Raw genomic sequence first — 41560 nt, forward strand, 5'->3', positions numbered from 1 at the left:
CGTCCGGATATTCCTATGTTTATTGTCTAGTTGTTTGGCGCTTGGCACGGCTGCGCCGCGCCCTCGCTTGTGACAGTTGCGTAAGTCCTGTTTAAAATACACGTAGGGGAGCCAGTGCGTTGCAGAGGTTCCTGACGCTTGAGTACTTGCTCTAAGCGTTGGCGCAGCCTCTCTAAGAGTTGCCATGCCGTTGGCGTACCCTTAGAGGGAAGCAAGCTACGCATAGCGTGTCGCAGACAAGCCTCTCGAACGCGAGTGCGTCTTTGTTCGCGCAGCGTCTCCGACAGGAGAAGGAGAAGAGAAGGCTTTACGCTGCGCTATCCGTTGTAGCAACTGGCGTTGTGTTATCGTAAAAACTACGGTATAGTTCCAAGCTTTTGGTGCGTTATGCTTCGCTAACACAACATATAAGACTATTTATTAAATTTTTCAAAAACAATTTACAATTCCGATAGTTGAAAAATTTCTCTGGATTGCTGTAATTTGTATAATCCGAATTCATCTCTCAATGATTGATTTAACAATTTACGATTAAAAAGGCTAAAGCTTAATCTTCTTGAATTGTTAAAAAGATTTTCTCCTGTTTCCAAAATATAGACTGCCCCTGGAAATGGTAATGATTTAATGGCTTTTGCTTTGTTCTTTAAAATATCTCTGACTTTAGCATGGTCTATATAATATCTATAGTATCCGTAGCCACGATTATATTCTGCGGTTTTTGGCAAATCATTTAAATCATATCGAAGAATATTACAAGTACCACACATTTTATAAAAATTGCTTCTCTTGATATATATGTAATTACTGCCTTCTTGATATTTATAACCTTTGTTTATAAACCATCCATTAGAATCAGGGTGTTGTTGAACAAATTTAGCTAACTTTTCACTAACACAATCGTCAGCATCCACTGTCATAGTGTGAGTGGGAGAAAATTGACGAGCATACATCAATCCTTTTAAGATTTTACGCCCTTTATCTGTGTCTCCTTTGGCTTCAGGGGTAGGCTCGTTTGGAGGGGAAAAATCAACTGTAATATATGTGATATGAGGGTGAGTGAATTCTATTTTGGGCTTTTCGTGACAAACAACAATAACGTGAAAGTTAGGTGAGGTTTGATTGCAAACCGATTTAATGCATCTTTCAAATAATTGTGTAACACGCTCCCAGGAATTGGAAACTTCTGCACTTTTGAGTGGGATAACAAAAACAAGCACTGTATTTTATCAGAACAAACAGCTAGGAATCTCGAAGCAAATAATAACACGTTAAGACTAAATGTCATATCATGTCCGCATAATTAATTGTGATTCCCACACAGGACTTACGCAAAAATCGCCAAAAAGCTTAATTTATCGAACCGCCATCTCTATGAGAGGCGTCTTGTTCCCAGGTTAAAGCAAGAGATGCGATGAATCGCTGTCTCTACAATAATCAGTCTTTCGTCTTGACGGCGATTTATCGCATCTTTAGCGATCTAGAATTTTCATCAAAAAACCTTAACCGAACCGTATTGGGTTGTTCGGGTTTAATAAGTAATCAAAATGTCACAGCTTCTACACATAACCAAGGTTGATTAATTGGTAGAAGCTGTGATTAAACTTGGCGTTTTTTTAGCTGAGATGAGATATTAGCTAATTTAGTCCATCAGATGCTGCTGTACTTGTGAAACTAGTTCATTTGTCCAGTAGTTGGCGAGTTCGGCATTGGCTGCTTCCACCATTACTCTGATGACTGGTTCTGTGCCAGAGGCGCGAACCAAAATTCTGCCGGAATCGCCCATTGCAGCTTCAGCAAGAGCGATCGCTTGTTGCACAGGTTGGCAATCTTGCCATCCCAAACGGCGATCGCGATCGACAACTCGCACGTTCCGCAACAATTGTGGATAGGTTTGGAAGCTTTGATCTACTAATTCGCTCAAGGGAACACCCGCCTCTTTCACCAAAGAGGCTATGTGTAATGCTGTTAACAAGCCATCCCCAGTCACAGCATAGTGACGGCAAAGAATATGACCTGATTGTTCGCCACCTAACATTGCTCCAGTGCGCTGCATTTCGGCTTGCACGTATTGGTCGCCAACTGCGGTACGAATTAAGTTACCACCAATTTGCTGCCAAGCTTTCTCAAAGCCTAAGTTGGCCATGACTGTAGATACAATCAGGTTGTCTGGCAATTGTTGGTTTTGTTGTAAGTGGCGTCCCCACAGGTAGAGAATGTAATCGCCGTTAACTTGCCTGCCTGTATTGTCTACTGCTAAGACGCGATCGGCGTCGCCATCGAAGCCAAAGCCGATATCGGCATTGTGTTCTTGTACCGTTGCTGCCAGAATGTCTAGGTGCGTGGAACCGCAGTTAACATTAATGCGATCGCCATCTGCCTCGTTATGCAAGCAGATTACCTCCGCCCCCATTTGTGTAAATACTAATGGTGCTAACCCAACTGCGGCTCCCCACGCCAAGTCTAAAACAATCTTCATTCCCTGAAGATTTCGGGCAATGTTCAAGGTTTTTTTCAACGCCGAACTATAATTTTTCACTAACTCAAAACGTGAGTAATGCCGTCCGCAATTACTGACTCTAGTTATTGGTGATATTTTTCCACGCAGTCCCGCTTCTATTTCTGCCTGCAATATTTGCGGTAACTTCCCACCATTAGCACCAAAAACCTTAATCCCATTGTCTTCTGGGGGATTGTGGCTGGCAGAAATCATCACTCCGCCGATGGCATCAGTGACGCTGGTGAGATAGGCAACGCCAGGAGTGGGACATAATCCCAAATACCAAACCTCTAACCCCGCAGCTGTTAACCCTGCACTCAAAGCCATTGCCAGCATATCGCTAGAGTTTCTAGAGTCCTGTCCGAGAATCACTGGTCCTACTTGAGTAGCATGGTTACGTAAAACAATCCCCGTCCAAAAACCAACTTGCAATGCTAGGGGGGCACTCAGTAATTCTCCCACTCGTCCGCGAATCCCATCTGTACCAAATAAAGGATTTGCTGGTAGTGAGATTAAATTCATTCCAAAACTGCTCTCAATCCCTTTGCCCAATCCCTCAACTTCGGAAGTAGAACCCCCAGAAATGCCTGATGTCCGAGTTATAGATGAAACCATATTTTTAAACACTCCACACAATCACACTGAAAAATAAATAGCACTTAAGACTTTATTCAGCAATTTTGACATGCTTTTTCTCTTTAAGAAATTCATTTTAGAGCGAGCTATCTTTACGTAATAATACTGAATTTACCTGCTTTTAATTGTAAATCTTTGATAAAGTCAGTATTGGTTTTTACGTTATTAATAAAGTCTCCACATCTTAGCCAATTATTCCCTTTATGCCCCCAATTTTCGTTTTGATTTTTATCTGTATTAGTTCACACATTGCAATGCTACTAACCAATAAATATGTAATAAATATTACTGTGACTGTATCACAAACATTCTCAGCAAAGCTGAGAATGAAAGCAAGATTCAGCTAATAACAACAAAAAATCAAAATACTGAAATCTAAAATTCTGTTCTTTTAGCCTTGTTGCTGTGTAAAAAACGACAAAATCATCACAGCTTAAAAAATTTTAATATAAATTCTCATCAAATAGTTTTAAGGTAACGTTTTAATGGCTTTTTTAGCCGTTAGTGAATCAAAACTCCGGCAGTAAACTTTTTAAAGTTGAGAAATTTAGCATGAGCAGCAATTTAGCAACCAAATTACGTGTAGGCACTAAGAAAGCCCACACAATGGCAGAAAACGTAGGTTTTGTCAAGTGCTTTTTAAAAGGAGTAGTGGAAAAAAACTCTTACCGGAAACTAGTTGCTAACTTCTACTTCGTCTACTCAGCGATGGAAGAGGAAATGGAAAAGCACCGCCAGCACCCAATAGTTTCTAAAATAAACTTTCCTCAGTTAAATCGCAAGCATAGCCTAGAGCAAGACCTGAGTTATTACTTTGGTGCAAACTGGAAAGAGCAAATCAAACTATCTCCCGCAGGTGAAGCTTATGTACAGCGCATCCGAGAAATATCTGCTACAGAACCGGAATTGTTAATCGCCCATTCATACACTCGTTACTTAGGTGACTTATCAGGGGGACAAATTCTCAAAAACATTGCTGTAACAGCAATGAATTTGTCAGATGGACAAGGAACAGCCTTTTATGAGTTTCCAGAAATTACTGACGAGAAGGCATTCAAAGCCAAATATCGGCAAATTTTGGATGAATTACCCCTTGACGAGGCGGCAACCGATCGCATCGTTGATGAAGCTAACGCCGCCTTTGGCACGAACATGAAGCTGTTCCAAGAATTGGAAGGTAATTTGATCAAGGCGATCGGTGTAATGCTATATAATAGTCTCACACGGCGTCGTACACGTGGTAGTACTGAACTCGTCACTGCTGATTAATCGTGTTGAGATTGCGGAGTATGGTGTGTGGAGTCATAAGTTCAGATAGCCTGATGAAGGATAATTTATAGGTGTTTCTGGCGAAAGAGCGATCAACGCTCAAAATATTTAGGGGCAATAGCCTTGTGACTGCTTTTGATTCGTGAAAGTAAGCATGGGGAGATTGCCCCTCAATTATGATTGAAGCAGTTAGTACCAATTAAAAAAAAGGATGTGACAGATAGATAAAATTTAGTTTTCTGAATTTTAATTTTTAATTTTTAATTTTTAATTGGTATAACTACCTCTGACCTAAATCATTACAGAACTTTTATATGTCGGCTAAACTGTTCCTCAACAAAATAGCTGCTAGAAAATTCACTTGCAAAAGAAACTTGATGAAAGTGATAATCTAGATTCAGCAAATTATAGACAAGTCTTAAAAAATAATCATCTATCCAGAAATCTACATCAAATAGTGAAATACCATATTTCCCTTCCAACCTGCGATTTAAAGTTTTTAGTAACCAAGACCATTGAGGTTTGAGAGTGGAATCGATGCGGTTCCCAAATACAGGATTAAAAAACTGATTTACTTGAGTTGTTCTCACATCAATCACTTTAGTTAATAAATCTGCTGCCTTGATTGGAGATGAATTAAACCAATAGTTAGCAACCACTAAATCATGTAAATAAGCAACTACAATTTTAGGGTTTTCTTTAATGAACTGCGAACGACAAACAATTCCTCTGATTGATGGAATTCTTAAACTAATTGTTTGAGATAGAGGCAGCTTTCTAACAAAAGCATAAGCTTCTAATATCGAGGCAAAAGTCTGACAACATACGTAAGCATCTATAGTTTTATTTGCCAAACTCTTACTTGCTCTACGAGGATCTTCATTCACTAATCTGCAATCTTTACTGACATCCATATCATAGAGGTCAAAAAGAGTAATGATGAACCTATGGGCATTTGAACCAAATAAAGTAGAAATTCGTTTACCTTTTAGATCCTGGATAGTGTTTATAGAAGAATCTTTATGCAAAACAATATTTATATCTTGACCCAAAAAATTATAGGAAGCAATCCCAATTAATTTAGAACCAAAACTTAAATCATCAAAGAATTGGCTACCATTATTCAATAGAGAAATATCATCTAAAATACAAATATCTAGTTCTCCCCGCTTCATCTGTCGGTTCATTTATTCCCCATAAGCAAACGGCAGAATTTGTAACTCGAAATCTCGATTAATTTCAATATTTTTGAAAATAGTCTGTTCAAGTGATGATGCTCTCTTTAAATCAGAAATATACTTAGTTCCATATCCAGCAATAAACTGTCCTATGGAATCTCTCTGAATACCTATCCTCAGAATATTTTCTTCTTTGGGAGAACAGCTACCTAAAAATAGATTTACGTTGGGCAAACTTTCTAAGTTATCCGGATCTAGTCTAAAACTTCTTACCAAACTCTCTGCGGATATTAACAATTCACTAAAGCGAGGAACATGAAGATAAATTCCATATTCATTGACATCTTGAATCAGAAAAGTTAGGACTTGGTATTGAGATATTATATCAGCTTGACAAAAGTCAGGTAAAATCGTTAGCTTTTGATTTTTTGAAGCGTAATTTAGTACATCTGGATAGCTGTGTAGCACCTGTACACCAGTTAATTTGTTCATCAAAAGTTCATTTTTAGATAGTTCCTGATGAACCTCATCTAAAAGCACAACATCAGCCAGATCGATATCATTTATTTTAACTATGCTATGCTCATTGAGATATTTACTTGCCCCAAAGGATACCAACAGCATTTTATGAGTTTTTAATCTAGTGCAGTGGTGTTCTTCTTTGTATCCAGCGCAACTGTTGAGCAAAAGATCCATTTCTAGGAGTTGAGAATTGGAAAAAAATCTGCTATTTTTAACCGCAATCTCTTTAAGATTTCTACCTGGGAAACAAAGCTGAAATCGCTGCAAATATTGTTTGAGCCAGACTTCTAAAATTAAATTAGTAGCTCCCAATATCAAATCTTCGCCCTCAGCGCTAAATGTTGCCTGAAATTCTTCTTGCAGATTTTCTACAGTTTCTACTAGATTAAGTGTCTGGGAAATCAATTTCCTGCCTTTATTGGTCAGACATATAGAGCCAGGTGAGCGATTTAAGAGAATTACTCCAAAATAATCCTCTATTTGTTTGACTTTTTTACTAATTAGTGCTTGACTATAACCTAGTTTTTGTGCTGCTTTAGAGAAGCTACCACAGTCATCTACTGCTTTTAAGATTTTGAGGTGATTTAGGGTAATGTCTTCGAGTTTAATCTTATTCATGCTAGGTAAGGCAAGATTTTTAATTACAAGGTAATTAAGCTACTCTGCTGTCTATATTCGGAAATAACTAGTTTGTGGAAGCGAATAGTGTCTTCCAACATAGATTCAAATTTCAGTACTATTAAGTCAACGCCAACGGCTTCGTATTCTTTCAGGCGGTTAATAACAGTATAGCGATCGCCAATCAATTGAGCAGATAAACCGAGATTAGCTTCAATGGTTTGACTGATATCTAGTTTGTTGTGGGCAACTACGTTCGGATCGATTTGCTCTTGAAAGTACTCGATTTGCTGCCAATCGGCAGAACGATAAATCGCTTCTAATCTGGCTTGGGCTTGGACATTATCTTCACGAACGATCGCAAACGCACTCATTGCTACTTTAATCTGACGACCGTAGCGATCGCTAGCTAATCTTTTCACTTTCTGCACCAATGCTGCTGTTTTTTCTGGTTCATCAGCATTGATAAATAGATAATCTCCCAGACGAGCCGCTAGGTTAATCGCCTTGTCTGATTCCCCAGCAATGAAAATCGGTGGTGTTGGTGTCGGCTGATCTGCAAGAATACCACCCTTAATAGTGTAGTATTTGCCAACATAATTAAACCCTACGACTGTCCACAGACCTTTGATTACATCAATGTACTCTGCTAATCGTGCGTAGCGATCACTGTGAGGTAGCCAGATATCTCCATAGCTTTCTACTTCTAATTTCCACCAACCTGCAATACCACTGAGAGCAAATCTGCCGTTACTGAGTTGATTTTGAATGTTTGCACTCAAATTGGCAACTACCGCAGGCAGTTTAAAACCAGGTTGTACAGCCGCAACAATTTTGATATTCTTGGTGTTCAAACTTGCTAAAGCTGCTGTAATCCAAGCATCAGCGACATTATAGCTAGGTCCGTGAACTGCATTTAAGTAATGTTCAGGAATGTAATAGAAGTCATAACCTAACTTGTCTGCCTGAACTGCCAGCTTTACCAAATCTTGTGTAGATAAATTAGCTTCATGGTTGACAACCCGCAACCATCCACCACAGACCGGCGACCAAATTCCAAACTGAAGTGGCATAAATATTTTTCCTGTGCTTTTTTTTACGAGGTGTTAAATGAACTACGGCAACTACATATTTTTACCGTAGTTTAGTAGTTCACCCTACCACATTTATTTCTGCTATGTATAGTTGCAGATGACAGATGAGAAGCATTTATTTATCACGATCTGGAATAGTATCGATACTTTGTCGAGTCCTGATTCCTGATTGCTCTGACTGAATCAGGATAATAGCCAGCAAGTATAAAAAATAATTAAATACTCAGGAAAATTGGGTAGTATTCCAAAATGGAATATGGAAATGGAATTTAAGTATATTGAGTCACGACGTTAGAAAAATTGTTGTGATAAAGTCTGATTCATTAAAAAACTACGGTAGCACAGTCGAGTTATGGTATATTGTTGCCATCAGAGATTTGTCTACTTGTAAACTCAAAGTAGTTTGCAACCACTCTCAAGCTTTCGATTTTGACTAAAATTTTGCCCTATCAAGTTTTAGCTGATTTGTTAATGATGACAAATTAGGCTTTGTTGCTTCACTTGCAAACTTAGACAATATAACCAAGCAATTTCAATTACAAATGCACAATTATGGTAGATATTAAGTTCGCGTACTGGATTCCCAACGTCAGCGGCGGGTTAGTTGTGAGTAAAATTCCCCAACGGACAGATTGGACTTACGAATATAATGCTCAACTGGCTCAAACAGCTGAAGAAGTTGGGTTTGAATATGCTCTAGCACAAGCCAGATTTATTGCTAGCTATGGCGCTGAGTACCAGTTAGAGGCATTGACAACTGTGTCGGCTCTAGCTCCAGTCACTAAGAAATTGAAATTGATTGCAGCAGTTCACCCTGGATTGTGGCATCCGGGAGTAGTTGCCAAAATGGGTGCCAGCATTGATTTTCTCTCTAACGGACGGTTTGCTCTGAATGTAGTTAGCGGTTGGTTCAAAGATGAATTTACTATATATGGTGAACATTGGTTAGACCATGACGAACGCTATCGTCGTTCAGAAGAATTTATCCGTGTTCTCAAAGGTTTGTGGACTGAAGATGAGTTTCACTTTAAGGGCGACTTTTACCGCATTAACGGCGGTTGGGTGAAGCCTAGACCAATTAATCAGAATCCCCACCCGGAGATATTCCAAGGTGGTAACTCCAAAGCAGCCAGGCGGATGGCTGGCCGCGTCTCTGATTGGTATTTCATGAATGGCAACACCATAGAAGGGGTGAAAGAGCAGATTGCAGAAGTATCTGAATTAGCTCGTCAAGCAGGACGCAAAATTAAGTTTGGTTTGAATTCCTTTATCATCGTGCGAGATACGGAAGCAGAAGCGCATGAAGTATTGCGCGATATTATTGCCCAAGCTGATGTGGAAGCGGTGAAAGGATTTGGCGAAGCGGTGAAACAGGCGGGAGCTTCAACTCGTGAACGTCAGGGAATGTGGGCGAATTCCAATTTTGAAGACTTGGTGCAGTATAACGATGGCTTCCGATCGGGCTTGATTGGTACGGCTGAACAAGTAGCTGAAAAGATTCGCCAGTTCCATGAAGTAGGAGTCGATCTAATTCTTGGTGGCTTCTTACACTACACAGATGATTTACCAGCATTTGGTAAGACAGTAATACCAATTGTGCGCGAACTTAAAGCTAATCGTCGGACAGCTGATGAGTTGGTTGGAGTGTAGATTAACAGCAACATACTCTGTAGGAGCGGGTTTTGTGGATTGAAGCTGAATGGCATCAAGAAAAACCCAAAGGCTATCTCATAGTAGTGGCGATTATGAGTGACTCAATCACAATCAAGGAGTTTTACTATGACATCAGTAATTGATACTGACCAGAAGGCGCATATTATTCGGGATGATAAAGAAGCGATCGCGATCGCTCACGAATTAGCAGCTGAGTTTGCCAAGGGAGACTCAGAGCGCGACCAAAATCGGCGTTTACCTGCCCAAGAGGTAGAAAAGTTTTCCCAGAGTGGATTGTGGGGAATTACAGTCCCGAAAGAGTATGGCGGTGCTTTTGTATCAAGTGCCACTCTAGCAGAAGTAGTTAAAATCATCTCCGAAGCTGATTCTAGCCTCGGTCAAATTCCCCAAAACCACCTCTACATGGTGGAAGCAGTCCGGTTGGATGGTACAGATGAGCAGAAGAAATTCTTCTTTGATTTGGTTCTACAAGGTAAGCGCTTTGGTAACGCCTTCTCGGAAATTGGCACTAAGTCTGTGACTGATGTCCAAACAAAATTAACACCAGATGGATCTGACTTCGTACTCAACGGACGCAAATACTACTCTGCTGGGGCACTACTAGCACATTGGGTTCCTGTGATTGCCAGTAATCCAGATGGTAAGACAGTGGTGGCATTTGTTGAAAGAGATGCCGAAGGACTAACCCTACTTGATGATTGGACGAGCTTCGGACAGCGTACCACTGCTAGCGGCACTACCATTATTGAAAATGTGAAAGTTAAGGCAGAACATGTGATTCCGCACTACTTAGCCTTTGAGAGGGCAACACCAATGGGTGCGATCGCGCAAATTATCCAAGCCGCCGTAGATGTGGGAATTGCTAAAGCCGCAGTCCGTGACACCATCCACTTCGTTCGCAAGCATACCCGCCCTTGGGTTGACAGCAATTTAGAAAAAGGTTACGAAGACCCGCTGACCCTCTATAACTTAGGCAATGTCCAAATTCAGGTTCACGCTTCTGAAGCACTGCTGCGTCGTGCAGGCGAATTTCTTGACATCGCCAACGAGTCAGGCTTAGAAGAACCCAAGGTAGTTGAAGCATCGATCGCAGTTGCTGAAGCCAAAGCCTTAGCCACCGAAGCCGCATTACTAGCTACCAACAAATTATTTGAACTAGCAGGTACTAAGTCCACATTGGAGGAATTCAACTACAATCGCCACTGGCGAAATGCCCGCGCTCACACACTCCACGATCCCGTGCGTTGGAAGTACTACGCTGTTGGTAACTACTTCCTCAATGGTGTCTATCCCCCGCGCCATCCTTGGTTGTAATTGCAGCATTCTTTACTGGGGTGAAGCTTTCAGAATTAACATTTACCAGAATGCTTTGCCCCTGATAAATCCAACATTATTTAAGTTGATACTATGAGCCTTGCAAACCCAACCCAAATGCTGAACATTTGGAAAAATTAGCCATTTAAGGGACTGCTTTTAATTGCTGTAATTGCTGTTATTAGCTATATTTTTGAACTCATTTTTGGTCAAGTTATTCAGCTGAATGTGGGAACAAAGTTGACTTATATCACGATATGCTTCGTCTGGTGGTGGCATCTAGGTTTTTCCCTCAACGGCTATCCAGATTCTCGCTTTTCTCCTACCCGATTTGCACAAGGAACAGTGAATTTAGTAGTGCTGTTGGCGCTAGTTTAGATAACTGGAGAAGCTTGGAAGTTCATCTTTGTAAAACCAGCTATCACTGATACACCTGTCGGCTTATGGGGACAAACAGCAATCATTGCCGCCGCCGCCAGTTTGTTCTTCTTTGACAACACGATTGTCACCACTAACGAAGTACGCAACTGGCATCCAGTTAGCGGTTTTCTCAATATCTTTTTTGCCATCTTCTTTATGTATCCGCTCAATAAATTGGGGTAGTGGAAAAAAGAAAAAGTGATAGATGCACATAGCGTCGTAGAATATATCAAATGACGCAAAAGCAATCTCCAGAAAAACAAGTAGAGGCATTGTTGGTATCCGCTCAAGAAATCGGGGCGAACTACCAGTTCAGGAGCGAGTTTACGCCATTTGAGCCTTGTCACTGAGCGATTTACCCCGGATTATTGAGCGGTTACGAAATCAGTCTAAGTGGATACTGTATTATATTTGAACTACACTATTTAGGGTTTCTCCCCGCTGGCAGGGCTACTCATAGATGACACCTCTGCCAGCGAATATCTCTGAATCAAACTTATAACCGAGGGGATTGATATGGCAGACCTTATTGGAGACAACACGAATAACACTCTAATTGGCACGTTTGATAATGACGCTATCCTTGGTCAGGGCGGTGATGATAACCTCTTTGGTCGGGGCGGCAATGATGACCTCTTGGGTGGGGCTGGCGATGACTCGCTTAATGGCGAGGACGGCAATGACCTTCTCAATGGTGAGGACGGCGAGAACACCCTGCTTGGTGGGTTCGGCGATGATGTCCTCCTTGGTGGACCTGGCAATGACCTTCTCGATGGCGAGGAGGATGACGATCAACTCCTTGGCAAAGGCGGTGACGACACCCTGCTTGGTGGGTTCGGTAATGATGCTTTCCTTGGTGGATCTGGCAATGACCTTCTCGAAGGCGGGGACGGAGATGACCGACTCGCTGGAGAAGACGGTAAAGACCAACTCTTTGGTGGGGAAGGGGTTGACACGCTTAATGGCGGGGCTGGCGATGACCTGATTGATGGCGAGAATGGCAATGACAACTTGATTGGTCAGGCTGGCGATGACACCCTCCAAGGAGGGGCTGGCCATGACCGACTAGAAGGAGGGGACGGGGATGACAAACTCTTTGGTGGGACTGGCAATGATACTGCTGACTATTCAAATAGCACTGCCGGTGTCACCGTCAACCTGGCGACTGGAACCGCCAAGGGAGGGGCAGGGAATGATGTCCTGTTTAATATCGAACAAGTCTTTGGTTCTGGTTTCAAGGACTTTCTAATTGGCGCGCGCGGTAATGACACACTCTTTGGTAGAGGTGGCGATGACCTGCTTGATGGTGGAGTTGGCGATGACCTGCTGGATGGCGAGGAAGGCAACGATATTGTCCGTGGTGGGGCTGGCGATGACACCTTGCGTGGTGGGACTGGCAATAACCAACTCTTGGGTGGAATTGGCGTTGATACTGCTGATTATTTCAGTGCCACTGCCGGAGTCACGATTAACCTTGCCACTGGAACCGCTACAGGGCAAGGCAGGAATGATGTCCTGTTGGAGATTGAAAGAATCGTTGGTTCTAGGTTCAATGACACTATCTTGGGCGGAGCTGGCAATGACTTCTTCCTCAGTGGTGGGGACGGGAATGACTTTGTCAATGGTGAGGCTGGTAATGACCGCCTCTTTGGCGATAACGGCAATGACACCCTCCTTGGCGGGGCTAACGACGACTTTATCAATGGCGGGTACGGCAATGACTCCCTGCTTGGCGGTAGCGGCATTGACATCCTGCTTGGTGGGGCTGGCAATGACATCCTGCTTGGTGAGGACGGGAGTGACACTCTCATTAGTAGAGAAGGCAATGATACCCTGCTAGGCGGCAGCGGCAACGACATTCTGCTTGGTGGGGACGGCGACGACCAACTCCAAGGTGGAGGCGGGGATGACCAACTCTTTGGTGGGACTGGCATTGATACTGCTGATTATTTAAATGCCACTGCCGGAGTCACCGTTGACCTTGGCACTGGAACTGCCAGTGGGGGAGATGGGAATGATGTCCTGTTCAATATCGAGCAAGTCTTTGGTTCTAATTTTAACGACTCCTTGATTGGAGGAGGCAGCAGTGATACCCTCTTTGGCAGAGGTGGCAATGACACCTTGCTTGGTGGGGATAGTGATGACTTTCTTGATGGTCAGGAAGGTAATGACCTCGTCTTGGGCGAGGATGGGAATGACAGCCTGTTTGGCGGGGCTGGCAATGACCAAATCGAAGGAGGAGAAGGCGATGACACCCTCCGTGGCGGGGTCGGCAATGACACTCTCCTTGGAGGACCTGGAAATGATGTCCTCATAGGCGTTGATACTAACGGTTCTGATTCTCCTGGATTAGGGGAGGTTGATACCCTAACTGGAGGACCTGGGGAAGATCAGTTCTTACTTGGAGATGCTACTAATGTCTTCTATGACGATAACAACAGTGGAAGTAGTGGTTTGGCAGACTACGCTACCATCAGTGGCTTCAACTCCAACGAAGATACAATCCAGCTCAAAGGAACACTAGCAGACTATCGCTTGCAGACTGTGGGAGCCAATACAAATGTATTTCTGGACAACTCAGGAGAGCTAGATGAACTCGTTGGTGTTGTGCAAGCATCGCCTCTGAAGCTTGATAGTGACGACTTCCTGTTCTACGAGAAAGAAGATGCTGGACAAGGGACAAACAATACACTAGCCACTGCTGAGAAGCTAGGTACTTTAACATCAGGTTCAGAAGTTAATACCTCTGCTCAACTGGCAAGACTTGCAGGGAACAATCCTGATTTCGACTTTTTCACATTTTCTTTAGCTAACCCAGGAACTGTGACTATTAGCACGCCGAATTACAATGGTACCTTTCCAGTTATCGGCCTATTTAATAGTGCTGGGAACTTACAGAGTTCCAGTACTTCTCAATCAATCACCGCTTCACTAGGGGCAGGTACTTACTCCATTTCAGTAAGTGATTATGATTACTTCCCTCAAAATGGCGGAACTTTCAGTTCTGGCTATTTTAACCCTGGTTCTTATACGCTAGGAGTCACTGTAGTCTAAAGACAAATGGTATCCCCTCAATATATTCGAGGTAGGGAGTCATAGTGCGATCCATGACCAACCAAATGGATTAGAAGAGGACTTCTCTCGAATAATACTGCCCAAAGAAGAAATATCTCCAATTCGAGAAATGCGATCGCGCATGTACTCAAAAAAGCTGATACCTAACTTGCGGGTAGTGTCAACATGGGACATTTTCATGTCCCATGTTTTCGTCTGCAATCTGTTGTGGGTCGATTGATTGCATTAATCCTGATATTGCTGTGTCTGGTGATGGTTTTTGCATCATGTTTCATATTCTACGACGCACTTGTGTACTTTTTATCCCTACCCCGGTTTTCTGAGCGGATACTTCTTTATTGCCCCTGCCCTCACCTTTTTGCTACAAATGTGGGGACTTCAACCGTTTTACATTCCTTGGTATTGGTATCCTTGTTTAACAGTATTCGGCAGTTTCTTTGAACGTTGGCCTTTGAACAAATTGGAACTAGGAATGCCACGTTTGGGGTTACTACATACAGGTATTATTTTGTTACTTACTCTGATTACAGAATTGTTCCTCAAACAGCTAGGACTGGATTTATTTACAACAACGACAGGCCCAACCTTTGCAGCAATTTGGACAACTGTTGGTTTAGGATTTGTTTGGCAATTCAATATGTGGCCTTTCACAGAGTTGTCACAGCCCACAAAAGGCATAGTTGCATCTGTTGCTAGTTTAATGATTTCGGTCTTGTTGTACCTGCTGACAGTATATCTGGTAGGTCAGGAAAATATTATCCAAAGGCTTTACTGGTGGTTCAATATTCTTTGGGTTCAAGTATTCTTAATGGCTCCAGGATTATACGATGGAATTAGCCTTTAGCAGGATATACCGCTACTAGTTGAAGAACAACCCCTAAGCTTAAATCATGAAGGACGTTAAAATAATTCGTAATTCGTAATTAAGAATTAAATTACTAATTAAGCATTAGTTAATAGCTGTGAAGGAGGTAAGAGGGCGAGATAAATAAATGAAAACATTCTCAACTTTTACTCTCTGCGTCTAGAGCGTCTCTGCATGAATAAAATTGATATTACTCAATCAGCAACGCCAAAAATTTTAACGTTGCTGAGATGATTTAAAACGTGAAGGTTGTCCTGACAGTGCCAATTACCGCATCTTGATTGTCATTGTTTTGAGCAGGAGCCGTTATCCAAATTACGCCAGGGGTGATGGCAATGTTATCTGTGAATTGATACTTGTAAAAGCCTTCAATATGTAAGGATAAATCGTTTGCAGGTTCAGGATTACCACCCCGATAAGGTTCTGCACCCACAAGGATACCAGCAAGGTTGCCTTGTTTCCCTAAATCTGGGAATGCCAATCCTAAAGCATAGTACCAAATATCTGCACTACCACTCCCTGCCAGATTTTTGGCGTTAGTGTAACCAAAGAACCCATTCACTGCAAATCGAGGGCTAAATTTATAGAAAGCTTCGACTCCGTAGGAGTTGGTAATCGTCCGCTCAAATGGAGTATTGGCTTGAGCTGTTCCGACCAGTGTAAAACCACTACCCAGGTCAAATATTCCTCCCCGATTTTGGTAAGCATTTACATAAGTCAAACCAATGCCAGAGTTATTGTTGGGGTTCCATGCTATTTGTCCAAATGCGCTATATTGACCATTAAAAAAACCGCTATCTGGCTGAGGATTGGCATGATCTCCTGCTAAGTAAGCGAAGCTCAATACCAATTGGTCACTTAATCGATAATTGAATCCCCCACCTGCACCACCACCAATACGATAGATAGGACTAGAAGAAGCAAATTCTGTCAAAGCGCGACGGCCTCCTGTGGCACTATCCAAATAAGGACTCAGAGTCGGAACAAAATCAAAATATACTCCGTTCACGGCTCCTATATAAGCATCAATTTTGCTACCAACTGGGAAATAGTAAGAGAGCCAATCTACGGCCAGGTTGTTATTACTAGGAGCAAGATTGAAGGTTTGCAAACCTTCAGCTGAACCACCAGGAAGCTGTAAAAAAGTAGTGTTTCCAGTACTTAGACGAGTATATAGAGAGTCTTTACCTGTAAAGCTAGTTTTGAATACGAGGCGAACCCTATCTTGAAAAACTGTGTTATCACCATTAACTGAGCCTTGGAAGGCATTCGTAATTACAAAGATGGCTTCTGCAGAAAGCTTTGTAGTTGTGGAAAACTGATTTGCTTCTAGTTCCGCAGTTCTAGCTTCTAAATTATCAACGCGACCCCGTAGAGTTGCTAGTTCAGCACTAAATTCTTCTTGCAGTCTTTGTAGGGTAGTTAAGTCTTGTTTGGTAACTAAGTCAGATGTAGCTGTTGCAATTAGCTCGTTGATCCGAGATAAACAAGCATTTAAGCCTGCTGCAAATTCATAGCGAGTGATGGCGCGGTTTCCCCGATAAGTACTATTTGGATAGCCCGCAATACATCCATAACGCTCAACTAAAGACTGGAGTGCAATAAATGCCCAATCAGTTGGCTGCACATCTGAAAACTGAGATACAGATGTTACCTGAGACATACTGTTTATCTGTTGGATATTTGCATCAGTATTAATTGCAGGAATTTTGGGCGTTTGTACGATGGTTGTTACCAAGGAATTATCCCCGAAATTGGCGATGCTTACAGCGGGCTGCGCTAACACAATTGGTATATTTGTTTGAATTTCAGTCCGAGCCACTAAATTCCTGTCTTCAGCATGGGCTAATGTGCTGGCTAGCAAAGTAGCCCCCAAAACCATCGATTCTATGAATAAATTATGAAATGAACGATTGAACATTTCTACCACTCCTCATATTTTTGCTTTGAAAAATTTAGTGAAAGCCATCAGGCATTTCAGTGACTTGTCAAGCTAAAAAATTATGACTAGCCCTGATAATGTTGAATTAATTTAATACTCTAAATTTTTCATTAATATTGCTACACTTTGAGATATAACCAGATACATCAGTTAATTTCTGGTATTTTTATCTATATATTTCAGTGTAGAAAAGACTTGTTTTTACACAAATAGAGTCCTTGCACAAACTAATCTATTTGCCAAGAGAATACCTATCTATAAAAACATTGCAGTTTTACAGAAGAATCTGATTTTATCAACAATTAACCCAAGCTACTATATAGCTATCGAGTTTAAGTAAATTATCGCCTTTGAATTAATAATATTGCATATATATTCTAGAAACACAAGTAGATGATAAAATTTATTTTCCAAATTCTCTTCTACTTTTTTCTCAATGGAATATTTTTATGTTGCATTAACAACCTATATAATTTAGCAAAAATTATTTTATTCTAGCTTGCTTTATTAGTTAATATATGTCATAGTATTTTTATGATTTAATAGTTTAATAAAACTATTTTGAATTCAAAATTTTTCTAGCCAAATTTATAGTTACTTCTCACAATAAGGTTAGTAGGAGAAGTTGCAAAGTATGCAATTAATCGAAACGAAAGAGTCTCAAAATTATCTTGATCTAGCTAAGTCTTTAGCAAAAGAATTTGCCCAGACTGCTGTCGAGCGGGATGCCAAAGGGGGAACGCCAAAGCACGAACGCGATCGCTTGCGCCAAAGTAACTTGCTGAAACTGATCGTACCCACAGAGTACGGTGGTTTAGGGCAAAGCTGGATTACCGTTCTGCAAATTACCCGCGAGTTTGCTAAGGTTGATAGTTCCATTGCTCACGTCTTTTCTTACCATCATTTAGGCGTAGTAATTCCACATATCTTTGGATCGGCAGAGCAAAAACAGCGATATTACTCAGAAACTACTCGCAATAATTGGTTTTGGTGCAATGCCCTCAACCCTTTAGATAAAAGAGCTACTCTGACACCGGAAAATGATTATTTCCGTCTGAACGGAATTAAAAGCTTTTGCTCTGGCTCTCAAGACTCGGATATATTACCGATCGCTGCCATTCATCAAAAAACTGGTGAATTGAATATTTTGGTAATTCCTACCCAACGGCAAGGCGTTACTGTTCATCATGATTGGGATAATATCGGGCAACGCCAAACAGATAGTGGTAGTGTTACTTTTGAGAATGTGTTAGTGTACCCTGACGAAATTCTTGGTAGTAGAGACAAACCCAGTCAACCCTTCAACACTATTCGCGCCTGCTTAACTCAATTGAATCTTGCTAATATCTACTTGGGAATTGCCCAAGGAGCATTTGAGGCTGCTAAAACATATACCGCAACTAATACAAAACCTTGGCTGACATCAGGCGTAGCAAGTGCAACCCAAGATCCTTACATCCTCCAGCACTATGGCAAAATATGGGTTAAACTCCAAGCAGCTAAGAGCTTGACTGAGCAAGCTGGAGAATTATTACAAGCGGCTTGGGAAAAAGAATGGTCACTCACCGCCGAACAACGTGGGGAATGTGCGCTTTGCGTCGCTACTGCCAAAGTTGCAGCGACTAGAGTCGGTTTAGACATTACCAACCGCATTTTTGAAGTTATGGGCGCACGCGCTACTACGGCAAAGTACGGCTTTGATCGCTATTGGCGTAATCTCCGCACGTTCACTCTCCACGATCCGGTAGATTACAAAATTCAAGAGATCGGAAATTGGGCGTTAAATGATGAGCTGCCAAAACCTAACTTTTATTCATAGATAATTGGTTTTTCAAGACGCGATTTACCGTGTCTCTACATTAGGGCCACAGTGATTTGAGGAATCAAAGCCAAACCTAAACTCAACAAAAACGGCAATATTTTCAGACTTACCATAGACTTTCAGCTTAAAATAACTAAGTCAATCTTCAAACCAAGCTTAATCTCAGTATTTAAGTTTGTAACCTGTAAAACTTACCATACTGGGTCAATCAGGCAAAAATATGGCTACGAAAATTCCTGTCACAGTGATCACAGGCTTCTTAGGTAGTGGAAAAACCAGCCTAATTCGCCACTTGCTACAAAACAACCAAGGACGACGCATTGCCGTTGTAGTCAATGAATTTGGCGAACTCGGTATTGATGGCGAATTGTTAAAATCTTGTCAAATTTGCCCGGAAGATGGTGAGGGCGACACTAATATCTTTGAATTAACCAATGGCTGCTTATGCTGCACCGTGCAGGAAGAGTTTTACCCGACGATGCAAGAGTTAATCAAGCGGCGAGATAGCATCGACTGCATTTTGATTGAAACCTCTGGTTTAGCCTTACCAAAACCACTAGTGAAGGCTTTTCGCTGGCAAGAAATTCGCAATGCTGCCACAGTGGATGCAGTAATTACCGTGATAGATTGTGCGGCAGTAGCAGCAGGCACATTTGCTAGCGATCCAGAAGCGATCGCAGCCCAGCGACAAGCAGATGATAATCTAGAACACGAAACACCCTTGCAAGAACTGTTTGAAGACCAACTTGCTTGTGCAGACTTGGTAGTGTTGAATAAAATCGACTTGGTAGATGCCGAGACAAAAGCCAGAGTTGAGGAATTGATTAAGCAAGAGTTGCCCAGAGTGGTGAAGATTGTCGAGAGCGACCTTTCTCAACTAGACGCATCTATATTATTAGGATTCCAAGCCGCAGTCGAAGACAATTTAGATTCTCGTCCTAGTCATCACGATACTGAGGAAGACCACAATCATGATGAAGAAATTACTTCAGCTAATTTAACTTTAGATCGTACCTTTGATCCAGAAAAGCTGCAACAGCATTTGCAAACATTGGTACAACAACAAGAAATTTACCGGATTAAAGGCTTTGTCGCAGTGCCTAATAAATCCATGCGCTTAGTGATGCAAGGTGTGGGAACCCGATTTGATAAATTTTACGATCGCCCCTGGAAACCAGAAGAGGCTAGGCAAACGCGCTTAGTTTTCATTGGACGTGATTTGAAGTCTTCAGAAATTGAATCACAGCTTGTAGCTTTATAAGTTAGGAGTTAGGAGTTAGGAGTTAAGTAGAACTAATACACTGTGGCGGAAGTTTGCCTACCTTGAACAAGGAAATTTTGTCATTGTCTATCTATTATTACGCGGCTAAGAACAACTTATAATGGTAAATTTATTCCGCTATTCTGTATTAGTTAATTCCAAAGAACAAACAATAGTAATAAATAAAAGTTCCCAATTTTTCACTCATAACTTCTAACTTTTACCTCCTCACTTAAACCCTCACTCTTGATTTTACAAAAATATGACGGTTTCTCAACTATTTAATATTGCCAATCTTTTCGTATTGCCATTTTGGGCATTGAAGTAATAAATAAAAGTTCCCAATTTTTCACTCATAACTTCTAACTTTTACCTCCTCACTTAAACCCTCACTCTTGATTTTACAAAAATATGACGATTTCTCAACTATTTAATATTGCCAATCTTTTCGTATTGCCATTTTGGGCATTGATGATTTTATTGCCCAACTGGAAAGTTACACGACAGATAATGTCATCATATTTACCCTTTGTGCTGTTAGCTGGGGCATATTTGTATTTGTTTATCAACACCATTACTCCAGAGAATGCTCAAGCTTTATCGAATCCTCAATTAGCTGATATTGCACGGTTTTTTGCAGATGAAACAGCTGCAGCAACAGGTTGGATTCATTTTTTAGTGATGGATTTATTTGTCGGTCGCTGGATTTATTGGGAAGGACAGAAAACAGGTGTTTGGACAATTCACTCTCTGGCTTTATCTTTGTTCGCTGGGCCTTTGGGATTACTGTCTCACATTTTAACTGACTGGATTACTAAGAGATTTTTCCCGAAGTTTCAGCAGAATGAAAAGGCAACATTAGCAGAACAAGAAGTTTCATCAACTGGCACATAGTAGTAGGGGCGCACAGATATGCGCCCCTACTACTATTAGGTAAATTCATAATAGGTAATAGTTTATAGCGCTTCTCGTTTACGTGAGGTACACCCGTAGGGGCACGGCACTGCCCATTGGTGTCAACTTAAGCTGAAACTCCTTTAAAACCTCGTTCCAGCTTCTTGCTGGAAATGCTGCTCCTGGCGGCAGAGCCGCCAGCAAGGGAGGCGGAGCCTCAAGAATAAGCATTCCCAGTCGGAGACTGGGAACGAGACAATATCTAAAAGCTTCTTCTAGGCTGGCTTTCACGTTAAGTTGACACCAATGGGCACGGCAGTGCCCCTACACCCAGCCATATAATGTAGTACCGCATCTGAATAGGAATCGCTATACTACCATTACCAATTACCTGATTTTAAAATCATTAACCGTTGTTGTGTCTATAGTCAGCATCTATCCAGCAGCGTGGTAGAACTTCACCTGAAGGAAAAACGAGATTTTCTTTTTTAAAAGTTTCAGGTTGCTGTTCTTCTTGACCTTCTTGGTCTTTTGCCTGAACAACATCAGTATTCGGGTCAAGTAATTCCTGAATTTCAACAATTTTTACCAATTCGCCACTATCTTTGACTTGTAAAAGCATAGAAATTGCCTCAATAAATTTGCATGAAAGTTGGTAGTGATTCTCAAGATATACTCACTCACCTCTCAACCGATTTAAAAGGTCGAGATTCCTTAATTGTTAAAGGAAACTTTTAACAGATATGAACACATAAATTACACAAAACTCATCTATGTGTCTCTGTGATTTTTATCTTTATAAATTTCAAATCAAATCAGCGAATACTGACCGAGAAAATTGTCTAATTCAAATAATCTTGGTTATAGAGATTAGATTTCACGTTGATATTTTTCTAAAATATCAACTAATGTTACTTGGCATTGCAGTGGCAGTAAATCACTTAAAGGAAGTTCGCTTCTACCGCCGCCAATTTTTACTGTAATTGATTTCAAGACTTTTAAAACTTGATCTTCACTTACATTGTTGGAAGTAATTAAAGGATACAACTGTTCAGCCACAAGAGTGTGCAGTTTGGCATTAGATAAATAAAGATGCCATTTGGCAATGTCTATGTAGACATTTTCGCCAATTTCAGCTGCTAGGGCTTCCAGCAGTTCTGTGGTGTTAGTGTTTGCCATAAAAATAACCCTACCTTAAGAAAGAGTGCGAAATCTCAGGCTTTTTTTTATTATTGCTCAATTAATAGGCTGATTCTACTACCACAGGTTACAATCGCCCCAGCATCAGCAGTCCGTCTTCAGGTGGATTTAGGTGGAGTTTCGCTGTAATTAGCGATCGCACTAATATAAATCAGATGCACTAATACTATGCCTGTCCAACTTGCAGTAAATAACGGCAGCCAGTCCCAGGTAGTGCTTTTCAAGATGTGAAAAAACCAGAAGCCAGAATTAATCGTAGCAGCGATCGCTACATGCATGGCAAAATTCATCCGGTCATCAATCTTGCGGTAATCAGGGTCTTTGCGATCGGGTTTGCGAGGCCAACGAGGAGGCATAAATATTTGTTACAGATTTAAATACACCCTATTCATTGTAAGGTTTTTGGTGCAGTCGTTGCTATTAGACTTCTAGAAGCAGTCATAATTGAATTGGAAGTCAAAAGCCACTGGGTTAAATCCGATGACGATCTTTGAGCAAACAGACCCCGATCTCCTCTATCCAGATAGCGACGGCAAACCAATGGCAGACAATACAGAGCAATATCGTTGGATTGTCTTGATTAAAGAGGATTTAGAGATTCTGTTTGCTAATAATGACAATATTTTGATTGCAGGAGATTTACTCTGGTATCCCGTCCGTTCTCGGCTGATTACACCGACTGCACCTGATGTGATGGGTGTCTTCGGTAGACCAAAGGGTAAACGTCGTTCCTTATCGCCAGTGGCAAGAAGATAATATTTCACCACAAGTAGTCTTTAAGATTCTTTCTTATAGTAATGATACCAAGGAGATGGAGCGTAAACTGGAATTTTACGATACTTATGGTGTTGAAGAATACTATTTATACGACCTTGAAAGTTTTCAACTAGATGGCTGGTTGCGGCAAAACAACCATTTGAATAAGCTATGGCAAATGGATGGTTGGTTCAGTCCCCACTTAGGAATTAAATTTCAAACAGGTCTTGGGGAGTTAGTAATTTACCGTCCAGATGGACAGAGATTTTTGAATTCGCTGGAACTAAATCAACGGGCAGAACGGGCTGAGTTATTGCTAGAACAAGAACGTCAACGCGCTGAACAAAAACGTCAACGCGCTGAACAGTTAGCAGTATATTTGCGTAATCTCGGCATTGATCCTGATAATCTTCCGTGACTGGAGAGTGGGGAGTAGGGAGTGAGGAAGAAGAATTAATACCCATCTTCCGTTTTGTGGACTGGTTATATTAATAGGCTGCGTTCGACAGTTTGGCGTAAGTGTTTTTTAAATTTGCCAACAGTCGTCATAGGCGATCCCTATGCACCCAAGGTAAGGTAAGCATTCCGTAACTGCGCTTCGTTCCAGATGGTTCCATTACTGAAGGTAATCTTTTCAACGCCGTAGTCATAAGTGCCATCAACTTGTTCTTTGAGAGTGACGGAGCCAGTAACACCACCAAAAGAAATCTTCAGGTCATCCCTGCTGCCGAGGCGTGTAACAATCGCATTGCTGGCAGTCAGTCCACTGCCAGAGAATATAAGCTGGTCAATGTTGCCGCCCCTATATTCAGTATCATACAGGATGTCATTACCGTCCCCAAGAGCATAACGGTAAATATCAGCACCGCCTTTACCGTTGAGAAAATCATCGCCCTTGCCGCCAATCAGGGTATCGGCAACGCTGGTGCCTTCAAGGGTATCGTTGGTAGCAGCACCTAAAGTCAGGTAAGCATTCCGTAACTGCGCTTCGTTCCAGATGGTTCCATTACTGAAGGTAATCTTTTCAACGCCGTAGTCATAAGTGCCATCAACTTGTTCTTTGAGAGTGACGGAGCCAGTAACACCACCAAAAGAAATCTTCAGGTCATCCCTGCTGCCGAGGCGTGTAACAATCGCATTGCTGGCAGTCAGTCCACTGCCAGAGAATATAAGCTGGTCAATGTTGCCGCCCCTATATTCAGTATCATACAGGATGTCATTACCGTCCCCAAGAGCATAACGGTAAATATCAGCACCGCCTTTACCGTTGAGAAAATCATCGCCCTTGCCGCCAATCAGGGTATCGGCAACGCTGGTGCCTTCGAGGGTATCGTTGGTAGCAGCACTTAGGGGAATATTCTGAATTTCAATATCTTTGATACTTAACATGGCTACTGAATATCCAAAACAGTATTTGGAAAAATTCTCACATTTTCTGTCAGGATTTGTGTATTAATTTCAGTTAATTATCTAGACATTTGAAAGGTGGTGAGTATGCTGCTAAAAAGCAAGAATTGATTCAGCATGCTAGAAAATAAGGAGTAGATAAGGTGATTATTTCTCAATAGACTTGTGTTAAGGCTTAACTCTTTATCAAAGTCAACAGTTCGGCTTCGCTCACTGTTGACCCTGAGCGAAGCCGAAGGGTCAATTTTTTTAACGTAGACGCTTTTTCAGGTTGTCGCAGCGCAAAGGCAGAGCGGCGCAGCTTATTGCTCTGGTGGGGAATAATCTCCTGATTTCCCGCCACTCTTACTTATTAAACGAATTGATTCAATTTGAATCGACTTTTCTAAAGCTTTTGCCATATCGTATAAAGTCAAGGCAGCTACAGAAACAGCAGTTAAGGCTTCCATCTCTACACCGGTTTCAGCTTTGGTTTTAACTGTGGCTTGAATTTGATAACCCGGTAGTTGGGGATCAGGTATGATTTCGACTGCGATTTTTTGCAAAGGCAACGGATGGCACAGAGGAATTAAAGTAGCTGTTTGCTTGGCTGCCATAATTCCAGCCAATCTTGCAGTCGCCAACACATCGCCTTTTGGGACATTTCCGGCTTGAATGGCAGCGAAAGTGGCTGGCAGCATTCGCACCTTAGCAGCTGCTACTGCTTGGCGAATGGTAGGTACTTTATCAGACACATCCACCATCTGTGCCTGTCCTTGGGGATCTAGATGGGTTAAGTTGGCAAAATTAGATGGAAAATTATCTTGCGCCATTTGTTAGAACGTGTTAATATAGATTGTCGGTGAGGGCGTGTAGCTCAGTGGACTAGAGCACGTGGCTACGGACCACGGTGTCGGGGGTTCGAATCCCTCCTCGCCCGTTTTTAAAAAGTTAACAGTTGAAAGTTAGGAGTGAGGAGTTAAATTTCATCACTCCTAACTTTTAAGTTTTTCAAGGCGTAGGCATCTGGAGCTAGACCTAGTGCAAAGCGCAGGGAGTTGGATAAGTTTTTGCTTGAATGGGTGAGGAAGAGGATAAGTGCTAGAGAAGTGATTGCAGCACCGTAGCCAAACATATCGCGGTAGCCTACAAGTTCGGCGATAATACCCAAAAGAGGAGCAGCGATCGCAATTCCCAAGTCAAGTCCAGCTATACATATAGCAAAAATTTTCCCCCGTTCTTGCGGCAGTGAACGGTCTGCCATCATGGTAATCATCATTGAGATCAGTGTACCACCACCAGCACCTTCAGCGATCGCAGCCAGTAAGAAAACGATCACATTGTAAGCTTGCCACAGCAGTATTAACGCCAAAACGTAGCAGAAAATCCCAAAAGTAATAAACAAACCACGCCCGAAGCGATCGCTTGCCTTACCAGCAAATATCCTGATACTAAAACTAGAAATTGCCGCAGCTGTAAAAAACAGTCCGCCATTGAAGTCCACCTCAGTGGATTTGAGGAACAACGACACAAAGGTATGTACAGCACCGAGAGACAAACCAACCAGTAACATAACTATAGTTGGAATTCTCACCCTTGGACTGGCCAAAATTTGCCAAAATTTGCGATCCTCTTCCTCTGTCTGCTCCTGCGTTTGCACTTGCGGATTCGTAACTTGTACAATCCCCAACAGGGCGACAAAACCCAATTCGGCGGATAACAGAAATAATATCCCGTAACCACTTGTAGCTTCTAAAGACCCACCCAAGGCAGGACCAATTGCTAAACCAATAGGAGTTGCTAGGGTCATGTACCCAATGATTTCACCACGAGTTTGGGCGGGCGCTAAATCTGCGACTAAGGCACTGTAGCCAGTGGTAAAAGCAGCAACACTAATGCCGTGAAAAATCCGCACCAGGATCAATAACCCAATTGATTTGGTTGCCAAGTAACCAAAGGGTGCGATCGCAGCTACGATCGTACCAATCAATAAGACAATTTTGCGACCACGTTCATCGGCTAATCTTCCCAGCATCGGGCGAGATAGCAATAACCCAATGGCAAAACTACCCATCACAATCCCAATTTCTTGCTTGCTTGCGCCCACATCATCGATGTAAAGCGGTAGAGTTGGCAAGAGCGAAGACAGGCTCGACCAGAATAATAAACCTGCTGTAAATAAAATCAGCAGGTTGCGCCGCAGTTCGGCGTCAAATGTATTAAATGCTTTCAAGGTAGATGCAACTTAATGAGTTTTTTGTCAATACTTAGGAGTTAGGAGTTAGGAGTTAGAAGTAAACGAATATTTACTCTTGAATGTTTACTCATGCCCAATGCCCCATGACTATTGTTACGTTACTTAACATTTTTTGCTACTACCTCTCGCACACGATAGATAGGCCGTCCTTGGGATTCGTGGTATGTACGCATGAGCAATTCTGCTAAAAGTCCGAAGCAAAACAGCTGCACTCCTGTTAGTAGCAGCAGAACTGCTAAAATCAGCAAGGGGCGATTGCCAATGTCCTCATGGAAACCTAATTTGACGAAAGTCAAGTAAATTCCGATCGCAGTGCCCGAAAACATTGAAATCAAGCCCAACAGCCCAAAAACGTGCATCGGACGGGTGAGGAATTTTTTCATAAACAGAATGGTTAACAAATCCATCAATACCCGGAATGTCCGCCAAATTCCATATTTACTACGACCAAAGCGACGGGCGTGATGACGTACAGGTATTTCAGTAATTCTAGCTCCTTCGATGTACGCCAAAGCAGGTAAAAATCGGTGTAATTCCCCATAGAGATTCATATCTGCCAAAAGTTCTGCACGATAGGCTTTCAGCGAACAGCCATAGTCATGAATATTCACGCTCGTGGTGCGGCGAATTAGCCAATTGGCAATTTTGGAAGGAAGTAACCGATTTACAGCCCCATCTTGGCGTTTTTGCCGCCAACCACTTACCAAATCATAACCTTCGTCCAACTTTGCTAATAACATAGGGATATCAGCTGGATCATTCTGGAGATCGGCATCTAAAGTAACGATCGCTTTACCGACTGCATAATAAAATCCAGCAGCCATCGCCGCAGTTTGTCCGTAGTTGCGACGCAAAATCACCGCTTTTAAATCAGTGCGGATTTGCGCCTGTTCTTTAAGAAAATCCCCAGAACCATCTGTAGAACCATCATCCACACAAATGATTTCATAATTTACCTGACTAGAAGATAAAGTAGAGGCGATCGCTTCTAGTAAAAGTGGCAAACTCTCCACCTCGTCATGTATTGGTACTACCACTGAAACATCTGGGACAATTGCTGAAATCGCCCCATTCTCCTCACTACTTCTTTCAAAAACCAACCCACTCCTCATAAGCCTCAACGCCCTCAGCGTCTCTGTGGTTCGTAACTCTTAAAAACTCTACCAGCACCTCGCAGCTGCTGATAGTACGACTGACTAACCGCATCTCCCTGTTCCGAGAGAATATCAATTCCAATCCCATTCCGTCCCTGCTCTTTCCCAGAACTATGGATATAATAACCATCCACCAAATAAAGCCCGACATGGGTAGCTTTTTGGCTAGTTCCAAAAAATACCAGATCCCCAGCTACTAATTCTGCAATCGTAATTGGTTGAGTGAATCCTTCCTGTTGATAGGCATCTCTAGGTAGCCAAATACCCACCGAAGCAAACGCCGCCTGCATTAACCCAGAACAGTCATAATTTGGCCCAACCGTACCACCCCAAAGGTAATAATTTGATTGTTGCATCGCTTTTTGGGTAAAGGCGATAATCTCTGCTAGAAGTTTTTTAATCTCCGATTCAGAAAATGTTGCAGCCTGATAAGGTACAGTAGCAAATTGTAATGAATCAAATTCTGAAAGGTATACCCATCCTGGATAGTCATCTTCACATAAATACACCTCAACCGCCAAATTTTGATGATTTGATGTTACCCACAAATGTCTCCCAGATGCAGCTTGAGTTGCTAAACGCGTACATTCAGGAGAATCATATAAATTCAGATCAGCTAAACACTGATACTCCCCTGATTTTGGATTTTGGACTTTCCTGCGGAACGCTACGCGAACGGCTTCGCTCAGTCGAACCATTTTGGATTTTAGATTAAAGGACATTATCAGAGAATGATTTTTTTTAATAAAGACGAACAACTCGAAAATCTTGGGTTAGGCATTTTAGATGCAACTTGGGCAGCATTTGGGACGTTAGCACGTAACCAAATTGCCTTGACTTGGGTTGTTTACGATCCACCGGTGCGAGTAAATACTGGTGGGGCGCTGACTCCCAACGCTTTTTGGGATCACCCAGTTCGTGGTTTCACTTATCGCGGTGTTGAGCGGATTTATCCTGCTAGTGTAGTCAAGCTATTTTACCTGGTGGCGGTAAACGAATGGCTAGAAAAAGGCATGAGTCAAACCTCCAAGGAGTTGGAGCGAGCTTTGCAGGATATGATTGTCGATTCTAGTAACGATGCTACCAGCTTGGTTGTGGATATTTTGAGTGGCACCACTTCAGGACCACAATTACCAACCGGGCCCTTTGAAACCTGGAAATATCAGCGTAATATTGTTAACCGCTATTACCAATCTTTGGGTTGGGAAGAAATGGAGACGATTAACGTCTGTCAAAAAACTTGGAGTGATGGCGCTTATGGACGAGAACGGGCATTTGTGGGAGAGTTACTAGAAAATCGCAATATGTTGACAACAAATGCGATCGCTAGGTTACTGCATAGTATTGTAGGTGGAGTGGCGGTTTCAAGTGCGCGATCGCAAGCAATGATGGCTTTGCTCAAACGGACTCTTAACGATTTGCCCACTGACAGAGAGGAAAATCAGGTAACAGGTTTCTTAGGCGGTGGATTGCCTGAAAATGCTCAAATTTGGTCAAAGGCAGGTTGGACAAGTCAAGTTCACCATGATGTTGCGTATATTGAGTTACCAGAACAGCGCCCTTACCTCTTAGTGGTATTTACTGAAGGTAAAGCCCAGGCTAAGAGTCGGGATATTTTGCCCTTTGTTTCTAAACTAGTTGCCGATGCGATTAGCAGTCTATAATCCAAAATTTTTAGAAACAAACCATAGGTTAGGCGCACATAGCTAGCTGTGCGCTCCTATAGGGAATTGTGGTTCAACGCCGTCTGCCTCAACCTGCTAGGCGAAGCTCAATGTCATGACTGGCAAATGGGAGCGCGACCTGGAAAATACCATGATACGCCATATACCAATGCAGTTTACTTTTAAACCCGTTGAGTATCTGAAATATTTCTAGGGTATCTTGTCGGCTGTACCCGCACTTTTGCTGTTATTTTTCACATCGCACACACAGTTTATGTTGGTTATGTGCCTGTCAGTCCTTTTACGATGCCTCGCAAAATCTTTCTCTTGAAATTATTGTGGGATGAACTGCAATGCCTGATAAACAGCTTCAGGATTACCCGCAATAGCCTTAAGATATGCTTGTGCTGTTTGGTCAGGTTCGCTGCGTCCTTGCTCCCAATCACGCAAAGTATTAAGCGGAATACGATAACATGCTGCAAATTCCTCTTGGGTCAGTTGCAAGGCGCGGCGCATCGTTTTGACACGAGGGACACGACGGGCAGTTTTTAGCTGATCTTACTTCAGGGGAATAGCATCGGGGTCACTGAATGCCGCAGCTACAATTTCTTCTTCCGTCATCGGACGCATGGGTTGGCTGGAAATAGGTTGTTCGCTGCCGTCCGGTAAAACTTCAACCACCGTCCCGTCCTTGTGCTTTCTGGCGATAGTACTCGTCTCTCTCATATTTTGTTGCCCTTCGCGCCGATATTAACCGGATACGGTCACTGCGTTCAGTATAGGTTACGTGAAGTATTACCCCATTATAATCATCCCCAAACGATGGGTCGTCGAACGCTCTTTCGCTTGGCTCGAAAAATGCACAAGGTTATGGAAAAACTGCCAGAGAAAACTTCACACATCCCTTAACATGGTAGTACTAGCATTCCTAACGCTAATACTTAAAAGATTATAAACAGGTTCTTAGCACTGGTGTCTGTTGTGATATTTAGCCTTTTTATTTTTGTCGGAGGCACAAACAATGAACAATGATCAACCCTTGAACGCACGACAACAAAGCCTTGTCGCGATCTCCGCCTTTACCGCCAACGGCGATTTGGAAAATCTGCGAAAAGCCTTAAATGGCGGACTTGATGCCGGGCTGACCGTTAATGAAGTCAAAGAAGTTTTGGTTCAAATGTATGCCTACTGCGGTTTTCCGCGCAGCTTAAAGGGTATCAACACATTTATGACAGTGTTAGAAGAAAGAAAAAATAAGGGCATTGCTGATACACAGGGAAAAACGGCAACACCGATTAATGATACCGGCGACAAATACGAGCGAGGCAGAAAGACATTGGAAACGCTCACTGGACAGCCCCAATCCAAGCCCGCCAAAGGTTTCGGTGAATTTAGTCCGACGATTGACCGCTTTTTGAAAGAGCATTTGTTCGCCGATATTTTCGACAGCGATATTTTGAACTATCGGCAGCGTGAACTAGCCACTATTTCAGCACTCGCCGCAATGCCGGGTGTCGAATTGCAATTAGAATCTCATTTGTCAATGGGAATGAATACCGGGCTGACGGAAAGCGGGTTAAGAGAGGTTTTTGGTTTGATCGAAAAAAACATCAGCCGACAGCAGGCTGAAACAGCCAGAAAATCCTTGGCGAAAGTTATTGCTGCCAGACAAAAAAAGCAGTAGCACTCATTCGGCGAACTGTTTGCCGAAAGTAATTTTAATATCCGAGAGAAGGGAAGAAAAATAACGGCAGGCTTCATCGATGATCGGCAGCGCACAACAAGTAATCTGTTTTGTTAAAAGCTTGCTGTTATTTTTAGACTTCATTGTCGTGAACCAAAGAACATGGATAAAGTTATCGTCTGTTTTCAAAAAATAGTTATTTCTTTAATTCTGATAATTATGCTTGTTAGTTGCAGTGCGGCTTCCGCCCAGCAAAAAGAGATAATGGTGCGTATCTCGGAAATTGAAATAGATTCTAATTATCTCAATGAGTATAAAGCCATTTTGAAAGAAGAATCTGAAGCCTCAGTCAGATTGGAACCGGGCGTTATTTCGATTTTCCCGATGTATCAAAAAGAAACTCCGACTGAGGTTAGGATTCTAGAAATCTACGCCAGCCGCGAAGCATACGAGTCACATCTCAAAACCCCGCATTTCCAACACTATAAAACCACGACGCTGAAAATGGTCAAATCGCTAAAGCTAGTTGATATGGAAACGATAGACGCGCAGACGATGACTAAAATATTCAAAAAGATGGAAAAAGGTGGAAAATGAGTTCAGAAAATAAACAATTCACAGCAGAAGATTTAAAGCGGTGTAGAGAAGGCTGATTAGCTACAACCACTATGCTATGAGCTTTTCTGCCTTAACGCTTGCTAAAACTAATCCTTAAAGCATAGTTATAAATCCCAACTTTTAACTGAATGCTGGTAAAACGATACAAATCTGGCATACTGGCGGCATCGCTAACCCTTGTTCAGTCGAGTTTCACTGCATGTCTGCCTGGAGACCTCACCCGATACCCAATCATCAAAAGTTGGTAAAACGGAAAAAAGTGAGTCTGCTGTCTCCAAGCGCAAGTCTCCCAATCAACGCAGATATGAGGATGTGCGATCGCGGGAATATTTATTATTCTCAGAAGTGGACGCGATGATGAAAGCCATTAAAAAACATGGTGGCAGACACGCGCACCGGGATGCGACGCTGGTTTTGCTTCTATATCGGCACGGGTTGCGGGTGGGAGAAGTCGTTGATGGTTTCTTAAGTGCTAGCTTGGCTTTTTCATGTTTAATTTTATGCTGGTTCTTCTCTGATCCTTACGCTTTCATATTTTCGTCAGTAACTCATTGGGAATTCAACTTAAATTCGTCAAACTTCAATACTTCCGAATCAGGCTTGCGAGTATCAAAGCGATAACTACTTATCATACCTGTCCCCGTATCAAAGATACTGAAAACTGTAATATCATTACTCGCAATATAAGGCATCGGTTTCCCATCTTCACCCAGCAAGGGGGCAATTGTTGGCACTATCGGTTCTAAACCATTGGGATCGCCAAGCTTAACATAATCCTCTTGATATCCAATTGGTACTTCTCGCTTTCTATCGCCCCAAGCAGCACCGTAAGTATTACCTACATTAGATGTTTCTAGAAAGTGCATTCCACTGGAACTAACAAAGCGATTCCACAAATGGGAATGCCCATAGAATACCAATTGCACATTAGATGCTTCAAGTATTGGGACAACATCGCGGATAATATAATCTGCGTCTTTTGGGTACTCATAACGCACTGCTTTGATATTATTATCCCGTTCAATTATCTGTACTGGTTCTGTATAAGCAGGAACTATATTATCACCCAGAGTGTGGGGTGGATGATGAAACATCACAACTTTGTATTTTGCTTGTTGAAACTCAGGGCTGTTAAGTTCAGACTCTAGCCAATTATATTGCTTGCTGCCTTTAGCAATTGGCTCATAAATCACCTGTCCATAACCCCAATTTTCAGGATTATTTAAATCCTTTTCAGCTTCTAGATATCTACCCTTATGCTTTCCATTTAAATTGGGAGTCCGCCACATATTCGTAGCGTACAGTACCACCAAACGCACATCACCAAAACTAACTGCATAATACCTTTTTCCACCCTCTTTACTTTTTGGTAAAGAGAAAATCTCTTCGTAGGTATTAGTATTAAAAGAATTATCGATTAAAGATTTATCTGGGTAGATTTTTTGAGCAACGACACGGGGAATTGTATCATCAAATTCATCATTTAAACTTCCCGTCCTGGCAAAGCGCCCCATCACCTCATGATTGCCAATGCAAGTAAACATCGGTGCATATTGAATTATTTGTCCACCAGTGTAGGTTGTCTTAACATCGTTGTGCGTCATTTCATATTTAGCACGACCTTGTAAACCAGGAAACAATGCACCACCAACATTATCATCAAACCATTCTGAGGCGCGATCGCTAACGTTGACCAAATCACCGGCAAACCACACGCCATCAACTCGTCCAACTGTTTCTACCACCTTTTGCAGATTTGCTGCGGTCATCGGTTTTAATTGATGATCTGAGGTAAGTAGAATTTTTAGTGGTGTATCTGATTTGGGAGTAGCTGCAAGGCTAAAAACATCACTGTCAACACTCTTGCCGTCCTCTTGCACACTCGTGACACGATAGTTAACCCGCATACCAGGAGTTAACCCAGTTACCTCAGCCTCATGTCGCCAAATGTGCCGTTGGACGGGTTTTTGATAAACTTGTCCGTCTTTAGTTTGGTTTGCAACTCTTGATTGTTGGTCTTCACGTGTGCGACTGAGTTTGGTAGTATTTGCCCTAGCAGTTTGTTTGAGATTTTCTCCGTAGGTTACTGTGTGATTAACACCAGCAAATTCAGTAAACCAAACTACTCGTACTGAAGTTGCAGTTGGCAATTGCAAAAAGGGGTCGGTGAGTAGTTGGGGTGCTGATGTCATAATTGTTTGCCCTAATGAACGCACACCTACCAGAGTAAAGCATATAACAAGCGCAAGTATAGCTACTAAGGAAATTTTACGGCTGCGTAAGCGTCTGAGCATGAGTCAAATACCAAATTTTTTCGGGTATTCACTGACTGAACGCATTTTATCTTAACGTTAAAGCCCTATAATCACGTGATATTAAGTCAACTCGCTTACCATCACTATCCGCTATTACGGCTCTAACTTCCAGATATTATTCAACTCTGCTTACATAGTGCAAAGGGGATACGGAGGTTGTAGATCCTACCACCATTATATGTTTTTTTTATACTTTTTATTTAAATTACACTGATAAAGTGGAGTTTATTTATTGAGCCACAAGGGTCAATAAAGTAACGTTTTGTTGTCATTTCCCCCAATTGCAGAAATGTGCCCAATCCGACATGAGTATTTCTATAAGCTAGTCAATCAGCTTTTGCTAAAAACTTTTGAAGTGATTAAGAATTAGAAAATGGCAGAAACAACGACCGTAACAGCAACTGGCGACAATAACATTGATGGTTTACTGATTGGACTGAAGTGGGCATCTCCCTCAGTAAGCTTTAGCTTCACTGACAGCATCGATGACTATGAGTCTGATTATCCAGACCGGGCGATTCATGCAGTTAGCTTCCAAATGCTAAACACAACCCAGCGAGCTGTTGCGCTAAGATGGATAGGGACAGGGGGAGAGTACTACAATGTCTCCAATCTCAGTCCATTTGAACTGACTGGTGCTAGCGATCGCGATGCAACTATTCCCATCGCAATGTCAGACGTCCTCGGTATAATATCAACAGACACAGCCTATGCCTCTCGCCTTGCAAACACTGTCCAAGCAGGCGACGTTTGGTTTAACACAACCAGTTACAACAACCCGGTCGTCGGTAACTATGCCAACTACATCTTCGGTCATGAGCTTGGTCATGCACTAGGTCTGAAGCACGGTCATGAGACTAACGGTGTTAGCAATGTTGCCATGAACTCCGACCGCGACTCGATGGAGTTTTCAATCATGACCTACCGATCGTATGTGGGGGCAGCGACCAACGGCGTGTCGAACGAAACCTGGGGATATGCACAGTCGCTAATGATGTACGACATCACAGCGATCCAGCAGATGTACGGTGCATGGTTTGGCTACAACTCTGACAACACGACTTACACTTTCTCAACCAGCACCGGGGAGATGTTCGTCGATGGTATCGGACAAGGAACACCGGGTGATAACCGCATCTTCCGCACGATCTGGGATGGTGACGGGATTGATACCTACGACTTTTCTAACTACACCACTAATCTCGCGATCAACTTGACAGCAGGCGGTTGGTCTGACCTCGATGTGGGCGGCAACTTCCAACGCGCCGATCTTGGCAACGACCATTATGCCCGTGCCCAGGTGTTTAACGCGCTTCAATACAACGGTGATGTCAGATCGCTGATTGAAAACGCTAACGGCGGTTCGGGTAATGACACAATTAGCGGCAACAGTGCTAACAATGTCCTAACCGGAAATGGTGGCATGGACACCCTAGTTGGAGGTTTTGGCAATGATAGCCTCACTGGTGGTGCAGGTGCTGATACCTTTGTCTTTAACTCTCTATCCGAAGGGATTGATACCATCACAGACTTCGCCTACTGGGATGTGGATAAGATTCAGCTTTCTGCTAGTGGGTTCGGCATTGGGGTAGGTGATTATAATAGGTTCTCGTTTGAGAGCTACACAGGATCTTTGTACTTTGATGGAACCCAATTTGCATCAATACAGCTAGACTCTGGTTTTGTCCCTAGCCTTGACATCAACATTGTCTAGAGGGGTTAATTGCAGGTAGACGTTATAAAAAAGAGCTAAAGTAGGTTGGGCATTGCTCACCCTGCACCTATGTCTTAATTTGGAGTTGAATTATCCTCCTAGATTAATCTGCCTCCTGGCGTTGTCAGATGAAAGTTGCGGGCGAAGGGCAAATGTAGGTTTATACACACAAGTCGAAAAAACCTTATTCCCAATAGATTTGAGTTTTGTAGGGTGTGTTAGGACTAACGTCCATAATGCACCCTACAAAATTAGGGGTTAGGTCATTTGCTATTTCGGCGATGCCTGGGGTGGTCACTGAGCTTTGTCGAAGTGCGGGCTACGCCAACGCATTTGTTATTTTTGCGATGCTTGGGGTGGTCACTGAGCTTTGTCGAAGTGCGGGCTACACCAACGCATTTGTTATTTCAGCGACTGCATTTGCTATTTCGGCGATCGCAGGTTTTATAGCGTTTCCTAATCATCTGGGGTCTTTCCAAGTCGAGCATCTAGAGTGTGGGGTGCAATGACTGTGGGAATCATAACTAATTATACGGACATGATATAACTTACGGTGTTTTTATAGTCCTCAGAGTTGACTTTTGACTCCTGACTCCTGCCCAAACGGTAAGTGGTTGCCCAACTTGTTTATACAGTAAGCTCTCCAGAATTACACCATTATTGTTGGCGGTAAGAGTTTTATTCGGTTGATGCAGAGACTCATAAAAGCCGTTGTACCAACCTTCTTTAGACTTAAGATTGCCTTGAACGAAATCAAATAACTGGCGGGTATAAGCAGTGTTATAAAGTACGTGCCAGCCGATCGCAGCTTTGGCACTGAGGAATCGCAAATTGTTGTGCTGTTCTCTGGTATCTGCGATGGTTGCCCAAGGTTCTCCGTTGACAAATAGGCTACTGTAAACAAAGTATGGCGCGCGATCTAAGTTATCTTCGGTGACGGCAGTTAATTGTTTTGTGGCTTCATAACGTGCTGCTTGGGCAGCTAAAATCCGATCGGCATAAGCTTTAGGCAAAGCTTGAAACCCAGTTTCGATGCCATCCAAGATATAGGGTTCGCTAAGAACGTAGTTATTGGCTCCAGAGTTTTTATAGTCCCGTTTATCGTAAGGAATTCCCTGTCCGTAAAGATCGACAAAGGCAGTATGAGACTGATAATCTAAGGCTTTGTTAACATCCAAGCCCCAAAGCTTCAAACCATAAGCAGCATAATTCTCATAGCCCAAGCGACCTTCTTGATTGTACTGTTCTTTGCCTTTGATAACGGCAGTACCATACATTTGGCCATTTGTAGTTAGACGCTTGACTTGCCAGTGTTTCCAAACTGCTGCTGTTTGCGATCGCATTTCTGGATACTTTGCCTCGACAATCTTTAACCAGATTGCCATTCTTCCTAAATCAATAGCTGACCATCCAATTTCTTCCCGTTTTTCTAGTTGACCATAATTAACAGGTAGGAGAGTTTTCGCATTGTAAACTTTGTTGGGTAATTCTCCTTTATATAAGGGCATTGACGCTAATGTATTCAACATTTTGCTCATTTTGGCTGCAAATTCAGCCGCAGGTACAATATTGAGTTCTTTAGCACTGACTAAGGCTGCGATCGCTGCTGTCTGATCCCACATACTTATAGAGGCAAAGCCATCAACGGAATTAATCAAGCCAGTTTCATCATTCCAGTTGCGCTGAAAGTATGACCAAGCCTGACGGGCCGTTGTCATTTCTTCTGGGGTCAGTTTTCCAACTCCAGGAGCAACATAGGGAATTATGGCTACTGTTAATTGGTTCTTAGGAATGGGTTGACCTGGCAAAACTACAGATTTAGCATCAAGGCTGGCAACTATTTCAGCTTCTTTCGCACCAGAGACAGGGGGTTGGGTTTTCTGTGGTTGGGAAGCAGTTGGGGATGTTAATATTTCAGGTTTTTTTATAGAAGTATTGGAAAGTTGCTTAGACCAACCATTTAAAATTGCGATCGCGATCGCAGCGGTAAGCACTCCTCCTACAGAAGCTAGTATGGACAAGCTCTTAGGTGGTGGTTGAAAATCAGAACTCATACTGATTAAAGCCTTATTTTGTAAGTCAGGGTTATTTGCGTAGTTTCACCAAATACATTCTTCCCAATTTTGAAATCTAACTAACACCCAGAAGTCCACCTGACTACTACAATAAAATAGTCACGCACCCGATCTCTGGAGTTCTAGCAGTGGGATTATTTGATGATTTGAGTCGGTTTCTAGAAAACCGTTTAGAAGAATTCTTGCGTAACAATCCACATTTGGAGTTAGAGGCGCTGCTAGAACAGCTGCGTGAGCAAGAAGAAGACACATTAAAGCTGATCGCAGATTTAAAATTACAAGAGAAGCGATCGCAAGAAGAAATTCTGTCTACCGCTCAAGAAATTCAGCGTTGGCATATCCGCATTCAAAAAGCCAAAAACGCCAATAGAGAGGATTTGGCGAGTGCGGCGGGTGAGCGAGAAGCAGCCCTGTTGCGCGAAGGAAATCAGCGCTGGGGACACATGCAAGGGCTGAAAGAACGCATTAACCAATCTCAGGAACTACTGCAAAAAATTCAGCAACGGCGACAGGAGGTGCAAGCTAAAGCCGCCGAAGCACAGACAGTCCGTGCTAAAGCGCAAACCCAGCAGCGTTTTGAAACCAGTGGCTGGTCAAATCAAACTAGCAGTTATTCTAGTGGTTTTGATGACTTAGAAGAGAAGTTCCGTAGCTGGGAAACTCAGGATGAGTTAGAACAAATGAAGCGGAATATGCAGAAGTAGCGCGTATTGGCTAAAATACGCCAAAATAACAAATGAGTTCGCCGAAATAACAAATGCGATCACGCTCCCAAATCGAGACCTCTTTTTCTAAAGTTTCAAGATTCGGAATCTACGGTTTAAACATTGGCGGACAAGTACAGATAATTCTGATTCAACCATATTTAACCAGTTAGCATGTTTCGGTGTATAGTGAATCTCTAATTTTTTGGCAATTCCTCTGGCCTCGGCTGGTTGAAAAACCTCATACAATGCACCAATCGTATGAGTATTTAAGTTATCCATTACCAATGAAATTACAAGAGCATCTGGAAAGTGGATATCGACCAATTCTTTCAGACACGGCAAAATTAGTTAACTTCCGTGGCTTTCCTGGACGCTCTTTCTCTTTTAATGTCGCCGCTAAATTTTCACAACATAACTGTTTACGAGTGCGCTCAATTGCTACTGATATCTGTAACGTTTCTGCTATTGTCTGATCCGTCTTGCCATCTGCTGCCATTAATAATCTATGTGCGTGACGAATTTCTCTGGCTTTTGCTGAACCCTTTTTGACTAAATTGATTAGTTCTTGTCTCTGTGATTCGCTGAGATTTATTTGATACTTCTTCCTCATACACCATTTTCCTTATGCACGCGATCGCCTGTCAGTTTGTGGATACGGATGCACTGACATCTTTATTTAATCATGATTTAGTATTACCTAGCAAATTTAATGAGACAGACTACTAATAGTCTGTCAAGAAATAATTGACGAATAAATTTTCTGTAGAGACGGCAATTTATCGCGTCTCTCCAACCGTCAAAATGGGTTTGACAGATCGCTAGGCGTTCAGTTTTTTCTCAACCAATTCGTTAGTCAGCTTAGGATCGGCACGTTTACCTGTCTTTTTGAGAACTTGTCCGACAAAGAAGCCTTTGAGGTTAGTGTTACCGTTGCGATACTTTTCTAGTTCTTTGGAATTAGCGGCTATGACTTCATCAACAATGGGTTCCAGTACACTAGGATCGGTGATTAACTCTTGTCCGGCAAAGGCTTTCTCAGGAGAAATACCACTAAGCAAATCTGGCAACTTTTGTTTAGCTTGAGCATTGCTAATTTTGCCCGTTTCAATGCGAGTGATAATATCTGCTAAATTGGTCGGAGTCAGGGCGATTTGAGTAATAGTGAGTTTTTGCTTATTGAGGTGGGCTGCAATATCTTGAGTAATCCAGTTGGCAGCAGCTTTGGGATTTGCTCCAGATGCGATCGCAGTTTCAAAATATTCGGCTATTGAACGATCTTCTGTCAACACTCGTGCATCGTAAGCCGAAAGTCCCAACTCGCTTTCATAATGATGGCGTTTTTGGGCTGGTAATTCTGGTAGTTCGCTACGCCATTGCTCTAATTGTTCATTTGACACCTCAATTGGTGCTAAATCTGGTTCGGGGAAGTAGCGGTAATCGCTAGAACCTTCTTTCACCCGCATACTACTTGTGCATTGAGCGTCTTCTTGCCACAGGCGAGTTTCTTGGATGATGCGATTGCCTGCTTCAATTGCGGCAATTTGGCGTTCAATTTCGTAGTCAATTGCCCGTTGGATGGCACTGAAGGAGTTCATGTTTTTAATTTCTACCTTGGTGCCAAATTCCTTTCGTCCCACTGGACGCACGGAAATGTTGACATCGCAGCGCAGAGATCCTTGTTCCATGTTGCCGTCACTCACGTTGAGATACCGGACAATCCGACGCAATTCTTCAGCATATTCAGCAGCTTCTAGTCCAGAACGCAGATCGGGTTCTGAAACAATTTCTACTAATGGGATACCTGCGCGATTGTAGTCTACCAAAGAATAGGCAGAACCAGAAAGGCGATCGCTACCAGCATGTACCAATTTTCCAGCATCTTCTTCCATGTGCAGACGCGTAATACCAATGCGTTTGCGAATCGGATTCCCTTCAGCATCTACCAACTCAATTTCTAACCAACCATGTTCTGCGATCGGTAGATCGTATTGAGAAATTTGGTAATTTTTCGGTAAATCTGGATAAAAATACTGTTTACGGTCAAATTTGCTATATTTAGCGATTTGACAATTTAGTGCCAAACCAGCTTTGACGGCGTATTCTAATACTTTTTGATTGAGTACAGGTAAGACCCCAGGTAAACCCATACAAACCGGGTCAATGTTAGTATTGGGGTCAGAGCCGAATGCTGTAGAGCTATTAGAGAAAATCTTGGTGTTGGTACTCAGTTGACAATGGGTTTCTAGACCAATAATCGCTTCATACTCAGTTTTTACGGTTGTAGCAGTGGTCATAATATCAATAGATTTGGGCATAATCCTTGTAATGGTACTATTGTAGCGGCGTATTGAGTTGCCCTGAAGACGGTTATTTGGGTGAGTAATGCTTACCTCTTGAGGTTGAAAAGGGAGACGCACATCTAAGGTGAAGAAAATCTTAATTATTGGTTCTGGGGGTGCTGGTAAATCTACCCTAGCCCGTGAACTGGGAACCATCTTAAGTTTAGAAGTGATTCACTTGGATGCTTGGTACTGGAATCCTGGTTGGGTTGAGACTCCAAAAACTGAATGGCAGAGCATAATCCAAGACCTAACCTTGCGAGAATCTTGGATTATGGATGGTAATTATGGCGGTACTCTCGACGTTCGTTTGTCAGTTGCAGACACGGTAATTTTTTTGGATTTTCCCCGGATTTTGTGTTTGTCGCGAGTGATTAAACGTCGCTTTACCTATGCTGGGCAATCCAGACCTGATATGGCATTAGATTGTCCTGAATCCCCAAGCATCACTTTCCAGGATTACTAGGAAGGGTTTCAATACGGTTCGGTTAAGGTTTTTTGATGAAAATTCTAGATCACTGGAGTTTAGACTAAGCAGCAAGAAATGGCTCAGCAGTGCTGAGTTTAGAAAAGACAAACTTCAAATGATGAAAATATTTGAGATTAAGCA

General features: G+C 42.4%; 44 protein-coding genes, 1 tRNA gene and 1 pseudogene. 21 read left to right on the top strand and 25 right to left on the bottom strand.

Features of this window, described 5'->3' with window-relative positions; translation table 11 throughout:
* Both V7K60_RS13140 and V7K60_RS13145 read right to left on the bottom strand, forming a co-directional pair.
* A partial coding sequence (locus V7K60_RS13140; RefSeq protein ID WP_334926116.1) for a hypothetical protein occupies window positions 1–186 on the bottom strand: 186 nt, incomplete at its 3' end.
* A gap of 254 nt (window positions 187–440) precedes the next feature.
* Entirely contained in the window at window positions 441–1217 is a 777-nt protein-coding gene (locus V7K60_RS13145; RefSeq protein WP_334926118.1) for a glycosyltransferase family 2 protein, read from the bottom strand.
* 194 nt (window positions 1218–1411) lie between these two features.
* Here V7K60_RS13145 and V7K60_RS13150 point away from each other — a divergent pair, with 194 nt between their 5' ends.
* Window positions 1412–1576, top strand: a complete 165-nt coding sequence (locus V7K60_RS13150) for a hypothetical protein (RefSeq protein WP_334926120.1) — start codon at window positions 1412–1414, stop codon at window positions 1574–1576.
* 63 nt (window positions 1577–1639) lie between these two features.
* Here the strand turns inward: V7K60_RS13150 and glmM are convergent, their stop codons facing one another.
* Window positions 1640–3112, bottom strand: a complete 1473-nt coding sequence (glmM, locus tag V7K60_RS13155; protein ID WP_334926122.1) for a phosphoglucosamine mutase — start codon at window positions 3110–3112, stop codon at window positions 1640–1642.
* Window positions 3113–3685: 573 nt separating this feature from the next.
* Here glmM and V7K60_RS13160 point away from each other — a divergent pair.
* Window positions 3686–4402 carry a biliverdin-producing heme oxygenase gene (locus V7K60_RS13160; protein ID WP_334926124.1) on the top strand — a complete coding sequence of 239 codons (717 nt, stop codon included), beginning with the start codon at window positions 3686–3688 and terminating at the stop codon, window positions 4400–4402.
* A 299-nt stretch (window positions 4403–4701) separates the two neighbouring features.
* Here V7K60_RS13160 and V7K60_RS13165 read toward each other — a convergent pair whose 3' ends face one another.
* Genes V7K60_RS13165 through V7K60_RS13175 form a run of 3 tightly spaced genes read right to left on the bottom strand, consistent with a single transcriptional unit; the run spans window position 4702 to window position 7793 of the window.
* Window positions 4702–5589: an ABC transporter substrate-binding protein gene (locus V7K60_RS13165; RefSeq protein WP_334926126.1), complete on the bottom strand. Its 888-nt coding sequence runs from the start codon at window positions 5587–5589 to the stop codon at window positions 4702–4704.
* Window positions 5590–6720 carry a LysR family transcriptional regulator gene (locus V7K60_RS13170; protein ID WP_334926127.1) on the bottom strand — a complete coding sequence of 377 codons (1131 nt, stop codon included), beginning with the start codon at window positions 6718–6720 and terminating at the stop codon, window positions 5590–5592.
* A gap of 23 nt (window positions 6721–6743) precedes the next feature.
* Window positions 6744–7793 carry an LLM class flavin-dependent oxidoreductase gene (locus V7K60_RS13175; protein ID WP_334926129.1) on the bottom strand — a complete coding sequence of 350 codons (1050 nt, stop codon included), beginning with the start codon at window positions 7791–7793 and terminating at the stop codon, window positions 6744–6746.
* A gap of 573 nt (window positions 7794–8366) precedes the next feature.
* On the opposite strand from V7K60_RS13175, the gene sfnG reads away from it, so the two are divergent.
* The 3 genes from sfnG to V7K60_RS13190 all read left to right on the top strand — a co-directional run bounded on the left by sfnG (window position 8367) and on the right by V7K60_RS13190 (window position 11180).
* On the top strand, window positions 8367–9464 hold the full coding sequence (sfnG, locus tag V7K60_RS13180; RefSeq protein ID WP_334926130.1) for a dimethylsulfone monooxygenase SfnG: 1098 nt from the start codon (window positions 8367–8369) through the stop codon (window positions 9462–9464).
* 129 nt (window positions 9465–9593) lie between these two features.
* Window positions 9594–10802, top strand: coding sequence for an SfnB family sulfur acquisition oxidoreductase (locus tag V7K60_RS13185; protein WP_334926131.1), 1209 nt, complete (start codon window positions 9594–9596; stop codon window positions 10800–10802).
* A 228-nt stretch (window positions 10803–11030) separates the two neighbouring features.
* On the top strand, window positions 11031–11180 hold the full coding sequence (locus tag V7K60_RS13190) for a hypothetical protein (protein ID WP_334926132.1): 150 nt from the start codon (window positions 11031–11033) through the stop codon (window positions 11178–11180).
* 63 nt (window positions 11181–11243) lie between these two features.
* Here the strand turns inward: V7K60_RS13190 and V7K60_RS13195 are convergent, their stop codons facing one another.
* Window positions 11244–11495 carry a hypothetical protein gene (locus tag V7K60_RS13195; protein WP_334926133.1) on the bottom strand — a complete coding sequence of 84 codons (252 nt, stop codon included), beginning with the start codon at window positions 11493–11495 and terminating at the stop codon, window positions 11244–11246.
* Between the two features lie 243 nt (window positions 11496–11738).
* On the opposite strand from V7K60_RS13195, the gene V7K60_RS13200 reads away from it, so the two are divergent.
* Entirely contained in the window at window positions 11739–14276 is a 2538-nt protein-coding gene (locus V7K60_RS13200; RefSeq protein WP_334926135.1) for a calcium-binding protein, read from the top strand.
* Between the two features lie 39 nt (window positions 14277–14315).
* Here V7K60_RS13200 and V7K60_RS13205 read toward each other — a convergent pair whose 3' ends face one another.
* Entirely contained in the window at window positions 14316–14471 is a 156-nt protein-coding gene (locus V7K60_RS13205) for a hypothetical protein (protein ID WP_334926137.1), read from the bottom strand.
* 193 nt (window positions 14472–14664) lie between these two features.
* Here V7K60_RS13205 and V7K60_RS13210 point away from each other — a divergent pair, with 193 nt between their 5' ends.
* Entirely contained in the window at window positions 14665–15141 is a 477-nt protein-coding gene (locus V7K60_RS13210) for a hypothetical protein (protein WP_334926138.1), read from the top strand.
* A gap of 256 nt (window positions 15142–15397) precedes the next feature.
* Here V7K60_RS13210 and V7K60_RS13215 read toward each other — a convergent pair whose 3' ends face one another.
* Entirely contained in the window at window positions 15398–17083 is a 1686-nt protein-coding gene (locus tag V7K60_RS13215; protein ID WP_334926140.1) for an iron uptake porin, read from the bottom strand.
* A 655-nt stretch (window positions 17084–17738) separates the two neighbouring features.
* Between V7K60_RS13215 and V7K60_RS13220 the strand changes: the two genes are divergently transcribed.
* From V7K60_RS13220 to V7K60_RS13235, 3 genes are all read left to right on the top strand, one after another.
* Window positions 17739–18923: an acyl-CoA dehydrogenase family protein gene (locus tag V7K60_RS13220; protein WP_334926142.1), complete on the top strand. Its 1185-nt coding sequence runs from the start codon at window positions 17739–17741 to the stop codon at window positions 18921–18923.
* Window positions 18924–19146: 223 nt separating this feature from the next.
* A complete protein-coding gene (gene cobW, locus V7K60_RS13225; RefSeq protein ID WP_334926144.1) occupies window positions 19147–20187 on the top strand; it encodes a cobalamin biosynthesis protein CobW in 1041 nt (346 codons plus the stop codon).
* Between the two features lie 411 nt (window positions 20188–20598).
* Window positions 20599–21081 (top strand): ABA4-like family protein, encoded by a 483-nt coding sequence (locus V7K60_RS13235; RefSeq protein WP_334926146.1) that lies wholly within the window; start codon window positions 20599–20601, stop codon window positions 21079–21081.
* Between the two features lie 78 nt (window positions 21082–21159).
* Here V7K60_RS13235 and V7K60_RS13240 read toward each other — a convergent pair whose 3' ends face one another.
* The 4 genes from V7K60_RS13240 to V7K60_RS13255 all read right to left on the bottom strand — a co-directional run bounded on the left by V7K60_RS13240 (window position 21160) and on the right by V7K60_RS13255 (window position 22637).
* A complete protein-coding gene (locus tag V7K60_RS13240) occupies window positions 21160–21372 on the bottom strand; it encodes a hypothetical protein (protein ID WP_334926148.1) in 213 nt (70 codons plus the stop codon).
* Between the two features lie 115 nt (window positions 21373–21487).
* Complete coding sequence (locus V7K60_RS13245) at window positions 21488–21703, bottom strand: acetyltransferase (RefSeq protein ID WP_334926150.1); 216 nt, start codon at window positions 21701–21703, stop codon at window positions 21488–21490.
* Between the two features lie 248 nt (window positions 21704–21951).
* A complete protein-coding gene (locus tag V7K60_RS13250) occupies window positions 21952–22260 on the bottom strand; it encodes a DUF3181 family protein (RefSeq protein WP_334926151.1) in 309 nt (102 codons plus the stop codon).
* Window positions 22261–22379: 119 nt separating this feature from the next.
* Window positions 22380–22637 carry a hypothetical protein gene (locus tag V7K60_RS13255; protein ID WP_334926153.1) on the bottom strand — a complete coding sequence of 86 codons (258 nt, stop codon included), beginning with the start codon at window positions 22635–22637 and terminating at the stop codon, window positions 22380–22382.
* An 88-nt stretch (window positions 22638–22725) separates the two neighbouring features.
* On the opposite strand from V7K60_RS13255, the gene V7K60_RS13260 reads away from it, so the two are divergent.
* Window positions 22726–23037: a hypothetical protein gene (locus tag V7K60_RS13260; protein ID WP_334926155.1), complete on the top strand. Its 312-nt coding sequence runs from the start codon at window positions 22726–22728 to the stop codon at window positions 23035–23037.
* Window positions 22979–23455, top strand: coding sequence for a Uma2 family endonuclease (locus tag V7K60_RS13265; protein WP_334926157.1), 477 nt, complete (start codon window positions 22979–22981; stop codon window positions 23453–23455). Before V7K60_RS13260 ends, V7K60_RS13265 begins: the two co-directional genes overlap by 59 nt.
* Window positions 23456–23595: 140 nt before the next feature.
* Here the strand turns inward: V7K60_RS13265 and V7K60_RS13270 are convergent, their stop codons facing one another.
* Window positions 23596–24426 (bottom strand): calcium-binding protein, encoded by an 831-nt coding sequence (locus V7K60_RS13270; RefSeq protein WP_334926159.1) that lies wholly within the window; start codon window positions 24424–24426, stop codon window positions 23596–23598.
* A gap of 320 nt (window positions 24427–24746) precedes the next feature.
* On the bottom strand, window positions 24747–25256 hold the full coding sequence (moaC, locus tag V7K60_RS13275; protein WP_334926161.1) for a cyclic pyranopterin monophosphate synthase MoaC: 510 nt from the start codon (window positions 25254–25256) through the stop codon (window positions 24747–24749).
* A gap of 33 nt (window positions 25257–25289) precedes the next feature.
* On the opposite strand from moaC, the gene V7K60_RS13280 reads away from it, so the two are divergent.
* A tRNA-Arg gene (locus tag V7K60_RS13280) sits at window positions 25290–25363 on the top strand.
* Window positions 25364–25402: 39 nt separating this feature from the next.
* Here V7K60_RS13280 and V7K60_RS13285 read toward each other — a convergent pair.
* From V7K60_RS13285 to V7K60_RS13295, 3 genes are all read right to left on the bottom strand, one after another.
* Window positions 25403–26656: an MFS transporter gene (locus V7K60_RS13285; protein ID WP_334926163.1), complete on the bottom strand. Its 1254-nt coding sequence runs from the start codon at window positions 26654–26656 to the stop codon at window positions 25403–25405.
* A gap of 122 nt (window positions 26657–26778) precedes the next feature.
* On the bottom strand, window positions 26779–27792 hold the full coding sequence (locus V7K60_RS13290) for a glycosyltransferase family 2 protein (protein WP_334926165.1): 1014 nt from the start codon (window positions 27790–27792) through the stop codon (window positions 26779–26781).
* Window positions 27793–27806: 14 nt separating this feature from the next.
* Complete coding sequence (locus tag V7K60_RS13295) at window positions 27807–28532, bottom strand: C40 family peptidase (protein ID WP_334926166.1); 726 nt, start codon at window positions 28530–28532, stop codon at window positions 27807–27809.
* Between the two features lie 33 nt (window positions 28533–28565).
* Between V7K60_RS13295 and V7K60_RS13300 the strand changes: the two genes are divergently transcribed.
* Window positions 28566–29498, top strand: coding sequence for a serine hydrolase (locus V7K60_RS13300; protein WP_334926168.1), 933 nt, complete (start codon window positions 28566–28568; stop codon window positions 29496–29498).
* Between the two features lie 333 nt (window positions 29499–29831).
* Here V7K60_RS13300 and V7K60_RS13305 read toward each other — a convergent pair whose 3' ends face one another.
* Window positions 29832–30014, bottom strand: a complete 183-nt coding sequence (locus tag V7K60_RS13305; protein WP_334926170.1) for a helix-turn-helix domain-containing protein — start codon at window positions 30012–30014, stop codon at window positions 29832–29834.
* Window positions 30015–30056: 42 nt separating this feature from the next.
* On the bottom strand, window positions 30057–30224 hold the full coding sequence (locus V7K60_RS13310) for a hypothetical protein (protein WP_334926172.1): 168 nt from the start codon (window positions 30222–30224) through the stop codon (window positions 30057–30059).
* An 82-nt stretch (window positions 30225–30306) separates the two neighbouring features.
* Here V7K60_RS13310 and V7K60_RS13315 point away from each other — a divergent pair.
* From V7K60_RS13315 to V7K60_RS13330, 4 genes and pseudogenes are all read left to right on the top strand, one after another.
* Window positions 30307–30453 (top strand): annotated as a pseudogene (locus V7K60_RS13315) (transposase); the annotation flags it as partial.
* A 66-nt stretch (window positions 30454–30519) separates the two neighbouring features.
* Window positions 30520–31182, top strand: a complete 663-nt coding sequence (locus V7K60_RS13320) for a carboxymuconolactone decarboxylase family protein (protein ID WP_334926174.1) — start codon at window positions 30520–30522, stop codon at window positions 31180–31182.
* 162 nt (window positions 31183–31344) lie between these two features.
* Entirely contained in the window at window positions 31345–31779 is a 435-nt protein-coding gene (locus V7K60_RS13325; RefSeq protein ID WP_334926176.1) for a putative quinol monooxygenase, read from the top strand.
* Window positions 31780–31977: 198 nt separating this feature from the next.
* Window positions 31978–32421 carry a hypothetical protein gene (locus tag V7K60_RS13330; RefSeq protein ID WP_334926178.1) on the top strand — a complete coding sequence of 148 codons (444 nt, stop codon included), beginning with the start codon at window positions 31978–31980 and terminating at the stop codon, window positions 32419–32421.
* On the opposite strand, the gene V7K60_RS13335 is transcribed toward V7K60_RS13330, so the two are convergent.
* Entirely contained in the window at window positions 32349–33992 is a 1644-nt protein-coding gene (locus tag V7K60_RS13335; protein WP_334926179.1) for a metallophosphoesterase family protein, read from the bottom strand. The two genes, V7K60_RS13330 and V7K60_RS13335, sit on opposite strands and share 73 nt — an antisense overlap.
* 1039 nt (window positions 33993–35031) lie before the next feature.
* On the opposite strand from V7K60_RS13335, the gene V7K60_RS13340 reads away from it, so the two are divergent.
* Complete coding sequence (locus tag V7K60_RS13340; protein WP_334926181.1) at window positions 35032–35829, top strand: M10 family metallopeptidase C-terminal domain-containing protein; 798 nt, start codon at window positions 35032–35034, stop codon at window positions 35827–35829.
* A gap of 548 nt (window positions 35830–36377) precedes the next feature.
* Here the strand turns inward: V7K60_RS13340 and V7K60_RS13345 are convergent.
* Entirely contained in the window at window positions 36378–37883 is a 1506-nt protein-coding gene (locus V7K60_RS13345; protein WP_334926183.1) for a DUF3131 domain-containing protein, read from the bottom strand.
* Between the two features lie 149 nt (window positions 37884–38032).
* Between V7K60_RS13345 and V7K60_RS13350 the strand changes: the two genes are divergently transcribed.
* On the top strand, window positions 38033–38608 hold the full coding sequence (locus V7K60_RS13350) for a TIGR04376 family protein (RefSeq protein WP_334926184.1): 576 nt from the start codon (window positions 38033–38035) through the stop codon (window positions 38606–38608).
* Between the two features lie 87 nt (window positions 38609–38695).
* On the opposite strand, the gene V7K60_RS13355 is transcribed toward V7K60_RS13350, so the two are convergent.
* The 3 genes from V7K60_RS13355 to gatB all read right to left on the bottom strand — a co-directional run bounded on the left by V7K60_RS13355 (window position 38696) and on the right by gatB (window position 40905).
* Window positions 38696–38890: a transposase gene (locus V7K60_RS13355; RefSeq protein ID WP_442944393.1), complete on the bottom strand. Its 195-nt coding sequence runs from the start codon at window positions 38888–38890 to the stop codon at window positions 38696–38698.
* Window positions 38883–39221, bottom strand: a complete 339-nt coding sequence (locus V7K60_RS13360; protein WP_334926185.1) for a hypothetical protein — start codon at window positions 39219–39221, stop codon at window positions 38883–38885. Before V7K60_RS13360 ends, V7K60_RS13355 begins: the two co-directional genes overlap by 8 nt.
* Before the next feature lie 208 nt (window positions 39222–39429).
* A complete protein-coding gene (gene gatB, locus V7K60_RS13365; RefSeq protein ID WP_334926187.1) occupies window positions 39430–40905 on the bottom strand; it encodes an Asp-tRNA(Asn)/Glu-tRNA(Gln) amidotransferase subunit GatB in 1476 nt (491 codons plus the stop codon).
* Between the two features lie 130 nt (window positions 40906–41035).
* Here gatB and V7K60_RS13370 point away from each other — a divergent pair, with 130 nt between their 5' ends.
* Window positions 41036–41416, top strand: coding sequence for an AAA family ATPase (locus V7K60_RS13370; RefSeq protein ID WP_334926189.1), 381 nt, complete (start codon window positions 41036–41038; stop codon window positions 41414–41416).
* Window positions 41417–41560: the final 144 nt, after the last annotated feature.

It is taken from the genome of Nostoc sp. (assembly GCF_036917555.1).
Taxonomy (GTDB): domain Bacteria; phylum Cyanobacteriota; class Cyanobacteriia; order Cyanobacteriales; family Nostocaceae; genus Nostoc.

What these genes read in the sequence shown, in the direction of transcription:
- V7K60_RS13150 (WP_334926120.1), top strand. Translation starts at nt 1,412, where the DNA reads ATGAATCGCTGTCTCTACAATAATCAGTCTTTCGTCTTGACGGCGATT.
- glmM (WP_334926122.1), bottom strand. Translation starts at nt 3,112, where the DNA reads ATGGTTTCATCTATAACTCGGACATCAGGCATTTCTGGGGGTTCTACT.
- V7K60_RS13160 (WP_334926124.1), top strand. Translation starts at nt 3,686, where the DNA reads ATGAGCAGCAATTTAGCAACCAAATTACGTGTAGGCACTAAGAAAGCC.
- V7K60_RS13165 (WP_334926126.1), bottom strand. Translation starts at nt 5,589, where the DNA reads ATGAACCGACAGATGAAGCGGGGAGAACTAGATATTTGTATTTTAGAT.
- V7K60_RS13170 (WP_334926127.1), bottom strand. Translation starts at nt 6,720, where the DNA reads ATGAATAAGATTAAACTCGAAGACATTACCCTAAATCACCTCAAAATC.
- V7K60_RS13175 (WP_334926129.1), bottom strand. Translation starts at nt 7,793, where the DNA reads ATGCCACTTCAGTTTGGAATTTGGTCGCCGGTCTGTGGTGGATGGTTG.
- sfnG (WP_334926130.1), top strand. Translation starts at nt 8,367, where the DNA reads ATGGTAGATATTAAGTTCGCGTACTGGATTCCCAACGTCAGCGGCGGG.
- V7K60_RS13185 (WP_334926131.1), top strand. Translation starts at nt 9,594, where the DNA reads ATGACATCAGTAATTGATACTGACCAGAAGGCGCATATTATTCGGGAT.
- V7K60_RS13195 (WP_334926133.1), bottom strand. Translation starts at nt 11,495, where the DNA reads ATGCCTCTACTTGTTTTTCTGGAGATTGCTTTTGCGTCATTTGATATA.
- V7K60_RS13200 (WP_334926135.1), top strand. Translation starts at nt 11,739, where the DNA reads ATGGCAGACCTTATTGGAGACAACACGAATAACACTCTAATTGGCACG.
- V7K60_RS13205 (WP_334926137.1), bottom strand. Translation starts at nt 14,471, where the DNA reads ATGTCCCATGTTGACACTACCCGCAAGTTAGGTATCAGCTTTTTTGAG.
- V7K60_RS13210 (WP_334926138.1), top strand. Translation starts at nt 14,665, where the DNA reads ATGTGGGGACTTCAACCGTTTTACATTCCTTGGTATTGGTATCCTTGT.
- V7K60_RS13215 (WP_334926140.1), bottom strand. Translation starts at nt 17,083, where the DNA reads ATGTTCAATCGTTCATTTCATAATTTATTCATAGAATCGATGGTTTTG.
- V7K60_RS13220 (WP_334926142.1), top strand. Translation starts at nt 17,739, where the DNA reads ATGCAATTAATCGAAACGAAAGAGTCTCAAAATTATCTTGATCTAGCT.
- cobW (WP_334926144.1), top strand. Translation starts at nt 19,147, where the DNA reads ATGGCTACGAAAATTCCTGTCACAGTGATCACAGGCTTCTTAGGTAGT.
- V7K60_RS13235 (WP_334926146.1), top strand. Translation starts at nt 20,599, where the DNA reads ATGACGATTTCTCAACTATTTAATATTGCCAATCTTTTCGTATTGCCA.
- V7K60_RS13245 (WP_334926150.1), bottom strand. Translation starts at nt 21,703, where the DNA reads ATGCTTTTACAAGTCAAAGATAGTGGCGAATTGGTAAAAATTGTTGAA.
- V7K60_RS13250 (WP_334926151.1), bottom strand. Translation starts at nt 22,260, where the DNA reads ATGGCAAACACTAACACCACAGAACTGCTGGAAGCCCTAGCAGCTGAA.
- V7K60_RS13255 (WP_334926153.1), bottom strand. Translation starts at nt 22,637, where the DNA reads ATGCCTCCTCGTTGGCCTCGCAAACCCGATCGCAAAGACCCTGATTAC.
- V7K60_RS13270 (WP_334926159.1), bottom strand. Translation starts at nt 24,426, where the DNA reads ATGTTAAGTATCAAAGATATTGAAATTCAGAATATTCCCCTAAGTGCT.
- moaC (WP_334926161.1), bottom strand. Translation starts at nt 25,256, where the DNA reads ATGGCGCAAGATAATTTTCCATCTAATTTTGCCAACTTAACCCATCTA.
- V7K60_RS13290 (WP_334926165.1), bottom strand. Translation starts at nt 27,792, where the DNA reads ATGAGGAGTGGGTTGGTTTTTGAAAGAAGTAGTGAGGAGAATGGGGCG.
- V7K60_RS13295 (WP_334926166.1), bottom strand. Translation starts at nt 28,532, where the DNA reads ATGGTTCGACTGAGCGAAGCCGTTCGCGTAGCGTTCCGCAGGAAAGTC.
- V7K60_RS13300 (WP_334926168.1), top strand. Translation starts at nt 28,566, where the DNA reads ATGATTTTTTTTAATAAAGACGAACAACTCGAAAATCTTGGGTTAGGC.
- V7K60_RS13305 (WP_334926170.1), bottom strand. Translation starts at nt 30,014, where the DNA reads ATGCGCCGCGCCTTGCAACTGACCCAAGAGGAATTTGCAGCATGTTAT.
- V7K60_RS13310 (WP_334926172.1), bottom strand. Translation starts at nt 30,224, where the DNA reads ATGAGAGAGACGAGTACTATCGCCAGAAAGCACAAGGACGGGACGGTG.
- V7K60_RS13320 (WP_334926174.1), top strand. Translation starts at nt 30,520, where the DNA reads ATGAACAATGATCAACCCTTGAACGCACGACAACAAAGCCTTGTCGCG.
- V7K60_RS13325 (WP_334926176.1), top strand. Translation starts at nt 31,345, where the DNA reads ATGGATAAAGTTATCGTCTGTTTTCAAAAAATAGTTATTTCTTTAATT.
- V7K60_RS13335 (WP_334926179.1), bottom strand. Translation starts at nt 33,992, where the DNA reads ATGACATCAGCACCCCAACTACTCACCGACCCCTTTTTGCAATTGCCA.
- V7K60_RS13340 (WP_334926181.1), top strand. Translation starts at nt 35,032, where the DNA reads ATGACCTACCGATCGTATGTGGGGGCAGCGACCAACGGCGTGTCGAAC.
- V7K60_RS13345 (WP_334926183.1), bottom strand. Translation starts at nt 37,883, where the DNA reads ATGAGTTCTGATTTTCAACCACCACCTAAGAGCTTGTCCATACTAGCT.
- V7K60_RS13355 (WP_442944393.1), bottom strand. Translation starts at nt 38,890, where the DNA reads ATGGATAACTTAAATACTCATACGATTGGTGCATTGTATGAGGTTTTT.
- V7K60_RS13360 (WP_334926185.1), bottom strand. Translation starts at nt 39,221, where the DNA reads ATGAGGAAGAAGTATCAAATAAATCTCAGCGAATCACAGAGACAAGAA.
- gatB (WP_334926187.1), bottom strand. Translation starts at nt 40,905, where the DNA reads ATGACCACTGCTACAACCGTAAAAACTGAGTATGAAGCGATTATTGGT.